The organism is Aeromonas sp. s4, from assembly GCF_040907855.1.
Classification (GTDB): domain Bacteria; phylum Pseudomonadota; class Gammaproteobacteria; order Enterobacterales; family Aeromonadaceae; genus Aeromonas; species Aeromonas caviae.
The window spans coordinates 1-54,376 of the sequence record NZ_JBFOCP010000060.1 but is presented as its reverse complement, the minus strand read 5'-3'; the positions used below and the strand labels follow the sequence as shown (position 1 = coordinate 54,376).

The 54,376-nt window shown below is 61.5% G+C and carries 63 protein-coding genes, 1 other RNA gene, 1 pseudogene and 1 riboswitch (1 of these 66 cut by a window edge); of the genes and pseudogenes, 45 read left to right on the top strand and 20 right to left on the bottom strand.

All coding sequences use genetic code 11. The features are described 5' to 3' along the window. From lptA to npr, 7 genes are all read left to right on the top strand, one after another. Positions 1–130, top strand: partial view of a lipopolysaccharide transport periplasmic protein LptA gene (gene lptA, locus AB5Y89_RS20685; RefSeq protein ID WP_010675873.1) — the 3' portion only. 389 nt of this gene lie to the left of the window's left edge; 130 of the gene's 519 nt are visible here — the last part of the coding sequence; the start codon falls outside the window, past its left edge; it ends in the stop codon at positions 128–130. Between the two features lie 12 nt (positions 131–142). Continuing rightward, on the top strand, positions 143–868 hold the full coding sequence (gene lptB / locus AB5Y89_RS20680; RefSeq protein ID WP_010675872.1) for an LPS export ABC transporter ATP-binding protein: 726 nt from the start codon (positions 143–145) through the stop codon (positions 866–868). 65 nt (positions 869–933) lie between these two features. Continuing rightward, positions 934–2,373, top strand: a complete 1,440-nt coding sequence (locus AB5Y89_RS20675) for an RNA polymerase factor sigma-54 (RefSeq protein ID WP_039040474.1) — start codon at positions 934–936, stop codon at positions 2,371–2,373. Positions 2,374–2,393: 20 nt separating this feature from the next. Continuing rightward, complete coding sequence (gene hpf, locus AB5Y89_RS20670) at positions 2,394–2,681, top strand: ribosome hibernation promoting factor (RefSeq protein WP_005305957.1); 288 nt, start codon at positions 2,394–2,396, stop codon at positions 2,679–2,681. A 2-nt stretch (positions 2,682–2,683) separates the two neighbouring features. Beyond that, a complete protein-coding gene (ptsN, locus tag AB5Y89_RS20665; protein WP_010675870.1) occupies positions 2,684–3,130 on the top strand; it encodes a PTS IIA-like nitrogen regulatory protein PtsN in 447 nt (148 codons plus the stop codon). 40 nt (positions 3,131–3,170) lie between these two features. Continuing rightward, the gene (rapZ, locus tag AB5Y89_RS20660; RefSeq protein ID WP_052814447.1) at positions 3,171–4,037 is read left to right on the top strand and encodes an RNase adapter RapZ; all 867 of its coding nucleotides are present in this window, start codon (positions 3,171–3,173) and stop codon (positions 4,035–4,037) included. 20 nt (positions 4,038–4,057) lie between these two features. Further along, a complete protein-coding gene (npr, locus tag AB5Y89_RS20655; protein WP_010675868.1) occupies positions 4,058–4,330 on the top strand; it encodes a PTS phosphocarrier protein NPr in 273 nt (90 codons plus the stop codon). 15 nt (positions 4,331–4,345) lie between these two features. Here the strand turns inward: npr and AB5Y89_RS20650 are convergent, their stop codons facing one another. The 12 genes from AB5Y89_RS20650 to AB5Y89_RS20595 form a co-directional block, all read right to left on the bottom strand. Then, a complete protein-coding gene (locus tag AB5Y89_RS20650) occupies positions 4,346–6,250 on the bottom strand; it encodes a transcription antiterminator (protein ID WP_368224416.1) in 1,905 nt (634 codons plus the stop codon). Positions 6,251–6,353: 103 nt separating this feature from the next. Continuing rightward, a complete protein-coding gene (locus AB5Y89_RS20645; RefSeq protein ID WP_270821474.1) occupies positions 6,354–7,094 on the bottom strand; it encodes a KDGP aldolase family protein in 741 nt (246 codons plus the stop codon). Continuing rightward, positions 7,094–8,209, bottom strand: a complete 1,116-nt coding sequence (locus tag AB5Y89_RS20640; RefSeq protein WP_368224414.1) for a DgaE family pyridoxal phosphate-dependent ammonia lyase — start codon at positions 8,207–8,209, stop codon at positions 7,094–7,096. Before AB5Y89_RS20640 ends, AB5Y89_RS20645 begins: the two co-directional genes overlap by 1 nt. Continuing rightward, a complete protein-coding gene (locus tag AB5Y89_RS20635) occupies positions 8,193–9,332 on the bottom strand; it encodes an amidohydrolase/deacetylase family metallohydrolase (protein ID WP_368224412.1) in 1,140 nt (379 codons plus the stop codon). The genes AB5Y89_RS20640 and AB5Y89_RS20635 overlap by 17 nt, the downstream gene beginning before the upstream one ends. A 190-nt stretch (positions 9,333–9,522) precedes the next feature. Then, positions 9,523–10,173, bottom strand: a complete 651-nt coding sequence (locus AB5Y89_RS20630; protein ID WP_041214029.1) for a DUF4310 family protein — start codon at positions 10,171–10,173, stop codon at positions 9,523–9,525. Between the two features lie 11 nt (positions 10,174–10,184). Continuing rightward, positions 10,185–10,961, bottom strand: coding sequence for a DUF4311 domain-containing protein (locus tag AB5Y89_RS20625; protein ID WP_010675862.1), 777 nt, complete (start codon positions 10,959–10,961; stop codon positions 10,185–10,187). A gap of 25 nt (positions 10,962–10,986) precedes the next feature. Next, positions 10,987–11,283, bottom strand: a complete 297-nt coding sequence (locus AB5Y89_RS20620) for a DUF4312 family protein (protein ID WP_041211841.1) — start codon at positions 11,281–11,283, stop codon at positions 10,987–10,989. Further along, on the bottom strand, positions 11,283–11,648 hold the full coding sequence (locus AB5Y89_RS20615; protein ID WP_049637185.1) for an SFCGS family glycine-rich protein: 366 nt from the start codon (positions 11,646–11,648) through the stop codon (positions 11,283–11,285). Before AB5Y89_RS20615 ends, AB5Y89_RS20620 begins: the two co-directional genes overlap by 1 nt. Further along, complete coding sequence (locus AB5Y89_RS20610; RefSeq protein ID WP_010675859.1) at positions 11,649–12,011, bottom strand: transcriptional regulator; 363 nt, start codon at positions 12,009–12,011, stop codon at positions 11,649–11,651. It abuts the gene before it with no gap. Positions 12,012–12,319: 308 nt separating this feature from the next. After that, positions 12,320–13,447, bottom strand: coding sequence for an outer membrane-stress sensor serine endopeptidase DegS (degS, locus tag AB5Y89_RS20605; RefSeq protein WP_010675858.1), 1,128 nt, complete (start codon positions 13,445–13,447; stop codon positions 12,320–12,322). Between the two features lie 89 nt (positions 13,448–13,536). After that, positions 13,537–14,895, bottom strand: coding sequence for a Do family serine endopeptidase (locus tag AB5Y89_RS20600; protein WP_042015057.1), 1,359 nt, complete (start codon positions 14,893–14,895; stop codon positions 13,537–13,539). Positions 14,896–14,976: 81 nt separating this feature from the next. After that, complete coding sequence (locus AB5Y89_RS20595) at positions 14,977–15,357, bottom strand: YhcB family protein (protein ID WP_010675856.1); 381 nt, start codon at positions 15,355–15,357, stop codon at positions 14,977–14,979. A 139-nt stretch (positions 15,358–15,496) separates the two neighbouring features. Here AB5Y89_RS20595 and zapE point away from each other — a divergent pair, with 139 nt between their 5' ends. The 8 genes from zapE to AB5Y89_RS20555 all read left to right on the top strand — a co-directional run bounded on the left by zapE (position 15,497) and on the right by AB5Y89_RS20555 (position 21,679). Continuing rightward, positions 15,497–16,591 (top strand): cell division protein ZapE, encoded by a 1,095-nt coding sequence (gene zapE, locus AB5Y89_RS20590; RefSeq protein ID WP_368224410.1) that lies wholly within the window; start codon positions 15,497–15,499, stop codon positions 16,589–16,591. Positions 16,592–16,857: 266 nt separating this feature from the next. Then, positions 16,858–17,286: a 50S ribosomal protein L13 gene (gene rplM / locus AB5Y89_RS20585; RefSeq protein ID WP_005336289.1), complete on the top strand. Its 429-nt coding sequence runs from the start codon at positions 16,858–16,860 to the stop codon at positions 17,284–17,286. Between the two features lie 14 nt (positions 17,287–17,300). Next, the gene (gene rpsI, locus AB5Y89_RS20580) at positions 17,301–17,693 is read left to right on the top strand and encodes a 30S ribosomal protein S9 (protein WP_005336286.1); all 393 of its coding nucleotides are present in this window, start codon (positions 17,301–17,303) and stop codon (positions 17,691–17,693) included. 299 nt (positions 17,694–17,992) lie between these two features. Continuing rightward, a complete protein-coding gene (gene petA, locus AB5Y89_RS20575) occupies positions 17,993–18,583 on the top strand; it encodes a ubiquinol-cytochrome c reductase iron-sulfur subunit (RefSeq protein ID WP_010675854.1) in 591 nt (196 codons plus the stop codon). A 2-nt stretch (positions 18,584–18,585) separates the two neighbouring features. Further along, a complete protein-coding gene (locus AB5Y89_RS20570) occupies positions 18,586–19,803 on the top strand; it encodes a cytochrome bc complex cytochrome b subunit (RefSeq protein ID WP_010675853.1) in 1,218 nt (405 codons plus the stop codon). Then, entirely contained in the window at positions 19,800–20,534 is a 735-nt protein-coding gene (locus AB5Y89_RS20565; RefSeq protein ID WP_104454878.1) for a cytochrome c1, read from the top strand. Before AB5Y89_RS20570 ends, AB5Y89_RS20565 begins: the two co-directional genes overlap by 4 nt. Positions 20,535–20,621: 87 nt before the next feature. Further along, the gene (gene sspA, locus AB5Y89_RS20560; protein WP_039040485.1) at positions 20,622–21,251 is read left to right on the top strand and encodes a stringent starvation protein SspA; all 630 of its coding nucleotides are present in this window, start codon (positions 20,622–20,624) and stop codon (positions 21,249–21,251) included. Further along, a complete protein-coding gene (locus tag AB5Y89_RS20555) occupies positions 21,248–21,679 on the top strand; it encodes a ClpXP protease specificity-enhancing factor (RefSeq protein WP_029314842.1) in 432 nt (143 codons plus the stop codon). Before sspA ends, AB5Y89_RS20555 begins: the two co-directional genes overlap by 4 nt. 43 nt (positions 21,680–21,722) lie before the next feature. Here the strand turns inward: AB5Y89_RS20555 and dolP are convergent, their stop codons facing one another. From dolP to AB5Y89_RS20535, 4 genes are read right to left on the bottom strand one after another with little or no spacing between them, the layout of a single operon-like run. Beyond that, positions 21,723–22,301, bottom strand: a complete 579-nt coding sequence (gene dolP / locus AB5Y89_RS20550; protein WP_010675849.1) for a division/outer membrane stress-associated lipid-binding lipoprotein — start codon at positions 22,299–22,301, stop codon at positions 21,723–21,725. A gap of 4 nt (positions 22,302–22,305) precedes the next feature. After that, positions 22,306–22,896 (bottom strand): SIS domain-containing protein, encoded by a 591-nt coding sequence (locus AB5Y89_RS20545; protein ID WP_010675848.1) that lies wholly within the window; start codon positions 22,894–22,896, stop codon positions 22,306–22,308. A 9-nt stretch (positions 22,897–22,905) separates the two neighbouring features. Continuing rightward, positions 22,906–23,301, bottom strand: coding sequence for a YraN family protein (locus AB5Y89_RS20540; RefSeq protein ID WP_049637187.1), 396 nt, complete (start codon positions 23,299–23,301; stop codon positions 22,906–22,908). Then, a complete protein-coding gene (locus AB5Y89_RS20535; protein WP_319911631.1) occupies positions 23,219–25,009 on the bottom strand; it encodes a penicillin-binding protein activator in 1,791 nt (596 codons plus the stop codon). The genes AB5Y89_RS20540 and AB5Y89_RS20535 overlap by 83 nt, the downstream gene beginning before the upstream one ends. Positions 25,010–25,208: 199 nt before the next feature. On the opposite strand from AB5Y89_RS20535, the gene rsmI reads away from it, so the two are divergent. The 16 genes from rsmI to lfiJ all read left to right on the top strand — a co-directional run bounded on the left by rsmI (position 25,209) and on the right by lfiJ (position 40,332). Beyond that, entirely contained in the window at positions 25,209–26,042 is an 834-nt protein-coding gene (gene rsmI, locus AB5Y89_RS20530) for a 16S rRNA (cytidine(1402)-2'-O)-methyltransferase (RefSeq protein WP_336578937.1), read from the top strand. 62 nt (positions 26,043–26,104) lie between these two features. Further along, an RNA gene (gene rnpB / locus AB5Y89_RS20525) (RNase P RNA component class A) lies at positions 26,105–26,491 on the top strand. 218 nt (positions 26,492–26,709) lie between these two features. After that, a complete protein-coding gene (lfiM, locus tag AB5Y89_RS20520; RefSeq protein WP_368224407.1) occupies positions 26,710–27,585 on the top strand; it encodes a lateral flagellar motor switch protein LfiM in 876 nt (291 codons plus the stop codon). Positions 27,586–27,592: 7 nt separating this feature from the next. Then, positions 27,593–27,970 (top strand): lateral flagellar motor switch protein LfiN, encoded by a 378-nt coding sequence (gene lfiN / locus AB5Y89_RS20515; RefSeq protein ID WP_041211834.1) that lies wholly within the window; start codon positions 27,593–27,595, stop codon positions 27,968–27,970. After that, the gene (gene fliP / locus AB5Y89_RS20510; protein WP_041211833.1) at positions 27,970–28,704 is read left to right on the top strand and encodes a flagellar type III secretion system pore protein FliP; all 735 of its coding nucleotides are present in this window, start codon (positions 27,970–27,972) and stop codon (positions 28,702–28,704) included. Before lfiN ends, fliP begins: the two co-directional genes overlap by 1 nt. 1 nt (position 28,705) lies before the next feature. Then, entirely contained in the window at positions 28,706–28,975 is a 270-nt protein-coding gene (fliQ, locus tag AB5Y89_RS20505) for a flagellar biosynthesis protein FliQ (protein ID WP_041211832.1), read from the top strand. Beyond that, positions 28,972–29,754: a lateral flagellar biosynthetic protein LfiR gene (gene lfiR, locus AB5Y89_RS20500; protein WP_104452187.1), complete on the top strand. Its 783-nt coding sequence runs from the start codon at positions 28,972–28,974 to the stop codon at positions 29,752–29,754. Before fliQ ends, lfiR begins: the two co-directional genes overlap by 4 nt. Continuing rightward, on the top strand, positions 29,751–30,887 hold the full coding sequence (flhB, locus tag AB5Y89_RS20495; protein ID WP_041214022.1) for a flagellar biosynthesis protein FlhB: 1,137 nt from the start codon (positions 29,751–29,753) through the stop codon (positions 30,885–30,887). The genes lfiR and flhB overlap by 4 nt, the downstream gene beginning before the upstream one ends. A gap of 3 nt (positions 30,888–30,890) precedes the next feature. Beyond that, positions 30,891–32,966 (top strand): lateral flagellar biosynthesis protein LfhA, encoded by a 2,076-nt coding sequence (gene lfhA, locus AB5Y89_RS20490; protein WP_041211829.1) that lies wholly within the window; start codon positions 30,891–30,893, stop codon positions 32,964–32,966. 193 nt (positions 32,967–33,159) lie between these two features. Continuing rightward, a riboswitch (cyclic di-GMP riboswitch) is annotated at positions 33,160–33,247 on the top strand. Between the two features lie 251 nt (positions 33,248–33,498). After that, positions 33,499–34,761 carry a lateral flagellar response regulator transcription factor LafK gene (gene lafK, locus AB5Y89_RS20485; RefSeq protein WP_269475233.1) on the top strand — a complete coding sequence of 421 codons (1,263 nt, stop codon included), beginning with the start codon at positions 33,499–33,501 and terminating at the stop codon, positions 34,759–34,761. An 11-nt stretch (positions 34,762–34,772) separates the two neighbouring features. After that, positions 34,773–35,099 carry a lateral flagellar hook-basal body complex protein LfiE gene (lfiE, locus tag AB5Y89_RS20480; protein WP_080767903.1) on the top strand — a complete coding sequence of 109 codons (327 nt, stop codon included), beginning with the start codon at positions 34,773–34,775 and terminating at the stop codon, positions 35,097–35,099. 8 nt (positions 35,100–35,107) lie between these two features. Further along, positions 35,108–36,862 carry a lateral flagellar M-ring protein FliFL gene (gene fliFL / locus AB5Y89_RS20475; protein WP_102983677.1) on the top strand — a complete coding sequence of 585 codons (1,755 nt, stop codon included), beginning with the start codon at positions 35,108–35,110 and terminating at the stop codon, positions 36,860–36,862. After that, positions 36,849–37,877: a lateral flagellar motor switch protein FliGL gene (gene fliGL, locus AB5Y89_RS20470; protein WP_041211827.1), complete on the top strand. Its 1,029-nt coding sequence runs from the start codon at positions 36,849–36,851 to the stop codon at positions 37,875–37,877. Before fliFL ends, fliGL begins: the two co-directional genes overlap by 14 nt. A gap of 12 nt (positions 37,878–37,889) precedes the next feature. Then, positions 37,890–38,582 (top strand): lateral flagellar assembly protein FliH, encoded by a 693-nt coding sequence (lfiH, locus tag AB5Y89_RS20465; RefSeq protein WP_041211826.1) that lies wholly within the window; start codon positions 37,890–37,892, stop codon positions 38,580–38,582. Beyond that, positions 38,575–39,906, top strand: a complete 1,332-nt coding sequence (lfiI, locus tag AB5Y89_RS20460) for a lateral flagellar FliI-like assembly ATPase LfiI (RefSeq protein ID WP_041214019.1) — start codon at positions 38,575–38,577, stop codon at positions 39,904–39,906. The genes lfiH and lfiI overlap by 8 nt, the downstream gene beginning before the upstream one ends. Positions 39,907–39,915: 9 nt before the next feature. Beyond that, a complete protein-coding gene (gene lfiJ, locus AB5Y89_RS20455; RefSeq protein ID WP_041211824.1) occupies positions 39,916–40,332 on the top strand; it encodes a lateral flagellar protein LfiJ in 417 nt (138 codons plus the stop codon). 4 nt (positions 40,333–40,336) lie between these two features. Here the strand turns inward: lfiJ and flgN are convergent, their stop codons facing one another. The 3 genes from flgN to lfgA all read right to left on the bottom strand — a co-directional run bounded on the left by flgN (position 40,337) and on the right by lfgA (position 41,920). Further along, on the bottom strand, positions 40,337–40,780 hold the full coding sequence (gene flgN, locus AB5Y89_RS20450; RefSeq protein ID WP_368224405.1) for a flagellar export chaperone FlgN: 444 nt from the start codon (positions 40,778–40,780) through the stop codon (positions 40,337–40,339). Further along, a complete protein-coding gene (flgM, locus tag AB5Y89_RS20445; RefSeq protein ID WP_041211822.1) occupies positions 40,777–41,049 on the bottom strand; it encodes a flagellar biosynthesis anti-sigma factor FlgM in 273 nt (90 codons plus the stop codon). Before flgM ends, flgN begins: the two co-directional genes overlap by 4 nt. A 79-nt stretch (positions 41,050–41,128) precedes the next feature. Next, positions 41,129–41,920: a lateral flagellar basal body P-ring formation protein LfgA gene (lfgA, locus tag AB5Y89_RS20440; protein WP_239054144.1), complete on the bottom strand. Its 792-nt coding sequence runs from the start codon at positions 41,918–41,920 to the stop codon at positions 41,129–41,131. 61 nt (positions 41,921–41,981) lie between these two features. Here lfgA and lfgB point away from each other — a divergent pair, with 61 nt between their 5' ends. The 12 genes from lfgB (at position 41,982) to AB5Y89_RS20380 (ending at position 51,743) form a co-directional block, all read left to right on the top strand. Then, positions 41,982–42,371 carry a lateral flagellar basal body rod protein LfgB gene (gene lfgB, locus AB5Y89_RS20435; protein ID WP_041211820.1) on the top strand — a complete coding sequence of 130 codons (390 nt, stop codon included), beginning with the start codon at positions 41,982–41,984 and terminating at the stop codon, positions 42,369–42,371. Between the two features lie 2 nt (positions 42,372–42,373). Beyond that, positions 42,374–42,799 carry a lateral flagellar basal body rod protein FlgCL gene (gene flgCL / locus AB5Y89_RS20430; protein WP_041211819.1) on the top strand — a complete coding sequence of 142 codons (426 nt, stop codon included), beginning with the start codon at positions 42,374–42,376 and terminating at the stop codon, positions 42,797–42,799. Next, a complete protein-coding gene (locus tag AB5Y89_RS20425; protein ID WP_045522185.1) occupies positions 42,800–43,483 on the top strand; it encodes a flagellar hook assembly protein FlgD in 684 nt (227 codons plus the stop codon). Positions 43,484–43,500: 17 nt separating this feature from the next. Beyond that, complete coding sequence (flgEL, locus tag AB5Y89_RS20420) at positions 43,501–44,694, top strand: lateral flagellar hook protein FlgEL (protein WP_041211817.1); 1,194 nt, start codon at positions 43,501–43,503, stop codon at positions 44,692–44,694. Between the two features lie 10 nt (positions 44,695–44,704). Further along, positions 44,705–45,439, top strand: coding sequence for a lateral flagellar basal-body rod protein LfgF (gene lfgF, locus AB5Y89_RS20415; protein ID WP_041214015.1), 735 nt, complete (start codon positions 44,705–44,707; stop codon positions 45,437–45,439). 75 nt (positions 45,440–45,514) lie between these two features. Next, on the top strand, positions 45,515–46,300 hold the full coding sequence (gene lfgG, locus AB5Y89_RS20410) for a lateral flagellar basal-body rod protein LfgG (RefSeq protein ID WP_262000184.1): 786 nt from the start codon (positions 45,515–45,517) through the stop codon (positions 46,298–46,300). After that, positions 46,300–46,971, top strand: a complete 672-nt coding sequence (flgH, locus tag AB5Y89_RS20405; protein WP_042015080.1) for a flagellar basal body L-ring protein FlgH — start codon at positions 46,300–46,302, stop codon at positions 46,969–46,971. Before lfgG ends, flgH begins: the two co-directional genes overlap by 1 nt. An 8-nt stretch (positions 46,972–46,979) precedes the next feature. Next, positions 46,980–48,086, top strand: a complete 1,107-nt coding sequence (fgIL, locus tag AB5Y89_RS20400; RefSeq protein WP_041214014.1) for a lateral flagellar basal body P-ring FlgIL — start codon at positions 46,980–46,982, stop codon at positions 48,084–48,086. Between the two features lie 8 nt (positions 48,087–48,094). Then, positions 48,095–48,493: a rod-binding protein gene (locus AB5Y89_RS20395; RefSeq protein ID WP_041211812.1), complete on the top strand. Its 399-nt coding sequence runs from the start codon at positions 48,095–48,097 to the stop codon at positions 48,491–48,493. Next, positions 48,493–49,812: a lateral flagellar hook-associated protein LfgK gene (lfgK, locus tag AB5Y89_RS20390; protein ID WP_128271450.1), complete on the top strand. Its 1,320-nt coding sequence runs from the start codon at positions 48,493–48,495 to the stop codon at positions 49,810–49,812. The genes AB5Y89_RS20395 and lfgK overlap by 1 nt, the downstream gene beginning before the upstream one ends. A 10-nt stretch (positions 49,813–49,822) precedes the next feature. Next, on the top strand, positions 49,823–50,722 hold the full coding sequence (gene lfgL / locus AB5Y89_RS20385; RefSeq protein ID WP_041214013.1) for a lateral flagellar hook-associated protein LfgL: 900 nt from the start codon (positions 49,823–49,825) through the stop codon (positions 50,720–50,722). Positions 50,723–50,741: 19 nt separating this feature from the next. Beyond that, positions 50,742–51,743: a hypothetical protein gene (locus AB5Y89_RS20380; protein WP_041211809.1), complete on the top strand. Its 1,002-nt coding sequence runs from the start codon at positions 50,742–50,744 to the stop codon at positions 51,741–51,743. Between the two features lie 60 nt (positions 51,744–51,803). Here AB5Y89_RS20380 and fliB read toward each other — a convergent pair whose 3' ends face one another. Next, positions 51,804–52,967 carry a flagellin lysine-N-methylase gene (gene fliB / locus AB5Y89_RS20375; protein WP_151027305.1) on the bottom strand — a complete coding sequence of 388 codons (1,164 nt, stop codon included), beginning with the start codon at positions 52,965–52,967 and terminating at the stop codon, positions 51,804–51,806. Positions 52,968–53,177: 210 nt separating this feature from the next. On the opposite strand from fliB, the gene lafA reads away from it, so the two are divergent. Both lafA and AB5Y89_RS20365 read left to right on the top strand, forming a co-directional pair. Next, entirely contained in the window at positions 53,178–54,044 is an 867-nt protein-coding gene (gene lafA, locus AB5Y89_RS20370; RefSeq protein WP_045522180.1) for a lateral flagellin LafA, read from the top strand. 168 nt (positions 54,045–54,212) lie between these two features. Next, a pseudogene (locus AB5Y89_RS20365) lies at positions 54,213–54,376 on the top strand (Lateral flagellin); the annotation flags it as partial.

The following is a 54,376-nucleotide window of genomic DNA, read 5'->3' as shown; positions in this document are numbered from 1 at the left end:
TCTCATTCGCTACGACATCGTCAAGCAGAAGATGATTGCCGAGAGCAAGGGGCCCACCCAGCGCGTCAAGACGGTGTTCCTGCCGGATCAGGTGGAGAACTTCGACAAACCCGCCGATCAGAAGAAGTAGGAAACAACAGCCATGGCAGTGTTAAAAGCAACGGGTCTGCAAAAGAGCTACAAGCGCCGCATGGTGGTCAGCGATGTGAGCCTGGAGGTGGGTACGGGCCAGATCGTGGGCCTGCTCGGCCCGAATGGCGCGGGCAAGACGACCTCCTTCTACATGATCGTGGGCCTGGTGCAGCGAGATGCCGGCCTCATCACCATCGACGAGCAGGACATCAGCCTGCAGCCCATGCATATCCGTGCCCGCAATGGCATCGGCTATCTGCCCCAGGAGGCCTCCATCTTCCGGCGCCTGTCGGTGTTCGACAACTTGATGGGGGTCATGCAGACCCGCAAGGGGTTGAGCCGCGAAGAGCGGGAGGATAAGGTCGAACAGTTGCTGGAAGAGTTCAATATCACCCATATCCGCGACAGCCTGGGCCAGAGCCTCTCGGGTGGGGAGCGGCGCCGGGTGGAAATCGCCCGGGCGCTGGCGGCAGAGCCGAGATTCATTCTGCTCGATGAGCCTTTCGCAGGTGTTGATCCTATTTCAGTCATCGATATCAAAAAGATCATCCAGCATCTGAAAGAACGCGGGTTGGGTGTGCTGATAACGGACCACAACGTCAGAGAGACGCTGGATGTGTGCGAGAAGGCCTACATCGTCAGCCACGGCAAGATGATTGCCGAGGGCGCGCCGGCCGATATCCTCGCCGATGAGCAGGTCAAGCGCGTCTATTTGGGCGATCAATTCAGTCTATAGTAAGGGGGCACCCCTCATTTTTGTTAGGTGACTGCCTCGCTGAACATAAGGATATCCCGACGTAGATGAAGCCGACATTACAGTTGCGTCTCGGTCAGTCCCTGACCATGACGCCACAATTACAACAAGCGATTCGTCTGCTCCAGCTCTCCACCCTGGAACTCCAGCAGGAAATTCAGCAAGCGCTCGACAACAACCCCTTGCTGGAGCAAGAGGAGAACGAGGCGCAGGAAACCAGTCAGACAGAGACACAGGACGCCAGTCAACTCGACTCCAGCGATGCCATGGCCCAGGAGAGCATGCCGGATGAACTGCCGGTGGACACCACCTGGGACGAGGTCTACTCGGCCGGTACAGCTCAGAGTGCAGGCCCCATCCATGACGGGGAAGACAGCGTCTATCAGGGGGAGACCACCGAGAACCTGCAAGACTACCTGCTGTGGCAGATGCGGCTCACCCCGTTCAGTGATGTGGATGCGGCCATCGCCCTTGCCATCATCGATGCCATCGACGAATCCGGGTATCTGACTGCCACCCTCGAGGATATTCAGGCTGCAGTCAGCAGCGAGGAGGTAGAAGTCGAACTGGATGAGATCGAAGCCGTGCTCAAGCGGGTGCAGCATTTCGATCCGGTCGGCATCGCCGCCCGTTCGGTGCAAGAGTGTCTGCTGATCCAGCTCGGCCAGTATTCGCCGGACCTGCCCTGGCTCGACGAAGCCAGAGAGGTGATCCGCGAACACATGGACCTGCTCGGCAATCGCGACTACCGCACCCTGGCTCGCAAGACCCGCCTCAAGGAGAGCGATCTCAAGGAGGTGCTGGATCTCATCCAGCAACTGGAGCCCAGACCCGGCAACGGCATCATCCAGAGTGAATCCCAGTACGTGATCCCGGATGTGTCCGTGGTCAAGAAGGGCAGCAAGTGGGTGGTTGAACTCAATCCGGACTCTGCTCCGCGCATCCGTGTCAACGAGGCCTATGCGGCCATGGCGCGCAATGCTCGCAGCAGCACGGATACCCAGTTCATCCGTTCTCATTTGCAGGAAGCCAAGTGGTTCATCAAGAGCCTGGAGAGTCGTAACGACACCCTGCTCAAGGTGGCCAGCTGCATCGTCGAGCAGCAGCAGGGCTTTTTCGAGTACGGCGAAGAGGCCATGAAACCCATGGTACTCAACGACATCGCGGAAGCGGTGGAGATGCATGAGTCGACCATTTCACGGGTCACGACCCAGAAGTACATGCATACGCCCCGCGGCATTTTTGAACTGAAGTTTTTTTTCTCCAGTCACGTCAATACGGAGGGAGGAGGAGAGTGCTCATCGACCGCTATTCGCGCCCTGATCAAGAAGCTGGTGACGGCGGAAAACCCCGCCAAGCCGCTTAGTGATAGCAAGATCGCGGATTTGCTGGCCGAACAGGGTATTATGGTGGCGAGACGCACGATCGCAAAGTACCGTGAATCCTTGTTGATCCCGCCATCCAATCAGCGCAAACGCCTGGTTTAGGCAAACAAAAGGAAGACGTTATGCAAATTAACCTGACCGGACACCATGTCGAGATTACCGAAGCTCTGCGTGATTATGTGAACAACAAATTTGCCAAACTCGAGCGTCACTTTGACCATATCAACAACGTACACGTGGTGTTGAGCGTCGAAAAACTGAACCAGATCGCCGAAGCCAAGCTGCATGTCAGCGGGGGAGAGGTGTTCGCCAATTCGCAGCATGCCGACATGTATGCGGCGATTGATACCCTGCTGGATAAACTGGATCGGCAGATCATCAAGCACAAAGATAAGTTAAATCAAAAATAACTATGCAACTTGAACACATACTGAGTCGGGACTGCACCAAGAGTGCGGTCCCTTGTACCAGCAAGAAACGCGCGCTCGAGATCATCAGTGAACTGGCCGCAGAGCGCCTCGGCGCTTCCCGCCAGGTCCTGTTTGAAAGCCTGCTGGCGCGAGAAAAGATGGGCAGTACCGGGATCGGAGCCGGTATCGCCATCCCCCACGGCCGGATTGACGACGCCTTCGCGCCGACCGCCGTGTTGATGACCTTCTCCGAGCCCATCCCTTTCGATTCTATCGACAATCAACCGGTTGACCTGCTCTTTGCATTGCTGGTGCCGGAAAGCGAGTGCAAGCAGCACCTCAAGACTCTTTCCCTGATGGCATCCAAACTGGGTGACAAGGCCGTCTGCCGCCAGTTGCGCCAGGCGACCAGCGACGAAGAACTCTATCAGATCATGACGTCGGCCTGAGGCCGGGTCTGACACAGCCACGTTGGCGTGAGGGGACAAGATGCAGTTAATAGTAGTAAGCGGTCGTTCGGGCTCCGGCAAGACGGTGGCCCTGAGGGTGCTCGAGGATCTCGGGTACTACTGCGTGGACAACCTGCCGGTCAACCTGCTGCCCCAGTTGATCGTGTCGGTGGAGAGCCAGTATGACAAGCTGGCTGTCAGCATCGACGTGCGCAACCTGCCTGCCCAGGCAGACAGGCTGGAGAACCTGCTGAGCCAGGTGCGCAACGAGGGGCGAGTCAAGTTTTCGAGCTTCTTCTTCGATGCGGACAACGCGACCCTGCTCAAACGCTACGGTGAGAGCCGCCGTCTGCACCCTCTGTCCCGCAACAAGCTTTCGCTGGACGAGGCGATCCGGGAAGAGACCCACCTGCTGGCACCGCTCTCCTCGACCGCCGACCTGCGCATCGACACCACCAACCTCAGCATTCACGATCTCAGCGAGCTCATCAAAACCCGGGTGCTCGGCAAGAAAGAGAACGAGCTGGTGCTGGTGTTCGAGTCATTCGGCTTCAAGTACGGCATTCCCAAGGATGCGGACTTCGTGTTCGACGCCCGTTTCCTGCCCAACCCGCACTGGATCCCGGAGCTCAAGCCCTTCACCGGCAAGGATGAGCCCGTGGCCAACTACCTCTCCAGCCAGCCGGATGTCATGCTGTTCATCCAGCAGATCGAGAATATGCTGGGGACCTGGTTGCCCCACCTGGAGCGCAACAATCGCAGCTATGTGACCGTCGGGATCGGCTGTACCGGCGGGCAACACCGCTCGGTGTTCATCGCCGAGCGGCTGGCCAGCGCATTCCGGTTGCTTGGCAAGAACGTGCAGATCCGCCATCGCACGTTGGACAAGCGTTCAAACTCCGCCTGACAGATCCACAGGATGCTCAGATGACCGTTTCCGCCTCGGTAGAAGTCAAAAACAAGTTAGGCATTCACGCCCGACCGGCCATGATGCTGTTCGAGTTGGTGCAGGGGTTCGATGCTCACGTGTTGCTGCGCAACGAAGAGGGGGTCGAGGCCGACGCGGACAGCGTGATCGGCCTGCTGATGCTGGACTCCGCCCAGGGCAAACAGGTGGAGGTACAGGTGGAGGGCCCCGAAGAGGTAGAGGCCCTGGCCGCCGTGGTGGCGCTGTTCACCTCGGGCTTCAATGAGGAGTAATACGCCTCGGCGTGCTCAAGGTGCGCTGCGAGCCAGCGCCTTGAAAGCGGCAAAATCCCGACAAGCCAGCAGACTTCTGCTGGCTTTTTCGTTCATCAGTGCCAGAAACAGATCATAAAGTCCCATGGCTTCCTCATAATCCGCCTTGGCGATGGCCAGCACGAAGATGAGGGTAGCGCTCTCGCCGTTGCCCCAATCTATCCCCTGGGGGGCCAGCACGGTATAGACCAGGGTGCGGCGCGCCAGCAGGCCGAGGGAGTGGGGCAGAGCGATGCCGTCCCCCAGCATGGTTGAGACGATCCGCTCCCGCTCCTGCAAGGATCCCCGGAATCCGCTCTCCACCAGATCCTCCGCCTCAAGCTGGCTGCAGATGCGATCAAACAGCACCCCCTGGCTGATGGGTTCATCAAGCACCATGAAGTGGTCGGCATCGAAATACTTGTCGAGCAGATAGGGACGGGTGCGATCGACGAGCACCAGCTTGCCGAGCTGCTCCAGCTGGTACTGAGTCGGGAAGGGGGAGACCAGTACCACGGGAGCATTCTTCTCGCTCACCTTGAGGGTGCTGATGACGAAATCCTGCTCGATCCGCGCAAGCCCTTCGTAATCCCGTACCGACTCCAGCGTGGTCAGCTGCAGTTGGGGGTATTCCCGCCGGATGCGTGCTTCCAGCACCCGGAAGGTGGCGTTGCCCGCATCGCACAGCAGCAGCGCCTGGGGGCGCCGGGTGTAACCGATGTCGTAGTGGCGCTCCAGGCCGACCCCGATGTGGATCACCAGGTAGCCGATCTCGTGGTGGGTCAACCGGTAGGGGGTCTGCCTGATCCACTCAGAGATGGCCGCCAGGGTGATGTCGTAGGCGAGGGGGTAATACTGCTTGATGTGGTCCGCCAGGGGATTGTGGCTGCCAATCTGGTATTTGACCCGCAGCAGCATGGCGCCGATGTGGGTCTGCAGGTCGGCTCGCAATTGCGGGTCGCCGCGCAGGTCATAGGGGTAGTGCTGGTGGATGTAACCCAGCAGGTGTGCAGTCAGTTGCTCGCTCTCGGCCGCCATGGCCGGGCTGAGCAGGGGCGTCTCTGCAGTGAGGCGAGCCTGGATCTGGATGGCGAGACAGGCGATCTCTTCCTGCCCCGGTGAAGTCAGGGTCGGCAGCTCGGCATAGATGTCGCGGGCCACCACTGCCAGGGGCGGGGTGATGTCGTCGCTGGCAAACTGGCGCAACTCGTGGCCAGACGCCTGGCGAAGCAGGGCGACGGCACAGTAGACGGTGACTTGCTGCAGGCTCTCGTCGGCCAGGCGCAGCTGATGGCGACCGAGTTGCTCGTGAATGTGGTTGCCCACTACCTCCAGCGTCTTGCTGGGGCAGAGGGTGGGCAACAGGCTCTGGAGCGGATGCTGGTGCAGCAGCTCCTGGCAGAGCAGTTGGGTGAGGCAGGCGCGGATCGCCATCTCGCTTCCCGCAATGCGCATCCCCACTCTGGGTTTGCTGTCGATGGTGAGCCCGAAGTGGGCGAGCCGCTCCCGCACCTCCGTCATGTCCCCTTGCAAAGCCGCCCGGCTTAGATACCAAGTGTCCGCCAGCTCGTCGAGTTTGATCCCCTGTTCCGCCGTCAGCAGCAAGACCTGGAGGTGCAGCACCCGCTCGCGGCTGGTGCGAGGCAGAGGGCTCTCCTGCCCCTGGGCGGCCAGCAGCGCATCGAACAGTCCCTGATTGTAGATCTTGAGCTGGTAACCGCTGCCCCGCTGATGGATCAGGTGGGCGCCCCGGGTGGCGATGAGCTCGTTCAGGGTCGCCACGTCGGTACGCACCGTGCGGGTGGAAACATTGAGACGTCGGGCCAGCTCCTCCTGTGGCAGAGGCTCGGCGTGAAGCAGGGCGAGCAGTCGCTGGAGTCTGGGGTGGGGCAGCTTGGTCATGAGGGGGTGAGGACTCCTGTCGCGCATGGTGGGTCGATGTTAACAAGGGGGTCATTAACAAGCCAGGCACCGCCCAGTGATCGGACCGGTGCCTGTGGGGTTGCTATGCCAGCAGTGCCTTCACCATGGCGAGGAGGGTACGCACATCCTCCGGCCGGGTCTGGCCGCTCTCGCTGTCGATGATGGAGCTGTAGACATGGGGGATCACCTTCTCGACTCCTGCCTCCAGCGCGATCCGCACTATCTCCTCGAAGTTCTCAAGATCGATGCCGCCGGTGGGCTCCAGCCAGAAGCCGTGGCGGACACAGGCCTCGGCCACTGCCTGATACTCGGCACGGCAGGCGAGTCCCCCCATGGGGAAGAACTTGACCGAGCTGCCCCCCATGTCCTTGAGCAGGGCAATGGCGGTATCGATGGGGACGATGCCGTCAGGCTGCTGGCTACTCAGGGGGCCGGTGGAGATCTTCACCATCCCCGGCGTGCCGGTGGGGGAGACAAGGCCATTGACGAGGGTGTCAGCTTGACCGAGCAGCGCCCGGCTGGCCCCGACCCCGGTGAACACCTGATTGACGTGCTGAGGCTGCAACTGGCGGGCCAGCTCGGCCACCATGGCGGACTGGCGCGGATCACCTGCTCCCAGTCCGATGGAGAGGGCGTTGTCGATAAGCTTGGCGTAGGCCTGCATGTCGGCGACGGCAGAGGGGATGTCCGGGTAGTTCTTGGAGAGCACACCGACCAGGACGTGGCCCTCGGCAGCCTCATAAATGTCGACGGCATTCTCTTTGGAACCTGCCAGCACGTTGAGGCAGACCCGATCGCGGTAGTAATTGGGGGTAAGAGACATCAGTTGTTCTCCTGAGCGAGGTGGGCAATGGCGGAGTGGATCTGGTCGAGCTGGGGCAGGGTGACGCTGCGCACGTCTATCTCGATGTGCCCCTCGTTGGCCTTGTAGCCGCGGCAGTAGATGGCGGGGGTACCCTGTTGCAGACGGGAGACCACTTCCACCGTGGTCATGCCGATCTGCTGGTGGTCGAAGGCGATGTCGGTGCGGGCGATGTCGCGCCCCGCGCTGTCCCACACCACCTTGGCGCTGACGCCGGGCAGCTGGTTGAGGCGCTCGATGAAGGGGGTCATCTTGGCGACCATGGCGGTGCCGCTCTCCTTCTCTTTGGCCAGGTAGCGCTCGATGGCGTGGGTCAGGCCGAGGATCCCCTCCTTGCCCACCTTCATGGCACGGCCGATGCCGTTGGCCTGCTGCTTGACCCACTCAACATACTGACGCCTGCCGAGCACCAGGCCGCTGGTGGGCCCTTCGATGGCCTTGGCGCCGCTGTAGATGACCAGATCTGCACCCTGGTTGTAGTAGAGACGCAGATCCTCTTCGGCCGCTGCATCGACGATGAGCGGGATCCCGTGGGCCTTGGCCACCTCGGCCGCCTCGGTCACCGACAGAATGCTCTTCTGCACGCAGTGGTGGGACTTGATGTAGAGGATGGCGGCGGTATTGGCATGGATGGCGGCGGCCAGCTGGGCGGGTGAGCACTCGTTGGCGTAGCCTGCCTCCACCACCCTGCCGCCCCCCAGGTTGACCATGGTGCCGACGGGGGCACCAAAGTTCACGTTGTGGCCCTTGGGCAGCACGATGTCGCTCGGCACGTCGTGGGCATGAGCATGCAACTGCTCGAGGCGATAGGGGTCGCCGCGCACTATCACGGCGGCCACCGACTGGGCGATGCCGGCGCTGGCGCAGGAGACCACCACCGCATCTTCAACGCCCAGCAGATCGGCCAGGTAGGCGCCGGTCTTGTTGACCAGATCCTTCACCTCGAAGTAGTGGCCGAGGCCGAAGTTGACCGCATCGACCACCTCCTGCTCGGGGGTGGAGACGCCGAGGATGGTCATGCGCCCGGAGGCGTTGATCACCGGTTTGAGCCGGTATTTCTCATACACAGAAGGCATGGTGTGATTTCCCGTAGTGAGTCAGAACCAGTTCGCCGCCCACCAGGGCGGCGAGAGGGAGCAGTTGCCGGTCACCGTTGCGGGTGCCGGCCTCGGTATCGGTAAAGAGAGTGGGGCCGCAGCTCACCTCGAACAGGGTGATGTCTGCATCGGCGCCCACCTCGAGTCGCCCCTTGCCGGGCAGGCGCAGGGCATCGGCGGCCTGGTGAGTGACGCAGGCGAGCACCTGCTCCAGGGTCATGCCGATGGCGAAGAACTTCGACATCACGTGTGCAAGGCTGTAGACGGGCCCCTTGATGCGGTTCTTGCAGTAGATGTCTGAACTGATGGTGTGGGGCAGGATGCCCTGGGCAATGGCCAGCTCCGCCACTTCGAAGCTGAAGCTGGCGCCACCGTGGCCGATGTCGAGCAAGAGTCCCCGCCGCATCGCCTCGCGCACCGCCTGGCGCAGTTCACCCGCCGGGGTCAGGATGCGGTTGGGCTTGCCGTTGAAGCAGTGGGTCAGCAGATCGCCCTCCCCCAGCAGGGCGACGATCTCGTCCAGATCCGGCGGCGTGTTGCCCACGTGCACCATCAGTGGCAGGTTGCCATTGGCCTGCTGGATCTGCTTGGCCATGCGCAGGGGTTGCAGACCGCTTTCACCCACCACGCTGCCGCTCATGCGCGCCTTGATGCCGACGATGAAGCCGGGATGGCGCCGGATGGCCGCCTGGGCGAGGGCGGGATCGATGTCTGCCGGATCCGCCAGCTCGTTCTGACGCAGCAGGCCGATGCGTGAGATGTTGAGCAGGGCGTGCACCCGGGTCTTGCAGGTGGCGGCGAGACGCTGGAAGTCGTCCACATCGTCGGCTCCGGTGCTGCCGGCGTCGATGACGGTGGTGACGCCGGACGCCACCCCCACCTTGTCCGGCTCATCGTGATAGAGGGGGGAGGCGGGGTAGCAGTGGGTGTGGCCGTCGATCCAGCCGGCGCTCACATGGACCTGCCCGCCCAGAGTGAGGGTTTGCTTCGCCTCCGTGCTCTCTGGCAGCGCACCCAGCGCCGCTATCTTGCCATGCTTGATGGCGACGTCGACCAGCTGCCCGTTTCCCAGGCGTCCCGCCCTGATGATCATGTCGTACATGCTGATATCCCTCTTGGAACCTGCTTGCGCTCTTACTGCGAGGCCGCTTCCAAGGCTCATGTGCTGCTCGCGTAGTTGTAACCAGGAGTTCTCACGTCTCCGGCCCCTGCACTGCTCTTCACCTTGCTGACGACCTTTCGCGGCAGAGCGCAAACAGGTTCTTGAATGCCGCCGAAGAGACGGCCTTGGATTAAGCCAGGGCGATGGGGAAGAAGGTCCCGAACAGCATGGCCCCCAGAATGGCGCCACCCGTGATGGGCTTCTCCCAAATGTAAAACAGCAGGGCACCCAGCAGGGAGCCTATCCCGATGGGAATGGAGGCGCCCATGGCGGAGAGGATGATGAGGGGACCGAGGAAGCGGCCGGAGCTGTTGCCAGCCCCCATCATGACGTCCGCCCCGTAGGTGGAGTTGCTCTGGTTGATGGTGAACTTGCGCGCCAGGATGATCACGTAGCCGATGGCCATCCCAATCCCCATGCCGGTGATCAGGGAAGCGGTGAAGTTTTCCACCGGATAGATGATGCCGGCCCCCAGCAGCAGGGCGGGCACTCCGAGGCCGACTCCGGTCTGGATGGCGCCGCCGATGTCGAGGATCCCCACCAGGGAGCCCTCGATGATGCGGGCGAACAGGAAGCTGGCACCGAAGGCGGCGACTGCACCATAGGCCCCCGTGTCCATGCCGGCCTTGAGCATGGCAACGAAGGCCACCTCGTTGAAGGCGCCGACCCCGTAGAGGTAGAACATGTGGGTACCGGCGAAGACGCCGGAAGAGAGCAGACCGACAAAGATGGGGAAGGACCAGTCGGCATACCAGAAGTTGTTTCTCAGTTTCTCATCCATGGTGTGCTTCCTTATTTTCCGCTCATGAGGTTGTGGACGTTTTCCAGCCACAGGGGAACGCCCAGGTGGAAGGATTCAATGAGTTTCATGTCAAAGCCGCGGAAGAAGCCGCTCAGCACGAACAGCAGGACGATGGCACTCATCATCACCTTGGTGACGTGGTTCCAGCCGCTCTCTTCCACCCCCTTGCCGATCAGGATGCCAAGCACCAGGCCTGGTACCGCATTGCCCATGATGAGCTGGGCCAGACCGCCGAAGATGGTGGCCCAGAAGCCGGACTTCTTGCCTGCCTCGATGGCGGCCAGCCAGAAGATCACCGGCATGACGGTGTTGACCAGCAGGTTGGCGGCGGGCACCAGCACCTTGACCGCGGTCACCTGCAGGGCGGCAGGTACGGCGGCGGCCGTGCTGTTGAGGAAGGCGACTACGATGGCACCAATGATGCCGCAGGCGATGGCCATCTTTTTGGGATCATGGAGGGTGGTGGCGAGATCCCGGTTCTTGATCATCAGGGCCGCTGCACCCCAGTTCGGCAGGATGCGGTGATCCACGTCCTGAGTGAAGGCGCCGGCCGCGACCGTGGAGGCCCAGGCGTTGAAGAAGAAGCCCAGACCGAACGAGAAGTGGGAGGCGGGGTCCCCTTCGCAGGAGTTGAGCTCGCCCAGGGTACGGAACGCGCCCATCCCCTGCACGGTCGGGGCGTGGAACATCCGCGCCGCGCCAGCCCCCACCCCGACGCCTACCAGGCCGCCGATGATGAGTGACTTCATCAAAATGATTAGAAACATCCAACTTGTCCTTTTGGTTGTGGGGTCAGGCCCGGGTGAAATCCACCTTGTCGACATCCAGGCTGGTGACCTTGACGGTGATCGCCAGCCGGACCCGGAACTCGTGGCGCTGGCGTGGCAGGAAGAAGAACAGGAACTTCTCCACCCGTACCGACTCCTCGGCCTCGAGCACCTCGACCTCGAGGGGTTCGATGCGCAGCATCACCTTGGGGCTCTCCTTGAGCAGGCTGGGTTGCACCTGGCTGAGGGCTGCAGCGAACGCCTGCTGGCGAGTCGCCCCCTTGCCGTTGACCGTGATCCGGGTGGTGAAGTGTTCTTTCATCAGGTGCGCCCGTGTTTCTTGGCGAAGGCTTCGATCAGCTTCTGGCCCAGCTCTTCCTTGTCCATGAAGCCGAAGCCCAGTACCACGCACCCCTCGTTGATGGCGGTGACACCCTCTTCGATGGATCGCATGCCGTAGCGGCACTTGTAGCCGTACTTGGTCTGGGCCGTGATGGCGCCCGCGCCACCGCTGCCGCAGAAGGAGATGCCAAGGTCGGCCTGCTCCTTGTTCATCACATCACCGAGTTTCATGTCGGCGGCCATGCCGGGGATGACGGTCACGGTGGCGCCGGCGGCTTCTGCGCCTGCCCCCACTTTCTGACCCTTGCCGAGACGATCTCCAATCACGAGTTTGATGGCAGTCATTTAGCTTTCTCCTTTTACTGAGCTGAGTTCGTTTTCTTTGGCCACTTCAAAATGGACAGACAAGAGGTGCGCCTCCTCGTAGGCGAGGCGGTCGAGCCAGGCGACGACCTGCTCTGCCAGGCGTAGGGAGAGGGGGGAGATCTCCTCGAACAGGCTGAGGTCGACCTCCGGCAGGGACTCCCCGCTGTAGGAGCGCCACACCATGGCCTTGACGTGGGAGGCCAGCATCTGCTGCTGCACGTCGTTGGGGCGTATGCCCTGATCCGCCAGCAGGTTGTGAATGCGGGCCAGGGTCAGGTCGGTCTTGCGCAGCAGTGCCGGGCTGTCCGGGGTCAGGGGGGCGTCATGGGTGTCGGTGTTCAAGGTCTGCTCTCCAGGCTGGCAGAAAGGATGGGATCACCATAAAGCGGAGGAGAGTGCGGGAGGAGGCAGGTTTTTTCCGATTCGAAGTGGAAATCCGGAGGGAAAGGCATCAAAAGAAGCCCTTTTGGCGTTCAGGAAGAGGAAAGGAGCGAACTGGCGGCAAGGGAGTGTGATCGATGGCGCGTTTTGACGGCGCCTTCGCCCGATTGCTCATTGGCGCAATGTGTGAGCTGTCTCACGCACAGGTGGGCGCCGGAGGAAAGCGGGCACAAAAAAGGGCCCTGTCGGGCCCCGCGAGGATCCGCCCCTCAGGTGGCGGGTGCCGCACTGCTGGTCGGCAGGGTCTGATTCTGGTAGCGCAGGTCCTCTTCGATGATGACATCGACGTCCAGCGGCTTGCCGTTGCGGATCACCGAGATGGTGAGCTTGGTGCCGGGGCGGCTCTCGACGATCTTGTCCATGACGGGACGCACGCCGGTGATGGCCTCTCCGTTGATCTTGAGCAGCACATCCCCACGTTTGAGACCGGCCTTGGTGGCTGGGCCATTGGGATCCAGGCTCTCCACCACCAACCCCTGCAAGTCCCCCAGGTTCAGCATGCGCGCGACGATGGGATTGATCTCGACGCTGGAGATGCCGAGGTAGCCGCGGATGACCCGACCGTTGGCGATCAGCTCGTCCATGATGCGCTTGGCCAGCTTGTAGGGGATGGCAAAACTGATGCCATAGCTCTCCTGATTGCCGTTGAGGTGGTAGGCGGCGGTATTGATACCCACCAGATCGCCACGGCCATTGACCAGGGCGCCTCCGGAGTTGCCCTCGTTGATGGCGGCATCGGTTTGCAGCAGATCCTGTCTGCCATTGCTGTCCGGCCCCATGCTGGAGAGGCCGATACGCCCGGTGGCGCTGATGATGCCCTGGGTGATGGTCTGGCCGACGTTGTAGGGGTTGCCGATGGCGAGCACCACGTCTCCCACGTCCGGCAGACGATCCGGGTCCTGCGGGATCACCGGCAGGTTGTCCGATTCGATGTAGAGCACCGCCAGATCGGTCAGCTTGTCGGTGCCGACCAGCTCTGCACTGAACACCCGGCCATCTTGCAGGGCGACGATGATCTGGTCCGCATCGGCGATGACGTGATAGTTGGTGAGCACGTGACCGCGCTGGTTCATGATGACGCCGGACCCCAGCCCCTGGGGTCTGAGTTCGGCTTTTTCACCGCGATTGCCGGCGAAGCTGCGGGTGTAGATGTTGACGACGGCAGGGCCGGCGCGATGGGCCGCGTAGGAGAAGCTCAGCTCGCGGGCGTTGGTGATGAGGCCCGGCAGGGGAGCGCCGCCGCGAAAATTGGGGAACACCAGCAACAAAAGCGCAGCCATGGCGAGGCCAAAGCCGACGGACTTGCCCAAGTAGCTGATCAGTGGTGGGATTTTCATGTCTTTCTCGTCCGTACAGGCTGCGGGCAGAGAATAACATTATCGATGGATAAAAATCACCCGCGGCGGTTGCCGCGGGTGTGAGGGGCTTAACGGATCACCAAATAGAGCGAGGAGTCACCGCGCTGGATGTTCAGCGCCAGGACTTCCGGCTTGTTTTTCAACACCTTGGTCAGTTCTCCCATGGAGTTGATGCGCTGGCGGTTGACCCCGATGATGATGTCGCCCTTTTGCAGGCCGGAGGCGGCTGCCGGTGAGCGGGGATCGATGTCGGAGACGGCCACGCCGGTCACGGGGTCTGTGGTGGTGCTCAGCTTGGCCCCTTCCAGTGCCGGATGCAGGGCGCTGGCCAGGATCTCGCTGTCATCCGCTTTCTTCAGGGTGACCTTGACGGTCTGCTCCTTGCCGTCACGGATGAGGCCGAGCGAGACCTGCTTGTCGGCCCCCATGGTGGCGATTTTGGCACGCAGCTCGCCGAAGGAGCGGATGGGCTTGCCATCGATGCTGATGATGATGTCGCCTGCCTTGATGCCTGCCTTGGCGGCGGCGGAGTCAGGCATGACCTGGTTGACGAAGGCGCCGTCCTTCTTGTTGTAGCCGAAGGTCTTGGCGATTTCGCTGGTGAGCTCGGTGCCGGTGATCCCCAGCTGGCCACGGCGTACTTCGCCGTATTTCACGATCTGCTCGGAGAGATCGCGCACCATGTTGGACGGGATGGCAAAGCCGATGCCGATGTTGCCGCCGTTGGGGCCCAGAATGGCGGTGTTGATGCCGATCAGCTCCCCGCGCAGGTTGAGCAGGGCGCCGCCCGAGTTGCCGGAGTTGATGGCCGCATCGGTCTGGATGAAGTTCTCCAGATTTTCGATGTTGAGGCCGCTGCGACCCAGGGCGCTGACAATGCCGGAGGTGACGGTCTGGCCCAGGCCGAACGGGTTGCCGATGGCCAGCGCGTAGTCACCGACTCTCAGCTCGTCGGAGTCGGCGAACTTGATCTGCACCAGATCCTCGGCCTTGATTTGCAGCAGGGCGATATCCGACTGTTTGTCTTCACCTATTTTCTTGGCCGCATACTCACGGCCATCCTTCAGGTTGACCTTGATCTCGTCCGCCTCGTGGACCACGTGGGCGTTGGTGATCACGTAGCCTTTCTTGGCATCGATGATGACGCCGGAACCAAGCGCCTGGAAGGGCTGCTCGCTCACCTGCTCGTCAGGCATGTTGGGGCCGAAGAAGAAGCGGAATTGTTCCGGCAGGCGCTGGCGGGTGATCTTCTTGCCAGAGACGGAGATGTTGACCACGGCAGGGGTCACCTGCTCGAGGACGGGGGCCAGGCTCGGCATCTCCTGGTTGTTCGCCATCAGGGGCAGTGCGGCCTGCGCCGGTGCTGAGGACATGGCGATACCGACACTGAGGGCTAAGACACTGAATACAGAAAGAGATTTACGCATATGAGAAACAGCTCCCAGAAAAAGTTGCAGTGCAATCGTCAAGGTCTGACCACGATAAAGCGTAATTAGTTCAACCGACGATCAGCCCGGCTGCTTGAGCAGACCGGACGCACCGGCGTAATCGCGGGGAGGAAGGCCCGGCTCCTCGCTGTTGGCGGCATCGCCTGTTTCTTCCACTTCGGGTTCGCGGAACAGTGGTTCCTGTACCTTGGCCAGGAACTTGCTCTGTTCCGCCATGTGGCGATAAAGGGTCTGGTACTGTTCGGCCAGTTGCTCCATCAGGGCGGCGCTGTCGGCGAAGTGGGTGGTGATCTGCCCCTGGTAGCTTTCCAGCTCCTTGTGGGCTTTTTTCAGCTCCTGTTCCAGGCGTCCGGCATCCCGGCTACGGACAGAGAAGCGGCCGATCAGCACGCCGATGATCAGGGCGGCGATCGCCAGCAGGATCCCGTTAAACAGAGTCATAGAAGCTCCTTGTTACAGCTAACACGATGAATTTGAAGCGGTCGGATGGACCGCAACGCCTCGTTGGCACTATACCGTGCCCCCCGAGAGCGTGATACCATTTTGTCCCTCATTCAGGGACTTGGAGGCGGTTTACAGGATGACCCCGCAGCAAAAATATCAGCAGGATTTGCAGCGCCCCGGCTTTGTGGCCGATCCGGCCCAGGCCATGGCAGTCGCCCGCCTGGAGCGACTCTATCAGGATCTGTGCGCAAGCCCGACTCCGACCAGATCCCGTGGCCTGCTGGGTTGGCTGCAAAAGCCGAAAACCCGTGACCCCGTCCAGGGGTTATATATGTGGGGCGGTGTGGGCAGAGGCAAGACCTGGCTGATGGATACTTTTTTTGAGAGCCTGCCGGGGGAGCGCAAACTGCGCATCCACTTCCACCGTTTCATGCACCGGGTGCACGATGAGCTCAAAGGGCTGACCGGTCAGTCCGATCCGCTCAAGCTGATCGCCCGCAAGCTGACCGACGAGACCGACGTCATCTGTTTCGACGAGTTTTTCGTCTCGGATATCACGGATGCCATGCTGCTCGGCACTCTGTTCCAGGAACTCTTTGGCCATGGCGTAGTGCTGGTGGCCACATCCAACATCCCCCCTCAGGATCTCTACCGCAACGGGTTGCAGCGTGCTCGCTTCCTGCCTGCTATCGCGCTTATCGAGCGTCACTGCGAGGTGATCAATGTCGATGGCGGTGTCGATTACCGGCTGCGAACCCTGGAACAGGCAGAGATCTATCACTTCCCGCTGGATGAGCAGGCCAGGAGCAACCTGGATCGTTATTTCAGCCAGTTGACCGGGATTGGGCCGGTGACTGCCGCCGCACTGGAAGTCAACCATCGCCAACTGAGTGCACTGGGCGTGGGGGAAGGGGTGCTTTATATGGAGTTTGAACAGCTGTGCTGTACTCCACGCTCCCAGGGCGACTACATCGAACTGGCCCGTGAGTTCCACACCGTCCTGCTGGCCAATGTGCAACCCATGGGCAGCGGCACGGATGACGCGGCCCGCCGCTTCATCGCCATGGTGGACGAGTTTTATGAGCGGCACGTCAAGCTCATCATATCGGCGGCGGTCCCCATGACCGGGCTCTATGGCGAAGGCCTGCTGAATTTCGAATTCAAGCGTTGCCTTTCAAGGCTTCAGGAGATGCAATCGCACGAATACCTTGCCAGAGTGCACCTTCCTTAGTCACAATACCGCGCCTGCCAGTCGGATGGGCATCTGCGGCAGGTAGGGCCGGGCGACATTTGCTAGCTTCATGGCAGTGAAATTAGCAGGTGATATTTAAGGCAACTTCACTTATAATCGCCCGGCCCACGTTACAGCTGTCGATAAGACAGCAACACTTTAAGCTTTACTTGTATTCGAAGGGGTACAGGTAGGCCATCGTTTGTTGTTTGTGGGAGAGCCCCCATAAGCAATTGGGTCTGTAACAGGTAATTGGGTTTAACTTAATGAAAACTTTCGTTGCCAAGCCAGAAACCGTAAAACGTGACTGGTACATTGTGGACGCAGAAGGTAAAACTCTGGGTCGTATCGCAACCGAGATCGCTGCTCGTCTGCGTGGTAAGCACAAAGCCGAGTACACTCCGCACGTTGACACCGGTGACTACATCATCGTTGTAAACGCTGAGAAGGTACACGTAACCGGTAAGAAATTTACCGACAAAATGTACCACGCTCACTCCGGTTTCCCGGGTGGTATCAAGTCCATCAGCTTCGACAAGCTGATTCAGCGTAAGCCGGAAATGGTAATCGAAGCTGCCGTCAAGGGCATGCTGCCGAAGGGCCCGCTGGGCCGTGCCATGTTCCGTAAGCTGAAAGTTTACGCAGGCGCAGAGCACGCTCATGCTGCTCAGCAACCTCAAGTACTGGATATCTAACGGGAACTGGCAACATGGCAGAAAATCAATACTACGGTACCGGCCGTCGCAAAAGCTCCACTGCTCGCGTATTCATCAAAGCGGGTAGCGGTAAAATCGTAATCAACCAGCGCTCCCTGGAGCAATACTTCGGCCGTCCGACTGCCCGCATGGTAGTTCGTCAGCCGCTGGAACTGGTCGAGATGACCGAGAAACTGGATCTGTACATTACCGTTAACGGTGGTGGCATCTCCGGTCAAGCTGGTGCGATCCGCCACGGTATCACTCGTGCTCTGATGCAGTACGACGAGACCCTGCGTTCCGAACTGCGTAAAGCTGGCTTTGTTACTCGTGATGCCCGTAAGGTTGAGCGTAAGAAAGTCGGTCTGCACAAAGCGCGTAAGCGTCCGCAGTACTCCAAGCGTTAATTCGCTTTTGGTACGCACTCTCAGGAGTGTCAAAAAAGCCTGGCAATTTGCCAGGCTTTTTTTATTGGTAATGTTACATGTGACAATGCTAAGCATACGTCACAAAAGACAAAAAATTGTGTATTTATTGTTTTTGCCCATCGACTCCCTTTCTTGTCAAATTGTTATCTTTTCTTTAAAATTTCCATGGTCTTTCTGTGTCAATTGCCACTCCGCTTCCATCGCAGTTGTCAGAGGGAGAGGAGAAGTAAACAGGGACACTATAAGAATGAGCGGAGTCCACATGGGAGAGTTTTTGGATGAGCAATGCGCCAGTTGATACCGGTCGCCGCAGATTTCTTACCTGGTCAACGGTTGCCGTTGGCGGTGTAGGAGCTGCTTTTACCGCAGTGCCGTTTATTAAGTCATGGAATCCGAGTGCCAAAGCCAAGGCGGCAGGCGCCCCGGTTGAAGTGGATATCAGCAAGCTGGAGCCGGGTCAGCTAATCCGCGTCGAGTGGCGTGGTAAACCGGTCTGGGTGGTGAAGCGCACCAAGCAGACGCTGGATGCTCTGGCTGCACACGATGACAAGCTGCGGGATCCTGCGTCAGACGAGCCACAGCAACCGGACTATGCCCACAATGGCTACAGATCCATCAAACCGGAAATCTTCGTGGCCGTTGGCATCTGCACTCATCTGGGATGCTCCCCTTCCTATCTGCCCGACAGCTTCGGCGAGCAGGTTCAAGGGGTAACTTCCGGCTTCTTCTGCCCCTGCCATGGCTCCAAATTCGACATGGCTGGTCGAGTGTTCCAGGGCGTCCCCGCACCGCTGAACCTGGTCATTCCGCCATACCAATTTCTTAGCGACACCACCATTCTGGTCGGTGCCGATGGCAAGGAGGCCTGACCATGTTTGCCAAACTCATGGGCTGGATCGATGATCGTTTCCCGCTCACGGCCATGTACAACGACCATATGGCCAAGTATCCGGCGCCCAAGAACCTGAACTTCTGGTACTTCTTCGGCTCGCTTGCCATGTTGGTGCTGGTCAACCAGATCATCACCGGCATCTGGCTGACCATGAACTACAACCCCTCGGCGGAAGGTGCCTTCGCTTCCGTGGAATACATCATGCGGGATGTGGATTACGGCTGGCTGCTGCGTTACATGCACTCCACCGGGGCATCCGCCTTCTTCATCGTGGTCTACCTGCACATGTTCCGCGGCATGATCTACGGCTCTTACCAGAAGCCACGGGAACTGCTGTGGATCTTCGGCATGCTGATCTTCCTGGTACTGATGGCCGAGGCCTTCATGGGTTACCTGCTGCCCTGGGGGCAGATGTCGTTCTGGGGGGCCCAGGTCATCATCTCGCTGTTCGGTGCCATCCCCGTTATCGGTGACGATCTGACCCTGTGGATCCGGGGGGACTATGTCATCTCGGGTGCGACCCTGAACCGCTTCTTTGCGCTGCACGTCATCGCTCTGCCGCTGGTGCTGGTGATGCTGGTGGCCATGCATATCCTGGCGCTGCACGAGGTGGGCTCCAACAACCCCGATGGCATCGACATCAAGAAGCACAAGGACGAGAACGGCTGGCCACTGGATGCGGTCGCGTTCCACCCCTATTTCACCGTGAAGGACATGATCGGGGTAGCCGGTTTCCTGTTCTTTTTCTGTGCCATCATCTTCTTCAAGCCGGACATGTGGGGCTATTTCCTCGAGAAACCGAACTTTGAGGTGGCCAATGGCCTGAAGACGCCGGCGCATATCGCTCCGGTCTGGTACTTCACCCCCTTCTACGCCATCCTGCGTGCGGTGCCTGACAAGCTCCTGGGGGTCATCATGATGGGCCTCTCCATCGTGGTGCTGTTCCTGTTGCCCTGGCTGGATCGCTGCAAGGTGCGCTCGGTGCGTTACCGCAGCACCCTGCACAAGCTGAACATCGCCCAGTTCGTGGTCTGCTTCATTATCCTGGGGGTGCTGGGCGTGCTGCCATCAACCCCGACCCTGACGCTGATTGCACAGCTCTGTACTCTGGGTTATTTCGGATTCTTCGTCCTGTTGTTCTTCTACAGCAAGAATGAGAACACCAAGCCGCTGCCGGAGAGGGTGACATTCAAATGAAAAGAATAATTTTTGCAGTGCTGGCCCTGCTGCCTGGTCTGGTGTTGGCCTCTGGCGGTGGCTTCCCCCTCGACAAGGCGGAGTACGATCTGAGTGACAAGGCATCCCTGCAACGGGGGGCCGCCACCTTCATGAACTACTGTGCTGGCTGTCACTCCACCCAGTACCAGCGTTATAACCGGGTGGCGGCTGACATTGGCATTCCGGACGATCTGATGAAGGAGAACCTGGTCTTCACCGGCGCCAAGATCGGCGATCTGATGAAGAGCGCCATGTCCGAGAAGGATGCTGCGCGCTGGTTCGGCGCGCCGCCCCCCGACCTGACCCTGGTTGCCCGGGTGCGTGGTGCAGACTGGATCTACACCTATCTGCGTTCCTTCTACGTGGACGAGACCCGTCCATTCGGGGTGAACAACGCCGTCTTCCCGTCCGTGGGTATGCCCCATGTGCTGGAGCCGTTGCAGGGGACGCCCCGCGCCGAGTTCAAGACGCACACCCTGGATGGCGTGGAGATGCAGCAAGTCGTCAGCATCAAATCTGACGGCAACGGTGAAATGAACAACGAAGAATATGATCAGACGGTACTGGATCTGGTAAACTTCTTGGTCTACTCGGCTGAGCCGGTGCAGCAGGAGCGCGAACGCATGGGCTTCTGGGTACTCGGATTCATCGCTATCTTCTTCATCTTCACTGTGCTGTTGAAGAAGGAATTCTGGCGCGACGTTCACTAAGCGACCAGATCGGAGTAATATGACGCACGGCAATGAAGACAGACATGCTTCATTGCCGTTTCTGCTTTTTAATGACGGGAGGGTTCAATGGCTGTAGCTGCCAATAAGCGTTCGGTAATGACGCTGTTTTCCGGTGCCAACGATATGTTCAGCCATCAGGTGCGTATTGTCCTGGCGGAGAAGGGTGTTAGCGTGGATATCTGCCAGGTTGATCCTGCCAACCTGCCGGATGAGCTGGCCGAGCTGAACCCGTACAACACTGTACCGACTCTGGTGGATCGCGAGCTGGCGTTGTACACCTCGCGCATCATCATGGAGTATCTGGACGAGCGTTTCCCGCATCCGCCCCTGATGCCGGTTTATCCGGTCGCGCGCGGCAACAGCCGTCTGATGATGCACCGCATCGAGCTAGACTGGTACTCTCTGGCCGACAAGATCATGGCGGGCACCGATACCGAAGCCGCCCGTGCCGAGCTGCGCGACAACCTGCTGGCCATCGCCCCCATCTTCGGCGAGATGCCCTACTTCATGAGCGAAGAGTTCGGTCTGGTCGACTGCTACATGGCGCCGTTGCTGTGGCGTCTGCCGAGCCTGGGCATCGATTTCACCGGCCGTGGCGCCAAAGAGCTGAAGGCTTACATGGTACGCCTGTTCGAGCGTGAATCCTTCCAGGCTTCCCTGACCGAGGCCGAGCGCGAGATCCGTGCCGGCGTATGAGCATGGAACCGACAATGACACCCAGTCGCCCGTATCTGCTGCGGGCGTTTTTTGACTGGTTGCTGGATAACGATCTGACTCCCCATCTTGTGGTCAATGCCAACATTCCCCATGTGATGGTACCGATGCAGTTCGTGCAGGATGGCCAGATTGTTCTGAACATAGCCCCCCGGGCCGTGGGCCAGTTCCACATGGACAATGACGCTGTCAGCTTCAGCGCCCGTTTCGGTGGCGTATCGCAGCAGGTCTATATCCCCATGGCGGCCGTACTGGCCATCCATGCCAGGGAGAACGGAGTGGGGACCCTGTTCCCGCCGGAGCCCGGGTATGACCTCTGGCTGGAACAGGCACAGACACCAACGTCGGTTGACCCCGAGCCGGAACCACCACGCCCGAGCGGTCGCCCGACCCTGAAAGTCATCAAATAAAAAACGCAGCCTGAAGGCTGCGTTTTTTCATCCTGCCAGATGGTCAATTCTGGGCAAACTCGAAGGCTTTGATCACCTGCTTAACGCCACTGACGTGGCGGGCGATTTCTACGGCCTGATCCCCTTCCTGGCGGGTGACCAGCCCAATGAGGAATACCTCGCCATTCTCGGTGACAACCTTCACCTTGGCGCTGTCGAAGTTCTTGGTGCCCAGCATGTCGGCCCGCACCTTGGAGGTGATCCAGGTGTCATTGCTGCGCACGCCGATACTGACTGGTTTGCCAAGGCGCAGCTCGTTGTAGACATGGCGAACCCCTTCAATCCGGCTCACGATTCTGCCCGCTTCCTGTTTGTAAGCGTCAGAGGGTGTCTGACCCACCAGCAGCACACGGCCGTTGTTGCTGTAGACACTGATCTTGCTGGCGGCGCTCAGGGGCTTGTTGTCGGCCAACAGGTTGGCGGCTTTCAGCTCTATGGTCTGATCGTCCCACTGGGCACCCAGGGTGCGGCGATCGCCGCTCGCCTTGGCGGTGCCAGCCGCGCCACCGACCACCACGGCAGCACAGCCTTGCAGCAGCAGGACGCCGGTCAGCAGGGCAAGAGCGAGAATAGGCTTCTTCATGGTTTCAGTCTTCCTGTTGCGGGAAAAGTGTCTGGTCGATGAGATCACAGAGACAGTGCAGGGTCAACAGGTTCACTTCCAGAATACGAGGACGGCGAGCGGAAGGAACGCGGATCTCCACGTCATTGGGGCCCAGCAGACCGGCGATCTCTCCCCCGTCTCCGCCACCGAGAACAATGATGGTCATGTCGCGGGAGAGGGCGGCCTCCGCAGCCTTGATCAGGCTGCGGCTGTTGCCTGTCGTGGTGATGACCACCAGGATGTCGCCTGGTTGTCCCAGAGCACGTATCTGTTTGGCATAGACCTCTTCGAAACCGTGATCCGTGGCGATGGCGCTGATGGTCGCCATGTCGGGCGTCAGGGCGAGACCGGGCAGGGAGGGGCGAGGAGTTTCATAGCAGTTCACCAGTTCGGAAATGAACAGCTGTGCCAATGCCGAGGAGGGACCATTGCCACATGCCATCACCTTGTGGCCATTGAGCAGGCAGATGGTCAGCATCTGGGCTGCCGTATGGATGGCATCCGGCAGTGCTTCGGCGGCAGCTATCTTGGTCTGGATGCTTTCGGTGTAATTCTCTTTGATGGGATCAGTCATGGGGTCCTCTTAAAACGCGTTCTGGATCCAGTCTGGCTGGTCGCCCTCGAACGCGATCACATCGAATCGACAGGCCTGGTTGGCCTCATTGATGGCATGTTGCTTGAAATAGTGGCGCGCGGCCAGCACGATCTTGTGCTGCTTGCGCCGGGTGACCGAGCTGGCTGCACCGCCATGGGTGGCGTGGGCACGATATCTCACTTCAACGAACACCAGGGTCTCCCCCTGGCGCATGATGAGATCGATCTCGCCGCCACGACAGCGGTAGTTGCGGGTCACGGGTTGCAGGCCGCGGGCCTGCAACCAGCGCTCCGCTATTTGTTCAAAGTGTTGTCCCTTGCTCGTCGCTGCCGACGGCAACAGGTTCAACCACTGCTGGTGAAGTTGTGTCAGTAGCCTCTTCATGAGTCGCATCCTCCAGCTGGGGGGCGGCGCTGTCGCTGACCAGCTTGCCATTCTGGTAGGTGGCCCAGTCCAGCATGCGCACTATGTTGCCCTGGGGATCCACGCTCAGCTGGCCGCTCATGCCGGGTTGCTGCATGGCATTGACCTTGCGCATTTGCGGCAGGTTGCCTGCCAGGCTGACGGCATCGTAGCCGAGGGCGAACAAGCGCAGCAGGTCGCCCTGGGTCTGGGGCCAGAGCAGGGCAATCTGTTCACGCTGCGTCTCGAAGCCACCCAGCAGCAGTGGCATGTCGGAGATATGCATGCCGTTGAGCTCGGATGCCACCTCGGTCGTCCCGCCGTCGTATCCCCGCGAGCTGCTGTAGATGGGCAGGCTGCCCATGGGATTGACCGAGATGTCCACATAGGGCTTGATCATCCGGGTCTCCAAGCTGTTGGCCACCACATAGACGGCGTCGATGCTGCGCGGCGCGGCATCGGACAGCTGGACAATCTCCCCGGCTCGTGCGGTGGAACGGCCGCTCAGAGCGTTCTTGACCATGCCCTGCACTTCGTTGCGCGCCCCGAAGGTGGCAACCACGGGCTTCTCCTGGCTGACGCCGGCCCAGGCCTGCTCAAACGCCTTGATACTGCTGTAGCCAATCCGGCCTTGTGCCGCGATCAGCAGCGGCTTGCGGTAGCCCTGACCATAGAGGTACTGGGCCGCCTGGCTCGCATCGGCAGCGGCGGAGAGTGAGAAATAGTAGGTGTTGTCGTTGACGATCGGCTTGTCCAGCTCGTTGAGCGCCAGCACCGGCACGGTCGGATTCGACTTGAGCAGCTCCTCCACCTGATCCTTGAGCAGGGGGCCGATGATCATGTTGGCCCCTTCCTGAATGGCCTGCTTGTAGAGGTCCCCCATCGCCTTGCCCTGGGTATCATAGAAGTTCAGGGTGAACTGGCTCTGATTTTCCTTGTAGGACATCAACATGCCGTTGCGGATGGCGGCGCCCTGGGCTTCCAGGTTGCCGGAGAGCGGCAGGAAGACGGCGATCTGCTGCAGCGAACCGTTGTCCGTGATCGCGAGATCCCCAAGGCCGGCCGGCATGTCGCTCTGGGCAGGGTGGTTAGGGAAGCTCTGCTTCCAGCCGGCAAGCTGGCGGGCCAGCTGGCTCGGCTGTGCCCCGAATTCGTTCACCAGCGCCGCAAGACGCAGCCAGCCGGTGGTCACATCGGGAGCTGGCTCCTCTTCGAGCGCCTGCAGGGTGGAGGGGGTCATGCTTTTCAGCAGTGACCAGATCTGCTGGTGATTGGTGGCCAGCTCATTCTTGGCCAGATAAGGTTCCAGCAGGATCAGCGACTTGGCCGCACCAAACTTGTTGTTGATGTCGAGCTGCAGCACCACGCGCTGGCGGTACCAGTCCTTCTGGGTATCGGCATCCAGCACCACATCCGGCTTGCCTTCCAGCAGGATCAGCGCCTGGTTGGCGTTGCCCTGGGCGAGCAGCAGGTGTGCCTGCAGCAGTTGCAACTGCGCCTGCTGCTCCGGGCTCTTCGCCTGCTTCTGCAACTGCTGATACAGGGCGGCAGCCGGTTTGGCCTGGCCGAGCGCCAGATAGCTGCGCGCCGCCATCATCTGCCACACGAAGGCCTCTGCCGGTTTGGCGGGATCCACCTGCTCCAGATACCACTGGGCATTTTTGGTCAGATCCGAGAAGGCTGACGGCATGCCGGGTTGTCCGGAAGATTGATTGGGCTCCGACGCACAGGCGGCGAGCAGGACTGCCGCGAGTAGGATGCCGAAGAGTCGTGATACACTTAGCTGCTTTATAACCCGGTTCAAGTTCATTCCCCGACCAGTGTTGAAATTCTCCATAGTGTAAACGGGCCAATATGGCGACACAATTGTCGGGACACTCGGAGCTCCCATGAGTGACATCCCAACCCTGTATATAGTCCCCACTCCGATCGGCAATCTGGCCGACATCACCCAGCGAGCACTGGACGTGCTGCGCGGCGTCGATCTGGTGGCCGCCGAGGATACCCGGCATACCGGGATCCTGCTCAGCCACTACCAGATCTCGGTACCGACCTTTGCCCTGCACGATCACAACGAGCAGCAAAAGGCGGATGTGCTGATCGCCCGCATCAAGGAGGGCAAGAGCGTGGCCCTGGTCTCTGATGCGGGGACGCCGCTCATCAGCGACCCCGGTTATCACCTGGTCACCCGTTGTCGCGAAGCCGGGGTCAAGGTGGTGCCGCTGCCCGGTCCCTGCGCTGCCATCACGGCGCTGTCCGCCGCCGGGCTGCCCACCGACCGCTTCGCCTTCGAGGGTTTCCTGCCGGCCAAGGCCAAGGGGCGGGATGATCGCCTGCAAGCCGTCATCGAAGACACCCGCTCTCTGGTGTTCTACGAATCGCCGCGCCGGGTGCAGGATACCGTGGAAGCGATTGCTCGCATCCTTGGCGAGCGCCAGGTGGTGGTGTGCCGCGAGCTGACCAAGACTTTCGAGTCCATCCACGGTCTGCCCGCCTCCGAGATGCTGGCCTGGCTCGGAGAGGACGATAACCGTTGCCGCGGGGAGATCGTGCTGGTGGTCGCCGGTGCCAGCAAGGTGGATGACGAGTTGCCTGCGGAGGCGATCCGCACCCTGGGCCTGCTGGTCAGCGAGCTGCCCCTCAAGAAGGCTGCAGCCCTCACCGCCGAGATCCACGGGGTGAAGAAGAACGCCCTCTACAAATACGGTCTCGAGCACTATTAATTGCCGTAAACCGGAATTGACGGTTTACCCCGTCCGTCTCGCGAGGCTATAATCCGCGCCTCGGAGTTGGCTGGGCAATCGCTGCTTCGTCGTTGTGTCCCTCGGGACAGACGGGCGGAGGGGAGGAAAGTCCGGGCTTCACAGGGCAGGGTGCCAGGTAACGCCTGGGGGGCGCGAGCCTACGACCAGTGCAACAGAGAGCAGACCGCCGATGGCCCGCAAGGGATCAGGTAAGGGTGAAAGGGTGCGGTAAGAGCGCACCGCGCGACTGGCAACAGTTCGTGGCACGGTAAACTCCACCCGAAGCAAGACCAAATAGGCCCCTATTGGCGCGGCCCGCGTTGGGGGCGGGTAGGTTGCTTGAGCCAGCGAGCGATTGCTGGCCTAGAGGAATGATTGCTACCCGGGGCAACCCGGTACAGAACCCGGCTTACAGGCCGACTCCGACCTCTTTCTGGTAAGTGATTACCTCAAAATCCCGGCACCTTTGGTGCCGGGATTTTTATTTTCGGCTGGTCACGCGGTCGCGTGGCGCCTTTTGGGGTTTTGTAATAAAGTTCTCGCCCCTTTCGGTCGCTCTGTGTCGTCTGGGCTATCGGTATCGATCATGGAGCCGGCATGTCTCCATGCAGCAGGACGAGATGAAAATGGCAAAGGTGGATTTGTAATGTCATCAAGCGGCGTAATGCACACCCCTTCCCGGTTGATCTGTGCCGAGCGGGGCAGAGCCCTGCCTCAATATGACTTGCTGGGGGTCGAGAGGGCCAACCAGGCCCGTCTCAGGCAACTCAACACCCAACTGAGCGTCTTTTCCCAGCAGGCGTCGGGCTGCATGGCCCAGTTGTTCAATGCGGCGGATTGCGATCTGGGTTACCAGGACTTTTCTTCTACGTTGCCGCAAGAGGAGGATGATCATCAGGTCTGGGTCGAAGCCCGTACTCCTCTGGATGCCCAGCGTGTCGCCTTTTTCTCCATCTCTCCTGCGGTCATCTATCGGCTTGCCGTGCTGTTTTTCGGCGGCACTCTGCAACACAAGGGGGCCACGGCACCTCATGGCAGGGGATTGACCGACACAGAACAGCGACTGCTGCTGCGGCTGTGCCAGTACCAGGTGGAAATCTGGTCGACCTGTCAGGGGCAGGGAGACCTCTCCTGGCAGCTGAATCTGATCTCCCGGGAGGCCCTGCCCGCAGGCCCGCTCTGGAAGGCGCAGGCCAGTATGCTGGCCGGTGGCAGCCAGCACGATTGGCAGTTCTGGCTGGCGCCCCCCGAAGAGGCGCCCGGTATCGCTGAAGGGCAGCGTGTGCAGGTGGCGCAACTGGAAGAGGCGCTGATCCAGGTGCCGGTGCGGCTGCGGGTAGTCATGGGGCAGATGTCCATGACGCTGGCGGATCTCGAATGCCTCAAGGTGGGAGATGTGCTCTCGCTGGATTTACCCGAGGTGGTGCCGGCCCTGATCGGCCAGCGCCCCTGTTTCAATGGACGCATTGCCGAACATAAAGGCAGCCTGGTGTACCAGGTCGCAACAGTGGTAGAGGAGTAGTCGAATCGTGAACGAGCACAACATGAATGACCCGCTGGATCTGGATGGCCTGGATCAGCTGTTTGGGGACGACATCAGCATGCCGAGTGCGGCCGACTACATGGCGCCGACCAGCAGTACCAAGCAGCGGGATCTCTCCTTCTTTCACCACATTCCGGTCAAGGTGACGCTGGAAGTGGCCAGCACCGAGGTGGCGCTGGGCGAGCTGATGAAGGTGGAAGAGGGGGCCGTCATCGAGCTGGACAAGCTGGCGGGCGAGCCGCTGGATGTCCGCGTCAACGGGCGCCTGCTGGCCAGGGGCGAGGTGGTGGTGGTCAACGGCAAATACGGGCTGCGGCTGGTGGACGTCGTGGACACCAAATTGCTGGGCGGCATGAACGACTGATGCGTTATCTGCTGGTTGCCCTGCTCCTGCTGGCGTTGCCGAGCTGGGGCGCGGACATGACGCTGTTCTCGGTATCGCCGAGCGAAGCAGGGGGAGAGGACTACAGCGTCAAGCTGCAGATCCTCTTCTTCATGACCCTGCTGGGTCTGCTGCCGACCCTACTGCTGATGATGACCAGTTTTACCCGGATCATCATAGTGCTGGCCATCCTGCGTCAGGCCCTGGGATTGCAGCAGAGCCCACCCAACCGGGTGCTGATCGGCATCAGCCTGATCCTGACCCTGGTGATCATGAGGCCGGTCTGGACCGAGATGTACCAGAACGCCTTTGTGCCATACGACCAGAACGAGATCACCCTGACGGAGGGGCTGGCCCGCGCCGAAAAACCGCTGCGCCAATTCATGCTGGCCCAGACCCGGGAGCCGGATCTCGAGCAGATGCTGCGCATCTCCGGAGAGCCGACCACCCTCGCCAAGAGCGAGGTGCCGTTCGGCGTGCTGTTGCCGGCCTTCGTGCTGAGCGAGCTGAACACCGCCTTCCAGATAGGTTTCATGCTGTTCATCCCCTTTCTGGTCATCGATCTGGTGGTCGCCAGCGTGTTGATGGCCATGGGGATGATGATGCTCTCCCCTCTCATCATCTCGCTGCCATTCAAGTTGATGGTCTTCGTGCTGGTGGATGGCTGGTCCATGACGGTCGGTACCCTGGCGGCCAGTTTCGGCGGGGGAGGCTGACGTGACCCCCGAGCAGAGTGTGGCCCTGGTGGGCGGGGCCGTGAACCTGGTGGTCATCATGGTCTCGGTGCTGATCGTGCCCGGTCTCATCGTCGGGTTGGTGGTCAGCATCTTCCAGGCGGCGACCCAGATCCAGGAACAGACACTGAGCTTCCTGCCCCGTTTCATCGTGACCCTGCTGACCCTCATCTTCACGGGAAACTGGCTGCTGTCGCAGATCACCACCCTGTTCGCCGACCTGTTCCAGAAGATCCCCGGGCTTATCGGATGAACTCCCTGCTGTCGTTCAGTGCGGCCGAGCTGACCGCCTGGCTGGGACAGTGGTGGTGGCCCTTCATTCGCATCGCGGCCGCCTTCTGGGTGATGCCGGTATTCGGTGACGGCCGGGTGCCTGCACAGGTTCGCATCCTGCTGGCCTTCGTCATCAGTCTGCTGATCGCCCCCATGATGAAAGGCATGCCGGCGCTGGATCCCCTCAGTGCCGGCATGATGGTGCTGACCCTGGAGCAGTTGCTGTTCGGTCTGCTGTTCGGGCTCTGCATACAGATGCTGTTCATGGTGATGACCATGGCGGGGCAGATCCTCTCCATGCAGATGGGGTTGGGGATGGCGGTGATGAACGATCCTTCCAACGGAGACACGGCGCCCATCGTCAGCCAGATCATGCTGGTCTTCTGCTCCCTGTTGTTCCTCGGTCTGAACGGCCATCTGGTGACTTTGGATGTCCTGGTGCAGAGCCTGCGCACCTGGCCGCCGGGAACCTCGCTCTACGTCCTCGATCTGAAGGGGGTCATCGGCCTGTTTGGCTGGAGCATCGGAGCTGCCCTCATCCTGACCCTGCCTGCCGTGGTGGCCATGCTGATGGTGAACCTCACCTTCGGGGTGCTCAATCGTACGGCCCCCTCCCTGAACATCTTCTCTCTGGGCTTCCCCATGACGTTGCTGCTGGGGCTGCTCACCATGGCCATCTCCATCAGCGGCGTCCCGGCCCGCTATCTGGATCTGGTCGGTTACGTGCTGACCCAGCTCAGGGCATTGACGCCGACATGAGCCAGCACAGCGCCCAGGACAAAACCGAAGAGGCCTCCTCCCAGAAACGGCGCAAGGCGCGGGAAGAGGGCCAGATTGCCCGTTCCAGGGAGTTGAGCTCGGCCGGCCTGCTGCTCGTCGGCGGTCTGGTCATGCAGTGGATGGTGCCGAGTTTCGGGCTCTTCTTTGCCGAGCTGATGAAGCAGCCCCAGCGTTTCAACTGGCAGGGGGCACGGGATCCCCAGATGATGATCCAGTGGACCGCGGACGCCCTGATCGGGATGCTGTGGGTGCTGCTGCCTCTGTTTGGCGTGCTGGCCCTGCTGCTGGTGCTGCTCAGTAGCGTGCCTGGCGGCATGGTGCTGGTCTGGAAGAAGCTGATGCCAAGCGGGGAGAAGCTCAACCCGCTCAAGGGGCTCAAGCGGATGTTCTCCACCCACAGCCTGATGGAACTCCTGAAATCCCTGCTCAAGGTGCTGCTGATCGGCGGCACCCTGGCCATGATGCTCCAGCACCAGTGGCCCACCCTGATGATGATGAACCGCATGCCGCCCCAGGCGGCCATGGAACAGGCGCTGCGGATCCTCTCCCAGGCATTCATCTTGCTAGGCAGTGTGCAGATGCTCATCGCGGTGCTGGATGTGCCCTACCAGCGCTGGTCCTTGAACAAGCAGTTGAAGATGACCAAGCAGGAGGTCAAGGACGAGCACAAGAACAGCGAGGGGCGTCCGGAGATCAAGGCGAGGATCCGCCAGGTGCAGGGGATGCTGGCCAGGGCCCGCATCGAACAGCGGGTGCCCCAGGCCGATGTCATCATAGTGAACCCGACCCATTATGCGGTGGCCATCAAGTACGATCCCGAGCGGGCCAACGCCCCCTATGTGATTGCCAAAGGGGTGGACGGCATGGCGGAGCGGATCCGCGAGGTGGCCAAAGCCCATGACAAGCGGGTGATGAGCCTGCCCGAGCTGACCCGGGCCATCTACTACTCCACCCGGGTGGATCAGGAAGTGCCGGCGGGTCTGTACACCGCGGTCGCCTATGTATTGAACCATGTATTGCAGCTACGGGCCTATGAGGCAGGCAAGGGCAGGAAACCCAATCCCCTTGCCCCCCTGCACGTGCCGCCCGAATTACGTCAACCTGAGAGGTAAGTTGTGAACTGGCGTGTCTTTACCCAATCCTATACAGCCATCCCCATGATGCTGCTGGCCATCCTGGCGATGATGATACTGCCTCTGCCAGGCTGGCTGCTGGATGCCCTGTTCACCTTCAACATCGTACTGGCGGTGCTGGTGCTGCTGGTCTCCGTCTCGGCCCGCCGGCCCCTCGACTTCTCCGTTTTCCCGACCGTGCTGCTGGTGGCGACCCTGATGCGGCTCTCCCTCAACGTCGCCTCCACCCGGGTGGTGCTGCTGCACGGCCATGAGGGCAACGAAGCGGCCGGCAAGGTGATCCAGGCCTTCGGCGAAGTGGTCATCGGTGGCAACTACGTGGTGGGTCTGGTGGTCTTCGTCATTCTGATGATCATCAACTTCGTGGTGATCACCAAGGGGGGCGAGCGGATCTCGGAAGTGTCCGCCCGCTTCACCCTGGACGCCATGCCTGGCAAGCAGATGGCCATCGACGCCGACCTCAATGCGGGGACCCTGGATCAGCACCAGGCCCGGGCAAGACGGGAGGAGATCGCCAGGGAAGCGGACTTCTACGGGGCCATGGACGGGGCCTCCAAGTTCGTGCGTGGTGATGCCATCGCCGGTCTGCTGGTGCTCATCATCAACCTAGTCGGGGGCCTGGCCATCGGCATCTTCCAGCACTCGCTGCCGGTTTCCGATGCCTTCCGCATCTATGCCCTGCTCACCATAGGTGACGGTCTGGTCGCCCAGATCCCCTCCCTGCTGATGTCCACGGCGGCAGCCATCATCGTCACCCGCGTGAGTGACGAAGGGGAGATGTCGGATCAGGTTGGCCAGCAGATCCTGGCCTCTCCTCGGGTGATCTACACGGCGGCGACCGTCATGCTGATCCTGGGGCTGGTTCCCGGCATGCCCATGCTGGCCTTCCTCAGCTTTGCGGCCGTGTTGGCCTGGACCGGCTGGAGCGTCAGCAAGCGCCGGGTGCAGGATCCCGCGCTGGATGCGGCCGAGGCGCTGACGCGCCAGATGGTGCAGCCGGAGCCCCAGGGACTGGAGTGGCAGGATCTGCCCCCGGTGGATGCGGTCGCCATCGAACTGGGTTATCGCCTGGTACCACTGGCGGAGGCGGACAAGGGGGCCGAGCTGCTGGCCCGGGTGCGCGGTATTCGCAAGACACTCTCCGAGCAGTACGGCTTCCTGCTGCCCGAGATCCGGGTGAGGGACAACCTGCAATTGCAGCCGGACCAGTACCGCATCAAGCTCTCCGGCATCCCTTTGGCCTCGGGCAATGTGGATTGCCAGCGGTTGATGGCCATCAGCAGCGGTGAGACCTATGGCGCCCTGGATGGCGAGCTGACACAGGATCCTGCCTATGGCATGAGTGCGGTCTGGATTTCACCGGACAACAAGGCCAAGGCCCTCAATCTGGGCTACTCGGTGGTGGATTCGGCCACCGTCATCGCGACTCACGCCAGCAAGCTGCTCAGGGAGCAGCTCGACGGCCTGTTTGGTCATGACGAGGTGGGCAAGCTGGGTCAGCATCTGGCGACCCAGTCCCCCCGTCTTGCGGAAGAGCTCAATCTGGCCCTGACCCAGATGCAGCAACTGCGGGTCTTCCGCCAGTTGCTCAAGGAGCAGATCAGCCTCACCGACATCCGCACCATCGCCACCACCTTGCTGGATGCGAGCGAGCTGACCAAGGATCCAGTCCTGTTGGCGTCCGATGTGCGCTGCGCACTGAAGCGCCAGATCGTCAGACAGGCGATAGGGTCCCGCGACGTGCTGGCGGCCTTCACCCTGGATGACCGGCTGGAGCAGACCCTGCTGACGGCCATGAGCCAGTCACAGCAGCAGGGCAAGATCCAGCTGGACAGCTTCCCGGTGGATCCCCAGTTGCTGGCGCAGTTGCAGCAGAACATGCCGCTGGTGAAGGAGCAACTGCAGCAACAGGGATATGCGCCCGTGCTGGTGGTGATGCCCCAGCTCAGACCGCTGATAGCCCGTTATGCCCGTTCCTTCTCGAAAGGCCTCAAGGTGCTCTCCTATAACGAGATACCGGAAGATTTGCGAGTCGAAGTCATCGGGACTCTGGGCTGAAGTGGAATTGCCTTGGCGTCATAGGGACAGGAAGCGCCTATTCCGCATATCTGCTTGAATTGTCATATAAAGCCGCTATCATGTGACGACTTTTGACGCGATACATACTGACAGCAAAGAAAAAATAGAAATAGTCGGATGTATCACATGGCTTCAGGGACAACGTAGCCATGCCATCCAAATACGGGTCGTCGCATGATAAAGGCAAACTGAACTGAAAAGTCAGGACGCAAAGCCTCCGGTCTAACAGCATTGATGCTAATGATAGCGGGGTTACCAAGGCCATGATTTCCCGCCTTGTTTTTATACTGATATAGACCATTCACTCAATAACGGGTGCGGTCTCTATTTGTGTGTCTTTATTTTTCACGCATCAGTTCTGTTGATTGATTCATGTGCAATCACAGGTTCGGGATATATGTTTTCTGATTTATCTAGCAAGGAAAATTCAATACCGACCGGTATTGAAACGCATGCTCATTTATTATTAGTTTCCGCTTCGTTATCAAATGGAAACGATGTTGATCGTATATTGCTCAGTGCCGGTTATCGTGTTTCCTGTGTCGATTCCGTGTCGCTGGCCAAGCAATTTCTCTCGAACCATGCGGTCGATCTCATTTTGCTCGACATGGCGGTCATGACCGAGGCCGGGCCCGCCATGGTGCAGACGCTGGCAGGGACCGACTGCGTCATTTTGGTCAACGAGCATCAGGCCTACCTGGCGGCGGAAGCCATGCGGGCCGGCGCCATCGACTACATCATCAAGCCCTTTAGCCAGCGCCAGATCCTCGATGTGGTGAGAGGGGCCCTGCGCCTGCGCCAGGCCATTCCCAATCTGATCGCCACGTCTCCCCAGAGCCTGCAGGTGTTGCAGCTTGCCCGGCGGGCAGCCAAGACATCGGCCACCATCCTCATCGGTGGCGAATCCGGGACAGGCAAGGAGCGACTGGCTCGCTACATCCACGAGATGTCCAGCCGGGCCGGCAAGCCTTTCGTGGCCATCAACTGTGCGGCCATCCCGGAAGCCATGCTCGAATCCATCCTGTTCGGACACAGCAAGGGGGCCTTCACCGGGGCAACCGCCAACCAGCAGGGAAAATTCGAGCTGGCCCAGGGCGGTACTCTGCTGCTCGACGAGATCTCCGAACTGCCGCTGGCGCTGCAGGCCAAGTTGCTGAGGGTGTTGCAGGAGAAAGAGGTGGAACGCCTCGGCAGTCATCAGGTGATCGCGCTGGATGTGCGGATCATCGCCGCCAGCAACCGGGACCTGAGGGAGCTGGTGCTGCAGGGCGCGTTTCGCGAGGACCTTTTCTACCGGCTCGACGTGCTTCCCATGAGCTGGCCGGCACTGCGGGAGAGGCGGGATGACATCCTGCCTCTGGCGGAATACTTCATCGAACGCTACGCCGCACAGCAGGGGTATCGCCTCGGTGAGAGTGCCCGTCAGCAACTGCTCTCCTATGACTGGCCTGGCAATGTGCGTGAGCTGGACAACGTGATTCAGCGAGCGCTAATTATGGCTCGCGGCTTGCATATTCAGGCCGTCGATCTGATGTTGCCCCATTACGCCGCCGAAGCCGACACCCCGCAACCGCAGGCGCTTGCGGCCCCCGAGGGGCTCAGCGAGACCAAGCGGCATGCTGAATTTCAATTCGTCCTTGAGACGTTGCGCCGTTTCCGTGGTCACCGGACACGCACGGCCGAAGCCCTCGGAATGACGACCCGGGCACTTAGATACAAGCTGGCTGCCATGCGCGAGCAGGGCATCGATGTCGAGCAGCAGATACAAAACTAAGGGATAACCGAGTGAAGATTGAGATCATGTCATCACAGGTGACGCTCCTGCAGCAGATGCAGGAAATGCAGCGAGTCGCCAGTCAACCCCCTTCCATCGAACCGAACGAGGCGTCAGGCGTCTCGTTCAGCGACGCCATGCGCGACGTCGTCGGCCGCGTCAACGAGCAGCAGAACATCGCCTCCCGATTGATGACCGCCGTCGATGCGGGTCAGAGCGACGATCTGGTGGGGGCCATGGTGGCCAGCCAGAAGGCCGGTCTCAGTTTTTCCGCCCTGATGCAGGTGCGCAACAAACTGATGACGGGTTTTGATGACATCATGCGCATGCCGCTCTGAGGTTGATCATGACTGAACTGGTATCCTCCGCACCGGGGGCGTCGGGCTCTCTGCTGGCCCGGGTGCAGGACGGGGTGCGCAACTGGCGTACCCTGTCTCGCGACAACAAATCCATTCTGACCATCGCGCTGCTGGCCGCCGTGGTTGCCGCCACCATAGTGGTCATCCTCTGGACCTCCAGCAAGAATTACGTGCCCCTCTACGGCAAGCAGGAGCTTTACGACACCGCCAACATCATGGAGATGCTGGAGAAGGAGCAGGTACCCTTCCGGCTGGAGAAAAGCTCCGGCCAGATCCTGGTACCTGAAAGCCAGTTGGCCCACATCCGCATGGCGCTGGCCGCGCGGGGCGTGAGGGCGGCCATGCCGTCCGGCCTGGAGGGGCTCGACAATGTCACCGGCCTTGGCACCAGCGAGTTCATGGAAGGTGCGCGCTACCGCCATGCCCTGGAAGGGGAGCTGGCCAGAACCATCATCTCCCTGGATGCGGTACGCAGTGCCCGGGTGCATCTGGCCATTCCGAAGCGGACCCTGTTCGTGGGGCGCGACGAGGAAAAACCCAGCGCGTCCGTGATGCTGGATCTGCAACCGGGCCAGACCATGGAGCCGGGCCAGGTCGAGGCGATTGCCAACCTGGTGGCGGGCAGTATCTCCGGCATGAAGCCCGGGGCCGTCACCGTGGTGGATCAAAGCGGCCAGCTGCTGAGTGCCGAGCTCGGCGACAAGGCCGGTTTCGGCAAGCAGAGCGTCCAGCAGATGGAATATGTGCGCAAGCTGGAGCAGTACATTCGCCAGCGTGCCAGCGACATGCTCTCCCCCATGCTGGGCACGGGCAACTTCCGGGTGCAGATCGCCGCGGACGTCAATTTCAATGCGGTGGAAGAGACCCAGCAACAGCTCGATCCCAATGCCGTGGTGACCAGGGAGTCCAACAAATCGGACAAGACCATCGATGCCCTGGCCCTCGGTATCCCTGGTGCGCTCTCCAATCGACCGCCCGAAACCGCTCCCAAGACCGATCAGGCCGCCACCGAGGGGAATGCTGCCCAGGAGCCTGCCAAGAACGATACCCGCACCGAGCGGCAGGAAGTCAGCAGGCAGTATGAAAGCAGCCGCACCATAGTGCATACCCGCTATCAGCAGGGACGACTGGAGAAGATGAACGTCTCCATCCTGCTCAATCAGCAGAGCGCCCCCAAGGAGGGGTGGAGTCCGGAACAGCTCGAGCAGATCCGCCAGATGGTGGAGCGCTCGGTGGGCTTTGACGGCACCCGTGGCGACCAGATCAGCCTGCAGGTCTTCGATTTCACCGGTGCGGTGCCGGTGGAGCCGCCAGCGTCGAGCTGGCTGGAAACCCCTTACTGGCAAGACTCTCTGCGTTACCTGGTGGGTGGTTTGCTGGGGCTGACCCTGGTGTTCTTCGGCATCCGTCCTCTGGTGAAGCACCTGGTGCGTACCCAGCAATATCCCGACACTGATGTCGCACAGGAGCCGGACGAGGAGCAGGAGCCGACCATGGGCCTCTCCATGCGCCGGGAAGGGGATGGGGAACTGGAAGAGTCTGCGACGGGCAAGAGCCTGTCCCAGTCTCAGTCCGAGTTCCGGCTCGAGCCCCAGTTCTCCTCCCTGGATCTGGAGGCGCTGCCCGAACCGGGTTCCGAGCTGGAAGTCCAGCTCAAGCACCTGCAACTGCTGGTAGACAAGGACACGGCCCGGGTGGCGGAAGTGGTCAGACAATGGGTGAGTGGCAATGAGCAACGTTAATCTGAATCAGAACGCGGTCGACATCGACATCGACAATCTGGAAAAAGCCGCGATCCTGCTGCTGAGCATGGGCACCGAGGCGGCGGCCAAGGTGATGCAGAAGTTGTCCCGCGACGAAGTGCAGCGCCTCATCTCCAAGATGGCCAGCCTCTCCGGCGTGAGTTCGATAGAAGCCAAGTGGACGCTGCAGCAGTTCTTCAACCAGTATCGCGAGCAGAGCGGCATCGGCAGCGCCTCCCGGGAATATCTGGAACAGACCCTGGATCTGGCGCTGGGCCAGCGGCTTTCCCGCAGCCTGCTCGACAGCCTCTATGGCGATGCGATGAGCCAGGACATCCAGCGCCTGCAATGGGTGCCGGCGGATGTGCTGGCCCGCTTCTTCCGCAATGAGCATCCCCAGATGCAGGCGGTCTTGCTCGCCTTTCTGCCACCCCAGACCGCCTCTGCCGTGCTCGATGCCCTGCCGGGGTCGGTGCACGACGATCTGCTGGTGCGGGTCGCGAGCCTCAGCTCGGTCAGCGAGCACGTGCTGGGGGAGCTGAGGCTCACCCTGGATCGCTGCCTCGCCTATGTGGCCGATCAGTCCGGCGCCAAGGTCAACGGGGTGCGCCAGGTGGCCGATATCCTCAATCGCTATCAGGGGAACAAGGAGCAGATGCTCACCCTGCTGCGGGAGCACGATGGTGAGCTGGCCCTCGAAATCGAGAAGAACATGTTCGACTTCATGGCCCTGCGTCGCCAGAGCGACGATACCCTGCAACGTCTGGTGCAGGAGCTGCCGGCGGATCTGCTGGCCCTGGCCCTGAAGAACACCGATGCCGGTTTCCGCAAGGTGGTGCTTGGCGCCATGCCCAAACGGATGGCACAGGCACTGGAGGCCCAGATCCAGGATCAGGGTAGCGTCTCCCTGCGCAAGGTGGAGCAGGCCCGGGAAGAGGCCATGAAGCTGGTGCGCGAGCTGGTGGAGCAGGGCGAGATCGAGTTCCAGCTGTTCGAAGAGCCCACCGTCAGTTAACAGGAGACAGGCATGAGTCAGCATGTGCGAAAACTGGCGGCAGGTGCCACCCGTCTCTACCGCTTCCCGGCGCTGGGCCAGAGCGGGGAAGAGGCCAGAAGCCAGCAGGAAGAGTTCGAATACGGCTACCAGCAGGGGCTGGAGCAGGGGCAGGCGGAAGGGTATCAGGCCGGCTACCAGCAGGGGCTGGCCAGTGGCCTGTTCGAGGGGGAAGCCAAGGGGCTGCAACAGGGACAGGTGCGCGGTCTGGCCCAGGGGCTGGCCGAGGGACGTGCCGCCTTCGATGAGGCCATGGTGCCCTTTGCAACGCTGCAGCAGCAGTGGGAATCCCTGACCCGGGCCCGGATGCTGGAACAGAAGGCCCTGGTCGCCCAGCTGGTGGCCCAGGTGGCCAAGCGCGTGATCCAGGCCGAGTTCACCCTCAATCCCCAGCAGGTGCTCCAGCAGGTGGAGCAGGCCATGGCCAGCCTGCCGAGCGAGTCGGAAGAGCTGGTGATCTACCTCAACGAAGGAGACCGGCAGCGCCTGGCCGAGCAGGGGGTGACCCGCTGCGAGAAGTGGCCGTTGCAGGTGGACCCGGCACTGGCCGTGGGGGACGCCCGCATCGAGACACGGGCCGCGGTGGTCGAGATCAACACGGGGGAGCGCCTCGGCCGCTGCATCGAACAACTCAACCAGACCCTGGAACTCTCTTCGGATGCATGATGCGCTGCAACAGGCGCTGACCTGTGCCCTCGATAGCCTGGAGGAGGTGCCCGGCTATCGTCGTTATGGCAGGCTGGTGCGCGTGACCGGCCTGACTCTGGAAGTCGTGGGGTGCCAGCTCATCATGGGGCAGCGCTGCGAGGTGGAGACCGCCACCGGCGCCGCCCTGCTGGCGGAAGTGGTCGGCTTCAACCGGGACATTTCCTACCTGATGCCGCTCCAGCCCATGAGCGGTCTCTATGCCGGCGCCCGGGTGCTGCCCGTCGACGGAGAGGAGACCATCCGGGTCGGCGAGCATCTGCTTGGCCGGGTCGTGGATGGCCTGCTGCAACCGCTGGACGGCCGTCCCCTGAAAGAGGAAGGGGAACGGGTTCCCCTGTTTTCCTCCCCTCCCAATCCCCTGTTGCGCACCCCGGTGCGCGAGCCGCTCGACGTGGGCATCCGGGCCATCAATGGCCTGCTGACGGTGGGCAAGGGTCAGCGTCTGGGACTGTTTGCCGGTTCCGGTGTGGGCAAGAGCATGCTGCTCGGCATGATGACCCGCAATACCAGCGCCCGCATCGTGGTGGTGGGGCTCATCGGCGAGCGTGGCCGGGAGGTGAGGGAGTTCATCGAACACAGCCTGGGCAGCGAGGGGCTTGCCCGCGCCGTGGTGATCGCGGCACCGGCGGATCAATCCCCCCTGATGCGGCTGCGCGCCGCCCAGCTGTGCCACCGCATCGCCGAATATTTCCGCGAACAGGGTCAGGATGTGTTGCTGCTGATGGACTCCCTGACCCGCTACGCCCAGGCCCAGCGGGAAATCGCGCTGGCCATCGGCGAACCTCCTGCGACCCGCGGCTATCCGCCCTCGGTGTTCAGCCTGCTCACCCAGCTGGTGGAGCGGGCGGGCAACGGCACGCACCCCGAGGGCAGCCTGAGCGCCTTCTATACCGTGCTGGCGGAAGGAGATGACCAGCAGGATCCCGTGGTGGATTCCGCCAGGGCCATTCTCGATGGTCACATCGTGCTGACCCGCCGTCTGGCGGAGGAGGGGCACTATCCCGCCATCGACATCGGTGCCTCGGTGAGCCGGGTGATGCCTCAGGTGGTCTCTCCCGAATGGCAGGGACTGGCGGTGAATCTGCGCCAGCTCTGGGGCCGTTACCAGCAGGTGCGTGAGCTGCTGCCCCTGGGGGGTTATCAGCCCGGGGCGGATCCCCAGATGGACGAGGCGGTCCAGCGCTATCCTGCCATCGCCAGCTTCCTGCAGCAGGGCATTCAGGAAGAGACGCCCATCACCCAGGTGCTGGGCGGTCTCAAGCATGTGCTCGGCAGGGCGTAAGGAGGCGGCATGCTGAAATCCTATCTCGGTCTGCAGCAGGATGCCCTGGAGGCCATGGGCAAAGAGCGGCAGCGTCTGCGCGAGGTGGCGATGAAGGAGGAGCACCGAGCCCTCAGGCTGCAGGAGGTCATCGAGACGATGCATCCGGGCTCGTCGAGCTTTCATCCCCTGCTGTGGCAGAACAAGCAGCAGATGCAGGGGCAGCTTCGCCACCTGCTGACCCACCAGTTGCAGCAGTGTGCGCTCGCCAGCCAGGATCTGGCTCATCACGAGGGGCAGCTCGTCAGGCAGTTCGGTCGGGTCAAGGGGCTGGAGCTGTTGCTGGACAAGCGGGCCCTGGCGGCCCGTCAGCGTCAGGAGTCAGGTGAGCAGCGGCAGCTCGACGAACTCGCCGCACTGGGTCATCGTGCCCGGCAGGGAACGTAAAGGGTCAGTCGGGGAAGTGCTCCTGCCTGCCATAGGATGATTCCTGGCCCAGCAGGGTGTGGATGGTCTCTATCTGGCCTGCCAGCAGGCGGCCGTTCTGCTCGTTCTGGCGACGGCACTGTAGCAGCAGCTGCTCCAGCCGCTGCCACTGCTCGTCCACTTGCTGGCGCAGCGGGGAGGGGAGCTTGCCGATGAGGATGGCCATGCCCCGTTCGTCAGGCTTGAGCCCCAGTGCCTGGAGATGTTCGCAGCGCAGCCTGACCTGGTGCTGGATCTCGCCCATGAGCCGGGTCTGTTGCCGGTTGTGTTCCGTCAGCCCTGCCACGTCGTGACTTGCCAGCAGACGGTACTGAGTGAGCAGCAACTGCAGCAGGTCGGCGTAGCGGCCACAATCCTGCCGGATGCCGATGATCAACTGCTGGATCCGTTGTTTGGGAGGCAGACTCATCGGCGATGCATGTCCAGAATGGCCTGGCTCAGGGCATCCATGTCCAGTTCGAGCCGACCCTCGCTGATGGCCTGGCGGATCTGGTTGACCTTCTCCATGTCCACATCAGAGGTGGAGGCCAGCTCGACCCTCGCCTGATTGATGGTCTGGGCGGTGGCGCTGATCCTGGCTTCCCCCTGGCTGGCCTGGGGCTGGGGTGCCGGTGTGGCTCCCGCCTTGCGCTGAGACTGGGGTTGAACGTAGACAGGGTCGGTGCGTGTGATTTTCATAACGTGAATTCCTGGTGGTCTCTCTTGTGACAGGCGACCCTGAGGTGGCCGAACTTGAATCAAACTCGCCATTTCTGCGCTAAAAGCGGGTTTCGACTTCCCCCTTGTCAACCACCCAGGCCTGGATCTCTTTGCCGGAACCGATATTCCTGACCCTCACCCCTTCACCGATGGCGCCGTTTGACAAGGCCGTTCCACGGGTCGTGGCGGAAAAGCCCGGTTGCCCGGCCCGGATCAGCACCCCTTCCCCTGCCCGGACGGCCCAGGCCTGTTGCAGATCGAGTTCACCGACCAGTTGCCCCATCCTCAGATGGCGAAGGCTCTTGCTGCCTGCCAGGGGCTGCGAGCTGTGGGTGAAGCCCCGCTGCAACCGGCTGGCATCGAGGGATTTCTCCAGCAGATCCTCCGGGGCGATGACATGTCCCTTGGGGATGTCCCGTGCCGCCACCCAGACCGGCAACATCAGGGTGACCTCCACCCGGGCCCGCAACTGCCAGGCGGGCTCGGTACATTCCACCAGATAGGGGCGCCGCCCCCAGGGCTGGCGATACTGCCCGCCAGCCTGGAAGCGAACCGCCTGACGACATGCCGGCAGGTGGGCCACGGCGGGGGAGAGCCAGACCTGATAGTCGGCCCGGGTCTCTGGCCAGCCTTGCTGACGCTGATACTCCCCCAGTGCCGTTTCGGCATCCGCCCTCAGACCGTCGGTCAACTGCTGCGACAGCGACGAAGTGGCCGCCCACGAGGGGAGTGCCAGGAGCAGCAGGGCAAGGAGACCTGCTCGCTTCCCTATGGGAAACAATGCTTCCCCTTTTGTCACTCTTGTCAGCCAGGGGTGATGGCCTGACCAGCGGAAACAACGGTTTTTCATGATTGGCATGAGTCTTGATAAAGGATGCACCGGTCTGACTGGTTCACAAGAAGGATGAAGCATGAGTATCTCATTTGACAGTGCGCTTGGCGTACACCCCTATGCCCTCGATGTGCGGGCAGACAGGGCTCGTATTCTGGCAGGGAACTTGGCCAATGTGGATACCCCGGGCTATCTGGCACGGGATGTGGATTACAAGGCCATCCTCGGCCGGGTCGCCCGGCAGGTGGAGGCAGGAGAGCCGGGCAGCACCATCAGCGAGGGCACCATGGGCAATGACATGCAACATCCCCTCTACCGCATACCCTATCAGGTCTCCATGGATGGCAACACCGCAGAGCTCAGCGTGGAGCAGAGCAAGTTTGCCAGCAATGCCACCGACTTCCAGACCAGTCTCACCTTCCTGAATATGAAAATCACCGGGATCGCCAAGGCGATCGAGGGCCGTTAATCATGTCGTTCAATCGCATCTATGACATCGCCGGCAGCGCCATGCGGGCGCAGACCGTCCGCCTTGACACCGTGGCTTCCAACCTCGCCAACGTCGACAGCGCCGCCGGCAGCGAAGAGGCCGCCTTCCGCGCCATCAAGCCCGTCTTCTCCACCCTCTATCAGCGGGTGCAGGAGGCCGAGGGGCTGGGGGCCGCCCAGGTGCAGATCGCCGGTATCGTCCAGTCTGACCGCCAGGTGGAGAAACGTCTGGAGCCGACCAATCCCCTGGCCGACGGGGATGGCTTCGTTTACTACTCCAACGTCAACGCGGTGGAAGAGATGGCGGACATGATGAGCGCCTCCCGGGGATTCGAGACCTCGGTCGAGGTGATCAACCGCATCAACAGCATGCAGCAAGGGCTGCTGCGTCTTGGTCAGGGGGTGTAAATGAGCCTGCCTCAAGTCAGCAGCCTGGATACCGCCCGCAGCGCCAGCCAGCGCGCCGCCACCCCTGAGATAGCCGCCAACGGTACTGCCGAGGGGCAGGGGGTCCAGCTTCGCAACGAATTCCTCCAGATGATGGTGGCCCAGATCCAGAACCAGGATCCCACCAACCCCCTTGATGGTGCCCAGTACGTTACCCAACTGGCCCAGTTCAGCATGGTGGAAGGGGTCGAGAGCCTGAAAGTGCTGCAGCAGAAGTCCATCAACATGATGGACACCCAGCAGGTGCTCCAGAGCACGGATCTCATCGACAAGGAAGTGATGGTGCCGAGCCAGACCCTTGGCCAGGAGCAGGAGAAGGCGATCCGCGGTCAGGTGGAGCTGGGCGGCGCGGCCGACACGGTCGAGCTCAAGGTCTATGACAAGCACGGCACCCTGGTCGCCACCAAGAACTGGGGCGAGAGCAAGGCGGGGGCGCTGGATTACGAATTGCCAGTACTGCCCGCTGGCGAATACAGCTTCGAGGTGAAGGCTTCCCTGGGGGGAGTCGCCACCACCACCCGCAATTATGTAGCCAGCCAGGTGGAGCGCGTCAGCTTGCCGGGCACGGGCGAGATCATGCTGCAAGTGGCAGGCGTGGGGGAGGTTCCCCTGTTCAGCGCCGTCCAGTTTGGCAAGTCGGCGTAACCAGATAGGAGCGAAACATGTCTTTTAATATCGGACTGAGTGGCCTGCGCGCCGTCAACCAGGAATTGAGCGTCATCAGCAACAACGTGGCCAACGCCAGCACCGCCGGTTTCAAGTCCAGCCGTGCCGAGTTTGCCGCCATCTACGGTGGCGGCCAGGCCGGCGGCGTGGAGATGAGCAACGTCTCCCAGAACTTCGATCGCAACGGGGATGTGACCCGTACCGGGCGGGGCCTGGATCTGGCCATCTCCGGCAACGGCTTCTTCGTGCTCAAGGATGACAACGGTCAGACCTCCTATACCCGGGCCGGCCTGTTCCAGCGTGATGCCAGCAACTACCTGATCACCGCCAGCGGCAACCGTCTGCAGGGTTATGTGACCAATGATGCGGGTGAGCTGCAATCCGGCGTGGTGGGTGACATTCAGGTCAAGGCGGGCAGCCTGGCGGCCAAGCCGTCCGACACCCTGGAGTTCGTGGCGAACCTCAAGGCGGACGCCAGTGTCATCGACCAGGGGCTGCACCCCTTCGATCCCGCCAAGGCGGACAGCTTCAGCTACTCCCAGTCCAGCAAGGTGTATGACTCTCTCGGGGTCGAGCACACCGTCACCCAGTATTTCGTGAAGACCGGCGAGAACACCTGGCAGGTCAACTATGCCTTCAACGGGACCCAGACCGGTGCGCCGGTGACCATGGAGTTCAACACCAACGGCACCCTGAAGTCGCCGACCACGGCCCCCGTGCTGAACCTGGCCCCCGCCGGTGCCGAGCCCATCACCCTCACCGCCGATCTGGCCCGGGTCAGCCAGTACGCCTCCGATTTCAACGCCACGCGCAACCAGTCCAACGGCTATACCGCCGGGGATCTGACCGGGGTCAGGGTGGATGCGGACGGTGGCGTCTACGCCACCTTCACCAACGGCCAGAGCCTGCTCCAGGGTCAGGTGGTGATGGCGAACTTCGCCAATCCCCAGGGCCTGCTGCAAGCCAACAACACCACCTGGCAGCAGTCGTTCAGCTCGGGCCAGCCCGTGCTGGGGGCACCGGGCAGCGGGACCCTGGGCGGCCTGACGGCGGGAGCCTACGAGGCATCCAACGTCGACTTGACCGGGGAACTGGTCAGCCTGATGACCTCCCAGCGCAACTACCAGGCCAACGCCAAGACCATCAGCTCGGCGGACAAGATGACCCAGGTCCTGTTCAACTCCTTCTAAGGCGTGATCCGTGGAAAAGCTTATCTATACCGCCATGTCGGGGGCGCAACACACCCTCATGGCCCAGCAGATCCGGGCCAACAACCTGGCCAACGTGAATACCGCCGGTTTTCGTGCCGACTTCGAGCGGGCGTCCGCCTATGCCCTGACCGGCGATGGCTACCAGAGCCGGGTCATGGCCAGGGAAGAGCAGGCGGGAACCGACTTTCGGGCGGGTGCCCTGATGCAGACCGGCCGCAAGCTGGACGTGGCGATCCGTGGCGACGGTTTTCTCACCGTGCAGACCGCAGACGGCAAGGAGGCCTACACCCGTGCCGGCAACCTGGAGGTGGACGGGGAGGGGTTGCTGACCCTCAACGGCCGTCCCGTGCTCGGGGATGGCGGCGAGATGGTGCTGCCCGCCTATCGGGATCTGAGCTTTGGCAAGGATGGCTCCCTCAGCATCACCCCGCCGGGGGGCGGCGCCCGTCTGGACGTGGGCCGGCTCAAGCTGGTGAACCCGGATCCGGCCGAGCTGGTCAAGGGGGCTGACGGCCTGTTCCGCCAGCGCCAGGGCGGGGATGCGGAGATCAGCGAGCAGGTGGTGCTGGCGTCCGGTTTCCTCGAGGGGGCCAATGTGAACGCGGTGGACGAGCTGATCGGCAGCATGTCCCTGACCCGCAATTTCGAGTTGCAGGTCAAGTTGATGAAAACGGCGGACGAGCAGGCCAGGCAGGGTGCCAGGCTGATCTCTGGCCAGGGCTGACGGTCGGCCATGGCGGCCGGGAATGAATACTGACGGGATGCACCCCGTTCGAACGAATCAGGTGGAGAAACGAAGATGCATGCAGCGCTTTGGGTGAGCAAGACGGGTCTGTCGGCACAGGATGCCAAGATGGCCAGCATTTCCAACAACCTGGCCAACGTCAACACGGTCGGTTTCAAGCGTGATCGGGTGGCGTTCGAGGATCTGTTCTATCAGGTTCAGCGCCAGCCCGGTGCCCAGCAGGATCAGCAGAACCTGTCCCCCATCGGCATCCAGATGGGTAACGGTGTGCGGGTGGTCGGCACCCAGAAGGTATTCACGCCAGGGCAGTTCCAGAACACCAACCAGGAGCTGGACATGGCGGTGGTGGGGGCCGGCTTCTTCAGCGTCGAGCGCCCGGATGGCGAGACGGCCTATACCCGCAACGGTCAATGGCACCGCAATGCGGAAGGGCTGCTGGTCAATGCCGACGGCCTGCCCATGCAGCCGCAGATCCAGATCCCGGACAACGCCACCAAGATCGCCATCGGCACCGACGGCACCGTGAGCGCCACCCTGCCGGGACAGCAGGAGAACGTGGAGCTTGGGCGCATCACCCTGACCAACTTCTCCAACCCGGCCGGTCTGGAAGCCCTGGGGGGCAACCTCTACCGGGCGACCGGTGCCTCCGGTGAAGCCATCGAAGGGGTCCCGGGTGAAGAGGCCATGGGGGCCATCAAGCAGTTCACCCTGGAGAGTTCCAACGTGAACGTGGTGGAAGAGATGGTGGACATGATCACCACCCAGCGCGCCTACGAGATGAATGCCAAGGTGGTCTCCTCCGCCGATCAGATGCTCAAGTTCGTGACCCAGGCGCTGTGATGATGAAGCCGGTGTGGTATTGCGTCGTGCTCGCCCTGCTGCTGGGGGGCTGCTCCACCTATGAGTTGCAGGCCCCCGAGCCCGGTGACGAGAAGTGGGCTCCTTCCCGCTCGGAGCTGACGAAAGCCGGGGTGGGGGAGGATGGCAGCCTCTACCGTAACGACTACATGATGACCCTGTTCCAGGATCGCCGTGCCTACCGGGTCGGCGACATCCTGACCGTCATGCTGGAGGAGCGCACCCAGTCCAGCAAGAAGGCCAACACCAGCATGAACAAGAACAGCAATCTGAGCGTGCCTGTGCCTTCCATCGGTGGTGTTTCCCGACCGGACTGGAGCGCCTCTATCAAGGCGGATCGCGACTTCGACGGCGGGGCGACCTCCAGCCAGCAGAATACCCTGGCGGGGGCCATCACGGTCACCGTGGCCGAAGTGATGCCCAACGGGGTGCTGGGGATCCGGGGGGAGAAGTGGATCCGCCTCAATCAGGGGGATGAGTACATCCGTCTGGGAGGCATGGTGCGGGTCGAGGACATCGACCAGAGCAACCGCATCTCGTCCCAGCGCATCGCCGATGCCCGCATCACCTATGCCGGTCGCGGCGCCCTGGCCGACAGCAACCAGATGGGCTGGCTGTCGCGCTTCTTCAGTTCCGCCTTCTCCCCCTTGTGAGGATTTCGATGAACAGATGGTATATCGCCCTGCTCTGCCTGGCGCTGTCGGGCGTGGCCGGCGCCGCTGCCCCCGCCAAACGGGCCCTGCTGGACATTGCCGACGTGCAGGGGATGAGAGCCAACCAGCTGGTGGGCTATGGCCTGGTGGTCGGCCTCTCCGGCACCGGGGATCGCAGCCAGGTCAAATTCACCGGCCAGTCCATGACCAACATGCTCAAGCAGTTCGGGGTACAGCTGCCTGATGACATCGACCCCAAGCTCAAGAACGTGGCTGCCGTCTCCGTGCAGGCGACGCTGCCCGCCCTCGCCGGCAAAGGTCAGCAGATGGACGTGACCGTGACCTCCATCGGCGATGCCAAGAGCCTGAGAGGCGGCTCGCTGCTGCTCACTCCCCTGCGCGGCATCGACGGTGAAGTCTATGCGGTCGCCCAGGGCAACCTGGTGGTGGCAGGGGTCAAGGCGGAGGGGCAATCCGGCTCCTCCGTGACCATCAACGTGCCGACGGCCGGCATCATCCCGAACGGCGCCATCATCGAGCGGGAGGTGGCCAGCAACTTCTCGGACAAGCCGGAAGTGACGCTCAACCTGCACCAGCCCAACTTCAAGACGGCCCGCAACGTGGAGCGGGAGATCAACCGCCAGCTCGGTCCCGTGGCCAAGGCGGTCAGCGCCGGTCGCATCCAGATTGCGGCCCCCCGCGATGAGAGCCAGCGCATCTCCTTCATGGCCCTGTTGCAGGACATCCAGGTGGACATGGGCAAGGAGCGGCCACGAGTCGTTTTCAACAGCCGTACCGGCACCGTGGTCATGGGGCAGGGGGTCAAGGTGCACAAGGCGGCGGTCAGCCATGGCAGCCTGACGGTGACCATAGGTGAGAGCCAGACGGTGAGCCAGCCCAATGCCTTCTCCAACGGGCGGACCACCACGACGCCCAACTCCCAGATCCAGGTTGACCGGGAGCGCAACAACATGTTTGTCTGGCCGGATGGCACCTCCCTGGAGGTGATCGTCAAGGCGGTGAATTCCCTGGGGGCGACCCCGGATGATGTCATGGCCATCCTGCAAGCCCTCGACGAGGCGGGAGCCCTCGAAGGCGAGCTGGTGGTCATCTAAGGATCTCTATGACCAGAATTACCTCGGAGCCTGGTTTCTATCAGGATCTCAATGAACTGCAGCAGATAAAGAGCAACCCGGATCAGCGCGCGGCCCTGGAGGCGGCGGCCGGCCAGTTCGAGGTGAGCTTCCTGCAGACGGTGCTCAAGCACATGCGTTCGGCGTCCGACGCCATGCAGGATGAAGAGGACAGGCTTATCAAGGGGGAGTCCCTCTACCGCGACATGTACGACAGCCAGCTCGCGATGAGCCTGGTCAAGCGCGGCGGCATGGGGCTCAAGGAGCAGATGGTCAATCAACTGGCCCCCACATTAAAGAATGCCGAGCCGGTGGTCGCTTCAGACTCCCAGACCCTGGCTGCCTTCAGTCAGCCTCTGAATTCGGCAAAAATGAGGAAAGTTGACTGATGTCGCTGCTCAGTATCGGTTTTAGCGGACTCAATGCATCGCAGATCGCATTGAACATCTCTGCCCAGAATATCGCCAACGTCAATACCATCGGGTACAGCCGCCAGGAGGCCATGATGGGCAGTCTGTCGGGCTTTGGCCGGATGGACAACGGCATGGGGGTCGAGGTGACCGGGGTTCGCAGGATCACCGATGACTATCTGGTCTCCCAGCACTGGCGCAGCCGCTCCGCGACCGGCTCCTCCTATGCTTTTCACCAGTACATCAATACGACGGAGCAGTTGCTCGGCAGCGAGTCGATGAACATCACCAAGGGGCTGGACAGTTTCTTTGCGTCCCTGAGCGCCGCTCTCGACAGCCCGGAAACACCGGCGCAGCGCAGCCAGATCGTCAGCTCGGCCGGTGCCCTGGCCAACCGCTTCGGCCAGTTGAACGAGAGCCTGCTGACCCAGGAGAAGCAGATCGACGATCAGCTGGGCAGCACCATTACCCAGGTGAACAGCTATCTCAAGCAGGTGGCGGAGCTCAACACCCAGATCGGCGAGCAGGCTTCCAAGGGGGTCAACACCTCGGCGCTGGAAGACAGCCGCGAGCAGATAGTGCGCGAGCTGTCGACCTTCATGGAGGTGCGGGTCAACCGTCAGAGCGACGGCTCCTTCTCCCTGAGCCTGCCCCAGGGCCAGCCCCTGGTGCTGGCCGGCAGCAGCAGCACCCTCTCTCTGGCCGGTGACACCCTGAGCCTGAGCTTCGGGCCGCAATCCTTCGAGGTCCCCAGACTTCAGGGCGGCACCCTGGCGGGCGTGCTGGAATATCGCACCACAGTGCTGCGCCCCCTGCGCGACGAGCTGAACCAGATCGCGAAGAAGCTGGCGGATGACTTCAACACCAAGCAGGCGGGTGGCGTCGATCTGAACGGCGATCCCGGCAAACCCCTGTTCAGCTACGACCCCCTCAATCCCTCCGGCACCCTCAAGGTGGCCGACGGCTTTACCGGGGATCACCTCGCCTTCGCCAAGGCGGGGGGCGGCAACGGCGACAACCGCAACCTGCAGGAGCTGCTGACCATCAAGGATGATCAGTACGATGCCTACAGCGCCCTGCTTGGCAAGATGGCGGTGCAGAGCGGTCAGGCCAAGGCGACCATGGAGGCCGATGCCAACATGGAGAAACAGCTCGCCACCAAGCTCAGCAGCGTGAGCGGCGTCAACCTCGATGAGGAAGGGGTCAAGGTGATGGCCTACACCAAGGCGTATCAGGCCAATGCCAAGGTGATCAGCACCTCGGATCAACTCTTCAATTCCATTCTCAACATGTTCTGACGGAGTCCGCATGCGCATCAGCACCAACCAGATCCAGCTCAGCATGCTCGACAACCTGCAGCGGGGCTTTGGCGACTACGCCCGGCTGGATCGCCAGATCTCCTCCAACAAGCGGATCCTGCAGCCTTCGGACGATCCCGTGGGCAGCGTGCAACTGCTCGGTCTGAAGAAAGAGCAGGTGGCGATGGCCCAGTACCAGAAGAACATCGCCAATGCCAAGAGCCAGCTATCCCAGGGGGAGCTGCAGTTCGAGACCATGACCAACATGCTGAGCCGGTTGCGGGAGCTGACCCAGACGGCGGCCAACGGTTCCCTCTCCGAGGACGATCGCCGGGCGGTGTCCAGCGAGGCGGCCATCATCAAGGAGGGACTGCTGGATCTCGCCAATGCCCGCAACGAGAACGGTTCAAGCCTGTTCAGCGGCAGCCAGGTGGACAAGACCCCCATCGTCCAGGGTCCGGGTGGAGGCTATCTCTATCAGGGGGATGCCCTGGTGCGGGAGGTGGAGATTGCCCGGGGGGTGACGGTGTCCCTCAACCAGACCGCAGACAGCCTGTTCATCCAGAACGGGGATTTCTTCAAGCAGCTGGACGACATGGTGGCGGCCTTCGATGCCGGCGCACCGGATGCGGCGGATCAGGCCAGAGCCATGCTGGATCGCAGCAAGACCCTGCAGGATGACATCAGCCAGATGGTGAGCACCATAGGGGCACGCATCAATCTGCTGGATCAGGTGGACGAGGGTCATGCCGAGAAGAGCACCTATAGCAAGGAAGTGAGCAATCAGATAGAGTCCCTCGACTACGCGGGGGCCGTGACCCAGCAGGCGCATGTGCTGATGGCTCTGCAGGTGCAACAGCAGGCCTTCGCCAAGGTAAATGGCCTGAGCCTGTTCAACTACATGCCCTAAATCTGTCTAAGGAGCCAGGATGCAGATTCAACAAACCCGTCCGGGGAGCGTGGTCGAAACGCCGGCCCAACCCAGGTTGCAAGGTCGTTCGACTGCCCAGGCTACTTCTCCCCAGACTCCTCGCAATGAACGCCAGCCCAATGTCATCCGGCTGGATCGCTGGGCCCTGATCGGCACGGCGCAGCAGCGCATCGCCCATGCCCAGGGGGGCGAGCAGGCCCTGAGCCAGGTGTGGGGCGAGCTGAAGCGCCTGGAGCAGCAGCTCGGCCAGCAGAAGGCGGCGAGCGGGGATCTGGTCTCCCGTCTCAAGGTACTGGAAGAGAAGCTGACCCAGCCGCAGGCGCCACTGACGAGCGAGCTCAGGCCACGCCTGCTGGCGTCGGCCACGGACAGCAGGGTGCACTACAGCGCGGAGCGGCTCGATCTGCTGAGCCCAAGGGCGAGTGCCGAGCGTCTTGTCTTCTCCTTCCCTCAGACCAGCAGCGCCGTCGAGGTGCTGCTGCCCGCTGATGCCAGTGAAGCGGAGGCGGCTGCCCGTCTGGATCGCGCGCTGCGCAAGGAGCATATCCAGGCGCGCCTGAACGAGCTGGGCAAGCTGGAGCTGAGCGTGCCGGATCAGCACAGGCGCAAGCTGGATGAACCCGTGCTGCTGAGCGGTGAGGGCATCCGCATTCCCGCCGGGAACCCGGTACCCGTGCAGTTCAAGCCAAAGGCGGGGCAGTTGACCCAGCTCGGCGAGGGGCTCGACAAGGGGGAGATCAAACAGGAGCAGCAACGGCTGAAGCGACTGCTCGGAGAGATAGAGCAGTCGGTGCGCGAGCTCAAGCAGTTTCGCCAGCGGATGGTGAAGCAGCTCGATCGGGTGAAGTCACGCAGCCAGAACCTGCAGCAGGAGGAGCTGGTCCAGTTGCAGGGCAAGCTCAGCCTCCAGCTCAAGGAAGGGGGCTTCATGGGGACCATGTCCGGCCTGCTTGCCCAGGCCAACGTCTCGCGCCAGAACGTGGTGGCGCTGCTCACCTAGGGGGCCAGGTCCCGTTCACGACAGAAAACCGCCATGCAGCTCGCTGGCGGTTTTCTGTTTTCAGGGCTTGAGCAGGGCGTACAGGGAGATGTCCGACGCGAAGCCGGAGTCGTTGAGCCCCTGTTCTATGGTCTTGATAAAGCTCGCATTGTGCTGGCGTATGGTGTGGTAGCTGTAGAAGAGGTTGACCACGTCCTGCTCGTCCAGCTCCTTGTCCATGGCCAGCAGGCAGAGGTAGTTGCGCAGCAGGAAGTAGTCGACCACCAGCAGTTGATAGGCCTGGCACTTGTCGCCTTGCTGCAGCGGGAAGTTGTGGTGATAGACGTAGTAGAGCAGGTAGTTGTCCAGGATCTGGGGATGACTGGCCAGGAAGGGGGCGACCCTGTCGTGCCAGACTTGCTGCAGGTGTGCAAGCTTGTCCTCGTCGTAGGTTCCCTCCAGTACCTCGTTGATCTTGTCGAGGCAGACCTGCATGGTCTGCCGCCCCCGTCTCCCCTGGGAGTAGGCGAGCAACTGGTGGGTCATGGTTCTGAGGCCCCACCACTGCAGTCTGGGCAGGGCGGGCAACTGCTCGAACATGGTGTTGAGCTCCCCGCGTTCGGCCAGTACCGCCACCTGATCGAGGAAGGCCTCGTGGGAGAGTTGCGCAGGATCCCGGTGGATCAGCATGCCGACCAGCCATAGCCGAATCGCCACGGGGATATCCGTGGCGGCCAGCACGTGAATGCTCAGGCTGTGCAACGTCGCCATGGCGTTGGAGGGGGGCGGAGCGAAGGGCAGGGACTGGGTGAGCTCGGTGACCTCGGTCTGCATCGCCAGGGGGTCAAGCAGCAACTGGCGGCACACCTGGGGGCAGGAGAGCATCAGGGACCTCTTGAGCTGGTTGCCGATGCGGGTCTGGGCTCTGGGGTAAGTCTTGCAGGTGTGACTCAGGGCATCCGGACCCGCCTTGCTGTGGATCTGGCACAGGCGGTTTTCATCGAGGAAGGGGCAGGCGCCCTGTTCGTCGAGCTTTATCTCCCCCCAGCGCTCGTTGCTCTGCTTCACCTTGATGATGTGCAGCTTGCTCAGGGATTTGACCGTGGGGTCGGGGTGGCGCTCATAGCTGCGGAAGGTCTGCTTGTCGATGCTGATGGTCCAGCTGTGGCAGCAGTTGTCCTCGCAGCGATCGCCGATGCACTGAAAATGTTGAACGAAATGCGGTGTGTAGAGCGAAGCAGCCATGTCGCCATCCGGTAGTGAGAGAGGACGTTTTAAAAGCAATAAGCATGCCGGATAGGGGAGAAGGCGCAAACCCGAGATACCGGAATGCCTGGGAGGGGGTCAGAAGAATAATATGCGTTGGGGAGATTACATTTCTGCACGAAAGGGGTCGCCTCTATCTGATGTCAACCTAACGGGCTGCTGTGCAGCGTTTAACTCGAGGAATACATCATGGGCTTGTCCATTCATACCAACTTCGCCTCTCTGACCACCCAGAACCAGCTGAACAACACCAACAAGATGCTGGGCACCGCCATGCAGCGCCTGGGCACCGGTCTTCGCATCAACTCCGCCGCCGACGACGCGGCCGGTCTGCAGATGGCTACCCGCCTGCAAGCCCAGTCCAACGGCCAGAAGGTCGGCATGCGCAACGCCCAGGATGCCATCTCCATGATGCAGACCGCCGAAGGCGCCCTGGACGAGATGACCAACATCGTTCAGCGCATGAAGGATCTGGCCACCCAGGGTGCCAACGGCACTACCAGTACCGAAGACTACACCGCCCTGAACGCCGAGTTCGGCGAGCTGTCGAAAGAGCTGGCCAACATCACCGACAACACCACCTTCGGTGGCCAGTCCCTGCTGAAGAAAGCCGCTGGCAACTTCGAGAAGGGGGCGGTCAAGTTCCAGATCGGTGGCTCCGCCGCCGAGACCCTGAGCGTGGACATCTCCACCGACCTGAAGAAAGTGACCGGTTCCACCGCTGGCTCCGGCCTGGATGGTACCGCAGTCAAGGGTGGCGGTATCGGTGATCAGACCAAAGCCAATGCCGCCATCACCGAGATGGAAACCTTCCTGAAAGACATCGGCAGCGCCCGTTCCTCCTTCGGTGCCAACATCAACCGTCTGGAGCACACCGTCAACAACCTCTCCAACATGAAAGAGAACACCGACATGGCGAACGGTCGCATCATGGATGCCGACTTCGCTCAGGAGAGCACCAACATGACCAAGAACCAGATGCTGATGCAGGCTGGCATGTCCGTGCTGTCCAACTCCAACCAGATGACCGGCATGGTGACCTCCCTGCTGCGTTGATGCTGGTGGCACCCATCTCCCCGGTGGGTGCCTTTTTCCTGTTTCTCCTCCCGCGCCCTCTTTTTCATCGTATTTTTCAGCCGCAGCTCAAGTCTTGCCTCGCACCTGTCGCTTCTTTCCTTCGTACGGTTATCCGCTGCGGTAGCAGCCTCCTTCGAGGAATAGATCATGGGTTTGTCCATTCATACCAACTTCGCTTCTCTGACCACTCAGAACCAGCTGAACAACACCAACAAGATGCTGGGCACCGCCATGCAGCGCCTGGGTACCGGTCTGCGCATCAACTCCGCCGCCGATGACGCCGCCGGTCTGCAGATGGCCACCCGTCTGCA

Bases quoted from the DNA above. Each gene is read 5' to 3' on its own strand.
- lptB (WP_010675872.1), top strand. From the start codon at position 143: ATGGCAGTGTTAAAAGCAACGGGTCTGCAAAAGAGCTACAAGCGCCGC.
- AB5Y89_RS20675 (WP_039040474.1), top strand. From the start codon at position 934: ATGAAGCCGACATTACAGTTGCGTCTCGGTCAGTCCCTGACCATGACG.
- hpf (WP_005305957.1), top strand. From the start codon at position 2,394: ATGCAAATTAACCTGACCGGACACCATGTCGAGATTACCGAAGCTCTG.
- ptsN (WP_010675870.1), top strand. From the start codon at position 2,684: ATGCAACTTGAACACATACTGAGTCGGGACTGCACCAAGAGTGCGGTC.
- rapZ (WP_052814447.1), top strand. From the start codon at position 3,171: ATGCAGTTAATAGTAGTAAGCGGTCGTTCGGGCTCCGGCAAGACGGTG.
- npr (WP_010675868.1), top strand. From the start codon at position 4,058: ATGACCGTTTCCGCCTCGGTAGAAGTCAAAAACAAGTTAGGCATTCAC.
- AB5Y89_RS20650 (WP_368224416.1), bottom strand. From the start codon at position 6,250: ATGACCAAGCTGCCCCACCCCAGACTCCAGCGACTGCTCGCCCTGCTT.
- AB5Y89_RS20645 (WP_270821474.1), bottom strand. From the start codon at position 7,094: ATGTCTCTTACCCCCAATTACTACCGCGATCGGGTCTGCCTCAACGTG.
- AB5Y89_RS20640 (WP_368224414.1), bottom strand. From the start codon at position 8,209: ATGCCTTCTGTGTATGAGAAATACCGGCTCAAACCGGTGATCAACGCC.
- AB5Y89_RS20635 (WP_368224412.1), bottom strand. From the start codon at position 9,332: ATGTACGACATGATCATCAGGGCGGGACGCCTGGGAAACGGGCAGCTG.
- AB5Y89_RS20630 (WP_041214029.1), bottom strand. From the start codon at position 10,173: ATGGATGAGAAACTGAGAAACAACTTCTGGTATGCCGACTGGTCCTTC.
- AB5Y89_RS20625 (WP_010675862.1), bottom strand. From the start codon at position 10,961: ATGTTTCTAATCATTTTGATGAAGTCACTCATCATCGGCGGCCTGGTA.
- AB5Y89_RS20620 (WP_041211841.1), bottom strand. From the start codon at position 11,283: ATGAAAGAACACTTCACCACCCGGATCACGGTCAACGGCAAGGGGGCG.
- AB5Y89_RS20615 (WP_049637185.1), bottom strand. From the start codon at position 11,648: ATGACTGCCATCAAACTCGTGATTGGAGATCGTCTCGGCAAGGGTCAG.
- degS (WP_010675858.1), bottom strand. From the start codon at position 13,447: ATGAAAATCCCACCACTGATCAGCTACTTGGGCAAGTCCGTCGGCTTT.
- AB5Y89_RS20600 (WP_042015057.1), bottom strand. From the start codon at position 14,895: ATGCGTAAATCTCTTTCTGTATTCAGTGTCTTAGCCCTCAGTGTCGGT.
- AB5Y89_RS20595 (WP_010675856.1), bottom strand. From the start codon at position 15,357: ATGACTCTGTTTAACGGGATCCTGCTGGCGATCGCCGCCCTGATCATC.
- zapE (WP_368224410.1), top strand. From the start codon at position 15,497: ATGACCCCGCAGCAAAAATATCAGCAGGATTTGCAGCGCCCCGGCTTT.
- rplM (WP_005336289.1), top strand. From the start codon at position 16,858: ATGAAAACTTTCGTTGCCAAGCCAGAAACCGTAAAACGTGACTGGTAC.
- rpsI (WP_005336286.1), top strand. From the start codon at position 17,301: ATGGCAGAAAATCAATACTACGGTACCGGCCGTCGCAAAAGCTCCACT.
- petA (WP_010675854.1), top strand. From the start codon at position 17,993: ATGAGCAATGCGCCAGTTGATACCGGTCGCCGCAGATTTCTTACCTGG.
- AB5Y89_RS20570 (WP_010675853.1), top strand. From the start codon at position 18,586: ATGTTTGCCAAACTCATGGGCTGGATCGATGATCGTTTCCCGCTCACG.
- AB5Y89_RS20565 (WP_104454878.1), top strand. From the start codon at position 19,800: ATGAAAAGAATAATTTTTGCAGTGCTGGCCCTGCTGCCTGGTCTGGTG.
- sspA (WP_039040485.1), top strand. From the start codon at position 20,622: ATGGCTGTAGCTGCCAATAAGCGTTCGGTAATGACGCTGTTTTCCGGT.
- AB5Y89_RS20555 (WP_029314842.1), top strand. From the start codon at position 21,248: ATGAGCATGGAACCGACAATGACACCCAGTCGCCCGTATCTGCTGCGG.
- dolP (WP_010675849.1), bottom strand. From the start codon at position 22,301: ATGAAGAAGCCTATTCTCGCTCTTGCCCTGCTGACCGGCGTCCTGCTG.
- AB5Y89_RS20545 (WP_010675848.1), bottom strand. From the start codon at position 22,896: ATGACTGATCCCATCAAAGAGAATTACACCGAAAGCATCCAGACCAAG.
- AB5Y89_RS20540 (WP_049637187.1), bottom strand. From the start codon at position 23,301: ATGAAGAGGCTACTGACACAACTTCACCAGCAGTGGTTGAACCTGTTG.
- AB5Y89_RS20535 (WP_319911631.1), bottom strand. From the start codon at position 25,009: ATGCCGTCAGCCTTCTCGGATCTGACCAAAAATGCCCAGTGGTATCTG.
- rsmI (WP_336578937.1), top strand. From the start codon at position 25,209: ATGAGTGACATCCCAACCCTGTATATAGTCCCCACTCCGATCGGCAAT.
- lfiM (WP_368224407.1), top strand. From the start codon at position 26,710: ATGTCATCAAGCGGCGTAATGCACACCCCTTCCCGGTTGATCTGTGCC.
- fliP (WP_041211833.1), top strand. From the start codon at position 27,970: ATGCGTTATCTGCTGGTTGCCCTGCTCCTGCTGGCGTTGCCGAGCTGG.
- lfiR (WP_104452187.1), top strand. From the start codon at position 28,972: ATGAACTCCCTGCTGTCGTTCAGTGCGGCCGAGCTGACCGCCTGGCTG.
- flhB (WP_041214022.1), top strand. From the start codon at position 29,751: ATGAGCCAGCACAGCGCCCAGGACAAAACCGAAGAGGCCTCCTCCCAG.
- fliFL (WP_102983677.1), top strand. From the start codon at position 35,108: ATGACTGAACTGGTATCCTCCGCACCGGGGGCGTCGGGCTCTCTGCTG.
- fliGL (WP_041211827.1), top strand. From the start codon at position 36,849: ATGAGCAACGTTAATCTGAATCAGAACGCGGTCGACATCGACATCGAC.
- lfiH (WP_041211826.1), top strand. From the start codon at position 37,890: ATGAGTCAGCATGTGCGAAAACTGGCGGCAGGTGCCACCCGTCTCTAC.
- lfiI (WP_041214019.1), top strand. From the start codon at position 38,575: ATGCATGATGCGCTGCAACAGGCGCTGACCTGTGCCCTCGATAGCCTG.
- lfiJ (WP_041211824.1), top strand. From the start codon at position 39,916: ATGCTGAAATCCTATCTCGGTCTGCAGCAGGATGCCCTGGAGGCCATG.
- flgN (WP_368224405.1), bottom strand. From the start codon at position 40,780: ATGAGTCTGCCTCCCAAACAACGGATCCAGCAGTTGATCATCGGCATC.
- flgM (WP_041211822.1), bottom strand. From the start codon at position 41,049: ATGAAAATCACACGCACCGACCCTGTCTACGTTCAACCCCAGTCTCAG.
- lfgA (WP_239054144.1), bottom strand. From the start codon at position 41,920: ATGAAAAACCGTTGTTTCCGCTGGTCAGGCCATCACCCCTGGCTGACA.
- lfgB (WP_041211820.1), top strand. From the start codon at position 41,982: ATGAGTATCTCATTTGACAGTGCGCTTGGCGTACACCCCTATGCCCTC.
- flgCL (WP_041211819.1), top strand. From the start codon at position 42,374: ATGTCGTTCAATCGCATCTATGACATCGCCGGCAGCGCCATGCGGGCG.
- AB5Y89_RS20425 (WP_045522185.1), top strand. From the start codon at position 42,800: ATGAGCCTGCCTCAAGTCAGCAGCCTGGATACCGCCCGCAGCGCCAGC.
- flgEL (WP_041211817.1), top strand. From the start codon at position 43,501: ATGTCTTTTAATATCGGACTGAGTGGCCTGCGCGCCGTCAACCAGGAA.
- lfgG (WP_262000184.1), top strand. From the start codon at position 45,515: ATGCATGCAGCGCTTTGGGTGAGCAAGACGGGTCTGTCGGCACAGGAT.
- flgH (WP_042015080.1), top strand. From the start codon at position 46,300: ATGATGAAGCCGGTGTGGTATTGCGTCGTGCTCGCCCTGCTGCTGGGG.
- fgIL (WP_041214014.1), top strand. From the start codon at position 46,980: ATGAACAGATGGTATATCGCCCTGCTCTGCCTGGCGCTGTCGGGCGTG.
- AB5Y89_RS20395 (WP_041211812.1), top strand. From the start codon at position 48,095: ATGACCAGAATTACCTCGGAGCCTGGTTTCTATCAGGATCTCAATGAA.
- lfgK (WP_128271450.1), top strand. From the start codon at position 48,493: ATGTCGCTGCTCAGTATCGGTTTTAGCGGACTCAATGCATCGCAGATC.
- lfgL (WP_041214013.1), top strand. From the start codon at position 49,823: ATGCGCATCAGCACCAACCAGATCCAGCTCAGCATGCTCGACAACCTG.
- AB5Y89_RS20380 (WP_041211809.1), top strand. From the start codon at position 50,742: ATGCAGATTCAACAAACCCGTCCGGGGAGCGTGGTCGAAACGCCGGCC.
- fliB (WP_151027305.1), bottom strand. From the start codon at position 52,967: ATGGCTGCTTCGCTCTACACACCGCATTTCGTTCAACATTTTCAGTGC.
- lafA (WP_045522180.1), top strand. From the start codon at position 53,178: ATGGGCTTGTCCATTCATACCAACTTCGCCTCTCTGACCACCCAGAAC.